The sequence below is a fragment of the Micromonospora sp. LOL_015 genome, from assembly GCF_048060275.1.
In the GTDB taxonomy this organism is placed as follows: domain Bacteria; phylum Actinomycetota; class Actinomycetes; order Mycobacteriales; family Micromonosporaceae; genus Micromonospora_E.
In genome coordinates this window covers 227,600-284,149 of the sequence record NZ_JBHMIO010000002.1, presented here as the reverse complement: position 1 = coordinate 284,149, position 56,550 = coordinate 227,600, and the positions used below count along the sequence as shown (strand labels likewise).

Here is a 56,550-nt window from a genome sequence, read left to right as displayed (position 1 = left end):
CACCGAGCACCTCCCGGGGCGGGCTGAACACCCGGTTGTGCCGGCCCAGGTAGCACGGGTCGTGGTAGGTCAACCCACCGTCGACCGGGGTGACCGGGGTGAGCTTGCCGGCGGCGACCAGGTGGGCCAGCAGCTGGGTGTGGTGTACGACGTCGAAGTGGCCGCCGAGCTGGCCGTACTCGTTGCCGAGGGTGTTGAAGCAGTGCGGGCAGGTCGCGACGATCTTGCGTCTCGCCGGCTCCCGGTCGCCGAACGCCTCGTTGAGGGTCTCGACGTTCTGCTGGGCCAGCATCTGAAAGACGAACTCGTTGCCGATCCGGCGGGCCGGGTCGCCGGTGCAGGTCTCGCCCTCGCCGAGGATGGCGAAGTCGACGCCGGCTTCGTGCAGCAGGGTCGCCACCGCGCGGGTTGTCTTCTTGGCCCGGTCCTCGAACGCGCCGGCGCAGCCGACCCAGAACAGGTACTCGAAGTCGTCCACCTCGCCGACTCGGGGGACCGCGAAGTCGAGCCCCTTGGTCCAGTCCTCCCGGGTGTTCGGCGGAGCACCCCACGGGTTGCCCTTGTTCTCCAGGTTACGCAGCATCACGCCGGCCTCGCTGGGGAAGCTCGACTCGATCAGCACCTGGTAGCGGCGCATGTCGACGATGTGGTCGACGTGTTCGATGTCCACCGGGCACTGCTCCACGCAGGCCCCGCAGGTGGTGCACGACCAGAGCACGTCCGGGTCGATGACGCCGCCGTCGTCGGCGCCGCCGATCAGCGGGCGGTCGGCCTCGGCCAGCGCCAGGGCATCGACCTTGGCGAGTTGTTCGGCCGTACCCTTCTCCTCGCCGGTGAGGTCCTTGCCGCCGCCGGCGAGCAGGTAGGGCGCCTTGGCGTAGGCGTGGTCGCGCAGCGACAGCACGAGCAGTTTCGGTGACAGCGGCTTACCGGTGTTCCAGGCCGGGCACTGCGACTGGCAGCGGCCACACTCCGTACAGGTGGTGAAGTCGAGCAGGCCCTTCCAGCTGAACTGTTCGACCTGGGCGACCCCGAACTGATCGGATTCCGGGTCGGCCTCTTCGAAGTCGAGCGGCTTGCCGTCGCTCATCATCGGCCGCAGCGCGCCGAGGCCGGAGTTGGGCCGGCCGGGGTCCCGCTTGAAGTAGATGTTGAAGAAGGCGGCGAACCGGTGCCAGGCCACCCCCATGGTCAGCGTCAACGCGATGACGATCAGCCAGGTCATCGAGATGAGGATCTTGACCAGGGCGGTGATGCTGATCGCCGCTTCGGAGGCGGGCAGGACGGCACCGAGCGCGTGGCTCACCGGGGTGGCCCAGACCGGGAAGTCGAAGTGGTCGGTGGCCACCCGGAAGCCACGGATCAAGAAACCGCAGATCAGTACGGCGAGCACGACGGCTTCGACGAAGTAGCCCTGCCACATCGTCGAGCCGGTGAACCGTGACCGGCCGCCGGTCCGGGTCGGCCGGTTCGCCAGCCGGATCCCGATGAGCACGCCGATACCCGCCATGCCGAGGATCGAGATGAGCTCGGTGACCAGCCCGTACAGCAGCCAACCGCCGATCACCGGAATGCCACCGCCGGCGTTGACCACCTCGAAGTACGCCTCCAGCACGAGGATGGAGAGCACGATGAAGGCGACCATGACGAACCAGTGGGCCGCCCCGACGACGCTCCACTTGAGCATCCGGGTGTGGCCGAGGGTCTCGCTCAGCATCACCTTCGCCCGGGTGGCCGGGTCACCGGTGCGGTGCGGGTCGGCCTTGCCGAGTCGGATGATCGAGACGAACTGCCAGACCGCCCGGCCGGCGAGCACCACCGCGACGGCGGTGACGATGGCGGCGACCACCGTGGTGACGATCTGGACCGTACCCATTCGTTGGCCTCCCGGTGTGCTGCGGACGAGCGGCAGAGTGACCGGAAGGCCGGCCACGGAGCTTCAGCCTACCGCCAAGTTACCCATGGGTAATGTGACGAGCGTCGCACCGTACCGGCGACCGGTACTCGCCACCCTATGGCAGCGTCGCCGCCACGCCGGCGCCCGGCCCCCGACAAAACAGCAGGTCGGCCGGCATCCTCGTGGACACCGACCGACCTTGGGCGGCACTGGCGGGCCGACTGCGGACCGACTGTGAACCGGGTCAGCGCCAGCGGGAGAGCAGGATCAGCGAACTCACCATGGCACCGAACCCGATCGCCAGGTTCCAGTAGCCCCAGGAGGCGACCGGGTAGGCGGTCTCCGACAGGTAGTAGACGACCAGCCAGCCGATGCCGAAGACGATCAACGAGACGGCGCTGATCGGCAGCCAGATCGGACTCGGCTTGCGGGTGGCAGCCGTCTGGGTCGGGCGGACGTCGGTCGGCGGGGTGTAGACCTTCTTCTTGCGAACCTGCGACTTGGGCACGACGCTCTCCTGGTGGCTATCATCCGGCCCGGCAACCGGACGCAGCGGCGACGGTCCATGGCCAATAATGTTCAAGAGCTAGCGTAGTCAAGTTGCCGCGATCCGGCCACGGGCCGCAGCACGGTAGCAGCGACATTTGGGCACAACCAGGTCCACCAGGTGCGACAGACCGCTCAGGTGGTCCATTATGCGGACACTTGTCGATGGCTGGCAGGCGGAGAGGGGGCCGAGGTGGAGTACACCTCCGGCAGCGCGTCCTGGCGGGACGTGGTCCGGCGCGCCGTTCGCGGGCTGCTGCGTCGCCGGCGCGGCGCGGAGCAGCCCGGCTGGTCCGCCGGCGTACCGCTGATCGCGCTGCTCGCCGGCCTGCTGTTCACCACGACCGCCACCACCGCCAGCGGCACCAGCCTGCGGGAGGACCGTCGACCACAGCTCGCGCAGCTGATCGACGACCGCCGTACCCAGCTCGCCGCCGCCGAGGAACGAGCCGCCCAACTGCGCGACCAGGTCGACCAGCAGACGGAGCTGGTCGCCGGGTCGGACGAGCCGATCGCCCGGCAGCAGGCCCGGATCGACGCGAACCGGTCGGCGGCCGGCTTCACCGCGCTGGCCGGCCCGGGCGTCATCATCGAGCTCGACGACGCGCCGCGGCTGACCGACCTGCCGGACGGTGCCAGCAACGACGACCTGGTGGTGCACCAGAGCGACGTACAGGCAGTGGTCAACGCACTGTGGGCCGGCGGCGCCGAAGCGATGTCAATCATGAACGTACGGGTGTTGGCGACCAGCGCGGTACGCTGTGTCGGGAACACGCTGTTGTTGCACGGCGGGGTCTACTCGCCCCCATTTCGGATCGCCGCGATCGGTGACCCCAGCGCCCTGCAGCAGGCGCTGGCCGACTCCGAAGGGGTGCAGTTGTTCAGAGACGCCGTGACCCACTTCCAGCTGGGCTACCAGGAGACCATCGAAGCCGAGCTGACCGTGCCGGCGTTCGACGGCTCGGCAGCGCTGCGACACACCACCGTTCCGGAGTCGGCGCGATGACCCGGCCCGGGGTGCCCGACCGTCCAGGGGCGCCCGGCCATCCCGACCAACCGCACGACTCGGGCCGGCACCGCGCATACCACGCCGACGACTCGGCCACGGTGCTTCCCCGCTTCACCGGGCCGAACCCGGCACCGGCCCCGGGCCCGACACCCCCGGCGCATCAGCACCAGCCCGGCTACTCGCCCCAGCAACTGGCCCTGTACCGGCGCCCCCGACAGCCCGAGCGCGACGATGCTGCCCGCACGGCCGTCATCCCCCCCTACCCCGCCGAGCCTGCCACGTCCACCACAGTGCTGCCGGTAGTCATCAGCAGCTACCAGCCGCCGCCCAACGGAGAATCAGCGCCCGGGGCCGAGCCGGGGCCCGACCCGGGCGGCTCTGGCGCGCGCGACGGTGCCGCCCCCCGTCGCGGTGCGCGGGTGGTGAAGTTGCGACCGGAGCGCACCGACAGCGGTTACAAGAGCGTGTACTCCGAATTGACCCGACCCACCATCTGGACCGCGCTGCGCGCCACCGCCCGGGCAACCGGGGAGCTGTTGATCACCTTCGGCATTGTGGTGCTGCTCTTCGCCGGCTACGAGATCTGGGGCAAGTCGGTCATCGTCAACGCCCACCAGAACGAGCTCAGCGACCAGCTCGCCCAGCAATGGGCCGAAGTGCCCGAGCCGGTCGTCAGCGACGGCCCCACGCCCGAGCCCGAGGCGTCCCCCACCATCCAGGTGCAGGGCACCCCGGTCGCCGGGCTCTACATCCCGAAGCTGGACAAGAACTGGATCGTCGTCGAGGGCGTCGGCCAGGACGACATCCGGTACGCACCGGGTCACTACCCGGACAGCGCCGGCCCCGGGAAGATCGGCAACTTCTCGGTGGCCGGGCACCGCAACCGGGCCACCTTCTGGCGGCTGGACGAGCTGGGCGACGGCGACACGATTGTCGTCGAGGACCGGGACACCTGGCACGTGTACGCGGTCACCCGCAACCACATCGTGCTGCCGAACCAGACCGAAGTGGTCGCCGCCGTCCCCGGCGACCGCCGGGCGCAGCCGACCGAGGCGATGCTGACCCTGACCACCTGCCACCCGAAGTTCGACAACTACCAGCGGCTGATCGTGCACGCGGCGCTGGTTCGCAGCCAGCCCAAGGCCGATGGCCGACCGGCGGAACTCGGCGGCTGAGCCATGTACGCCTGGATCTGGCGCAAGCTCCCGTTCGGCACGCCCGGCAAGCTGATCGGTTCGGCGCTGCTCGCCGGGCTGACGGTCGTCCTGCTCTGGTACGTGGTCTTCCCGTGGGCGGAGCCGCTGCTGCCGTTCGACGACGTCCAGGTGACCGAGGACGGCGGCGGCACCGGTACCGACCCCGGCGACGGCGGTCCGGCCGACGGCGGCACCGACGGCGACGGCGGCGACCCGGACAGTGGCGGCGCCGGCGACTACGAGCTGCCGTACGACACCGAGACGAACAACCCCGTACCCGATGTGAACGGCGACTAGAGTCAGGTGTCCGCGTGCGCGTACTGGTGATCGACAACTACGACTCGTTCGTGTTCAACCTGGTGCAGTACCTCGGCCAGCTGGGTGCCGAATGCGACGTTCGGCGCAACGCCGAGATCTCCGTCGACGAGGTCGGCCGGCTCGGCGCGGCCGGTGTGCTGCTCTCCCCCGGGCCGGGTGCGCCGGGCAGCGCCGGCATCTGCCTGGAGGTCATCGAGCGGTACGCCGGACAGCTGCCGATCCTCGGCGTCTGCCTCGGTCACCAGGCGATCGGTGCCGCGTTCGGCGGGGTCGTCGAACGTGCTCCCGAGCTGCTGCACGGCAAGACCTCGCTGGTCGAGCATCGGGGCGTCGGGGTGCTGGCCGGGCTGCCGGACCCGTTCACCGCCACCCGCTACCACTCCCTCGCCGTACGCGAGGACAGCCTGCCGGCCGAGATCGAGGTCACCGGCCGGACCGCGTCCGGGGTGGTGATGGCGATGCGGCACCGGAGCCTGCCGGTCGAGGGTGTGCAGTTCCACCCCGAGTCGGTGCTCACCGAGGGCGGCCACCTGATGCTGGCGAACTGGCTGGCCGGGTGCGGTCTGCCGCAGGCCCGGCAGCGGGCACCGCGGCTCGCCGCCGAGGTGGAGACCCGGCGGCGGGCCGCGTTCGTATCGGCCTGAGTCCAGGCCGGGCCCGGCCTGGCCTTTGGGAGCGCAGCCCGCGACTCAGTCGAACAGCCGGGAGACGGGCGCGGTGGGCAGCAGACCGCTCACTCCGCTGCCTGGGGTGCTGGAGCCGCCACCACCGCCCTCGCCGTCACCGTCGCCCGGTGGCGGGCTGGTCGTCGGGGGGGATCCGGTCGGCGACGGGCTGCCGGTCGGGTCCGGCGACGGCTCCTCCTCCTGCCGGGGCTGGGAGACAACGATTTCCACCCGGGAGTTGACCCGGTGCTCGCCGTTGTTCGGGCTCTGGCTGGTGACGATGCCGGCATCGGCCGGGTCGACTTCCTCCCCGTCGATCACCCGCGGGTCGAAGCCGCGGTTTTCAAGCGTCGCGACGGCCTGGGCTTCGGTGTAGCCGACGACGTTCGGCATGTCCCGCAGATTGTTGAGCGAGACGTGCACCTCGACCTCGCTGCCCACCTCGACCAACTCGCCGGCGCCGGGCACCTCGACCACCTGGTCCTTCGGTGCCGAGCTGTCCACCTCCTCAAAAACGGCGATCAGCTTCCGGTCGGTGAGCTGCTGCTCGGCCGCGCTGCGGGTAAAGCCCTTCATGTCGGGCACCTGGACCTTGCCTGGACCGGAGCAGACGACGAGGGCCACCTCGGAGCCCCGCTCGACGGCGCCCGGCTCCGGCGACTGCTCGACGACGGTGTTGACCGTACAGTTCGGGTCGTCGCGAGGGGTGACGTCCGCTGTCAGCTGCAGGTCGGTGAGGGTCAGCTGGGCCTGTTCGATCTGCGCGCCGATCAGGCGGGGCAGAACGACGGTGACCGGCTCGTCGGGTTGGTTCATCCAGATCAGCCCGGTGGCCAGGGCGATCACCGCGAAGACGCCCAGCGCGCTGAGCCCGGCGATGACCGCCGGCGAGGTCCGCCTCGGCGGCGGGCCGCCGACGCCGCCGGGGATCCGCTGGGTCGAGCCGGTACGCCCGGTGGCGCCCATCGCCGCGGTTTCGTCGTCGTCGCGCAGCACCGGGGTGGCCAGCACCGGCCGGCCGGAGGCGGCGCGCAGCAGGTCGGCGCGCATCTCGCCGGCGCTCTGGTAACGGTTGACCGGGTTCTTGGCCAGCGCCTTCAACACGATCGCGTCGATCGCCGGGGTGACGTCCCGGTTGATCTCGCTCGGCGCCCGCGGGTCCTCCCGGACGTGCTGGTAGGCGACGCTGACCGGGCTGTCCCCGACGAACGGCGGATGGCCGCAGAGCAGCTCGAATAGCACACAGCCGGCCGCGTAGACGTCGGATCGGGCGTCCACCGACTCGCCCCGGGCCTGCTCCGGGGAGAGGTACTGCGCGGTGCCGATCACCGCCGAGGTCTGGGTCATCGTGGTCGCGCCGCTGGCCAGCGCGCGGGCGATGCCGAAGTCCATCACCTTGACCTGGTCGGTCTGGGTGAGCATGACGTTGCCGGGCTTGATGTCCCGGTGGATGATGCCGTGCCGGTGGCTGAACTCCAGGGCGGCGCAGACGTCGGCGCAGTATTCCAGGGCCCGACGCGGGTGCAGCCGGCCCTCGGCGGCGAGCACTTCCTTGAGGGTGCGGCCGTTGACGAACTCCATGACGATGAACGGCAGCGGCTCGCCGGTGGCGGCGTACTCCTCGCCGGTGTCGTAGACCGCGACGATCGCCGGGTGGTTGAGCGAGGCGGAGTTCTGCGCCTCGCGCCGGAACCGTTCCTGGAAGGTCCGGTCCCGGGCCAGGTCGGTGCGCAGCATCTTGATCGCGACATCACGGCCGAGCCGCAGGTCACGGCCGCGGTGAACCTCGGCCATACCGCCATAGCCGAGCAACTCGCCGACTTGGTACCTGCCACCTAGCAGGCGGGCCTGCGCGGTCATCGTCCTTGTCGTCCTTCGCTCGTCTGGTCGTCATCGGATCGGACCAAGTCGGGTGCTTCCATCGACGGTACGGGTCCCACGCTGATTTCGACGTGTCCGGCTGCCATCTGGTTCTCAGCCGTAACCAATCGCACCACGGGTTGCCCCAGAGCGGCCGAATTGCCGGCGCTGTCGATGATCTTGTAAGCGACCAGCCCGGTGCAGAGCAACACGATCAACGCTCCGAGGATGATCGCCAGGACGGTGAACACCTGCCGGTGCAGGCCACCGGACCGCTGGGGCGGGGCTGGTGGCCGGTTGTAGCCGTACGGGTTGGGTGGACGACCCGACGCGGGAAGGGGCTGCCGCGCCGGGGTGGCAGGGTGATGGTAGCCGGCCGGATACCCGGCCGGCATCATCGGCGCGGTGGCCGGCCGGTAGCCGGGTGGTCCGGGCATCGGCTGCCCCAGCGGCGGCCGCTGACCGGGCGGCACCGAATTGGGCGGCACCGAGCCGGGGTGCATCGGCCCCGGCGACATCGGCCCCGGCGACATCGGCCCGGGAGACATGGGTGCAGGGCCGGACGCCATCGGCGAGACCGGCGCCGCCGGGGTGGGCCGGGGCGCGGCCGGGTGCTGGCCGGGATGCTGCTGGCCGGGATGCTGCTGGCCCGGGTGCTGCTGGGCGTGTGGTGGCCGGGGCGGGCCGGCGAGCGTGGTGGCAGCCTGCCGGGAGACGGCGGCCATCGTGGCGGCGCTCTGCCAGCGTGCCGAGGGATCCTTGGCGAGCGCGCGCTCGACGAAGCTGCGGACCACGGGTGGGATGTCCGACGGTAGCGCACGCGGCACTTCACGCACGTGCTTCATGGCGATTTCCAGCGGATTGTCGCCCTCGAACGGCCGCCGACCGGACAGACACTGGTAGGCGACCACGCCGAGCGCGTACACGTCGGAAGCCGGCGTCGCGACCGCGCCGGACGCCTGTTCCGGGGAGATGTAGGAGGCGGTGCCGAGCACTGAGCCGGCGGCGGTCAGCTGGCCGACGATCTCCGAGCGGGCGATGCCGAAGTCGGTCAGCACCAGCGTGCCGTTGGGTCGTACCAGCAGGTTGCCCGGCTTGACGTCGCGGTGCACGATGCCCTTCTCGTGGGCCGCGTGCAACGCGTCGGCGGCCTGGGCGACCAGCGCCATGGTGCGGGCCGGGGTGAGCCGCCCGACCCGGGACAGGGTGCGCGACAGCGCGTCGCCCTCGACGTACTCCATCACCAGGAAGGCGATGTGCTTGTCGCTGCCGTAGTCGTAGACGTCGACCACGCCGGGATGGTTGATGGTGGCCATGGTGCGGGCCTCGCCGCGGAACCGTTCGGCGAAGCCCGGCTCCTCCAGCAGCGCGGGGAGCAGGCTCTTGACCGCGACGGTACGGCCGAGCACCTCGTCGGTGCCGCGCCACACGTCGCCCATCCCGCCGCTGGCGATGCGCTCGTCGAGCCGGTAACGGCCGCCGAGCAGGACTCCGGAACTCAGCATCTCATCGCCCCTCACGCTCGGCGACAAGTGCCCGCATGATCTGGCCGGAGATCCGGGCCGCTTCCGCGCTGCCGCCGCTGCCGGCACCTTCCAGCAGTACGCAGACCGCCGAGATCGGCTCACCGTCCTCGGACGTGACGAAGCCGATGAACCACCCGTGGTCGTCGTCGCCCTCGCCGGCCTGCGCGGTGCCGGTCTTGCCGCCGACGGTGTAGCCGTCGATCCGGGCGTTGCGGCCGGTGCCGTTGCGCACCACGCTGACCATCATCTCCTGCAGGTCGGCGGCGACCGACCCGCTCACCGACTGGCGCAGCTCCCGCGGGTCCGCGGTGTAGTAGCTGCTGGTCCGGTCGGCGTGCAGCAGTTGCTGGATCACGTACGGGCGCATCTGGCTGCCGCCGTTGGCCACCGCCGCCGCGATCATCGCGCCTTCCAGCGGGGTCATCCGGACGTTGTTCTGGCCGATCGACGACTGGGCCAGCGCCGCGCCGTCCTCGCTGCCGTCCGGGTTGGTGATGTCGCCGGTCCGGCTGGCCGCGACCGGCAGGCCGTCGTCGCCGCTGGTCCGGCCGACGACCAGCTCCTCGTCCTCGAAGCCGAAGTCGCGGGCCTTGGCCTTGACCGTCTCGGCGCCGAGCTCCACACCCAGCTTGGCGAAGCCGGTGTTACACGAGTCGGTCAGGGCGGTGATCAGGGTGACCTCGTCCTGTGGGCAGATGGAGTCGACGGCGTTGCGGATGTCGGTGCCGGAGTCAGGGTGCCGGTAGACCGGGCCGGCGGAGATCGGCGTCTCGACGGTGGTGCCGTTCTCCAGGGCCGCCGCCGCGACGACGACCTTGAAGGTGGAGCCGGGCGGCAGCACCTCGCCGAGGGCCCGGTTGTTCAGCGGACGGTTCGGGTCGCTGTCCAGCTCGTTGAAGGCTTCCTGGGCCGCCCCGGTGTCGTGGCTGGCCAGCGGGTTCGGGTCGAAGCTGGGGAGCGAGACCAGGGCCTGCAGCGCGCCGGTACGCGGATCGAGCGCCACCGCCGCGCCCACGTCGACACCGACCCGGTTGTCCAGCAGCTGCCGGTACGCGGTCTCCTGCGCCCGCCGGTTGATGGTGAGCAGCACGTTCCCGCCGCCGGTCTCCTCGCCGGTGAACAGGTCCCGGACCCGGTCGGCGAAGAGCTGGTCGCTGGTGCCGGCGAGGAACTCGTTCTCAGCCTTCTCCACGCCGGTGGCGGCCAGGTTGACCGGCTTGTAGCCGATCACGTGCGCGTAGAGCTCGTTGTCCGGGTAGGTGCGCAGATACTGCAGCTCGCCGTCGGTCGGGGTGCTGGTGGCCAGGGCACGGGCGCCGGCTTCGATGTTGCCGCGTTGCCGGTCGTACTCGGCGACCTGCACCCGGCCGTTGTAGTCGCTGGTGCGGTACTCCTCGGCCTTGTAGCCCTGGACCCAGTTGAGGTTCACAAAGAGCAGGCCGAACAGCACCATGATGACCACGCCGACTCGGCGCAGCGGGGCGTTCATCGGCGGATCACCTCCGTCGGCGCGCCGTGCAACTGGGCAGGTGGTCCGGCCGGCGCGCCGGGCGGTCGGGGCTCAGCGCCCGCCACCGGCCGACGGCCAGCGTCGGAGATCCGCAGCAGCATCGCCACCAGCAGCCAGTTCGCCATCAGCGACGAGCCGCCGGCGGACAGGAACGGGGTGGTCTGACCGGTCAGCGGGATCAGCCCGCTGATCCCGCCGACGATCACGAAGACCTGCAGGGAGAGGGTGAACGCCAGGCCACCGGCGAGCAGCTTGCCGAACGAGTCGCGTACCGCCAGGCCGGCCCGCAGCCCGCGTTGCGCGACCAGCAGGTAGACGATGAGCAGCGCGGAGAGACCGAACAGGCCGATCTCCTCGCCGAGGCCGGCGAAGATGAAGTCGTTGTGCACCTCCGGCACCTTCAACGGCTGGCCGCCGCCGGGTCCGGCGCCGAACAGCCCGCCGGTGCCGAGCCCGAGCAGGCCCTGGACCAGTTGATAACCGTCGTCGTACGGGTCGGAGAACGGGTCGAGCCAGATGTTCGCCCGCTGGTAGAAGTTGGCGAACGGGCCACCGACGATGTTGCCCAGGTGGTACGCCAGGAAGGCGCCGCCGAAGAACAGCAGCAGACCGATGATCAGCCAGCTGACCCGTTCGGTGGCGACGTACAGCGTCACGACGAACATACCGAAGTAGAGCAGCGACGTCCCGAGGTCCTTCTGGAAGACCAGGACCAGGACGCTGAGCAGCCAGACCACCAGCACCGGGCCGAGGTCCCGGCCCCGAGGAAAGTCGATCCCGAGCACCCGCCGACTGGCCAGCGACAACACTTCACGCTTGCGGACCAGGTAGTACGCGAAGAAGGACAGCAGGGCCAGCTTGGCGAACTCACCGGGCTGGATCGAGAAGCCGCCGATCAGGATCCACAGCTTGGCACCGTTGACTTCGGAGTACCGCGCCGGCAGCACCGCCGGGATCATCACCAGCACGATCCCGGCCAGCCCGAGGGTGTACGCGTACCGGGCGACGACCTGGTGATCGCGGACCAGGACTAGCAGTCCGGCGGCGAGCATCACGGCGGCCAGGGTCCAGGCCAGTTGCCGCCCCCCGGTGCCGGCGAAGATCGGATAGTCGATCCGTTCGGCGGCGGCCACCTGGGCCAGGTCGTAGCGGCGCAGGAAACCGACGCCGATGCCGTTGAGCAGGGCCACCGCCGGCAGCAGGGCCGGGTCGGCGTGCGGGGCGAAGAACCGGATGACCAGGTGCAGGCCGACGAAGACCGCGCCGACCACGGCGGTCGGCACCCAGAAGCCGGGCCGGATAGTGCCGAGCACGGCCGCTTCGGCCGCGGCCGAGTAGAGCGCGACCACGGCGAGCGCGAGGGCCAGCAGGCCGAGTTCGGCGTTTCGCCGCGTCCTGATGGGGCGGATCCGCGGCATCTCACCGGTAATGGCCGGCGGGGCGGGTCCGACTGAAGCGGTCACTGGGTTTCCTTCACCTCGCTCGCCGGCCTCAGCCGACCGTCCGGCAACCGGCCGGGTTGGTCACCGGCGGGACCGGCTCGACCGGTGGGGCGTCCGGGGAGCTCTCCGGGGCACCTGACGGGCTCGGGGTGGCGCCCGGTGACGGGCTGTTCGCCGGGCCGGTCGGTGATCCGGAGGCAAGGCCCTCGGGCGTCGCACCCGGCGAACCGGTCACGTCGGCCTCCGGTGACGGGGACAGCGTGGGTGACGGGGTCGGGGTGGGCGTCGGTGGGCAGATCGGCTTCAGGTTGGGGTTGCCCGCGTCGTCCCGGGTGAGTTCCAGCAGGTGCCGCTGCGCCTCGGCTTCGCTGCCGGCGTGGATGCCGCGCTTGACCCGGTCCTGGGCGACGGAGGTCAGGTCGTCCAGGGCGAGGTCGCTGGTCTGGTGCACGGTGGAGAGGCTGACGCCGGCCACCTCGCCCGGCATGCCCTGGAAAATCGCCAGCTGGCCCTCGCCGGTGGCGCCGACGTAGTACTGCCGCTGGGTGTAGGCCCAGCCGGCCCAGACTCCACCGCCGAGGATGCCGACCAGCACGACCAGAACGATCGCCGCGCGCAGCGGCCGGCGGCGGGGGCGCTGCGGCTCGTCGTCCGGGGCGGCAGCGGCGGCGGCCGGCTCCGGCACGGCGGCCCGGGGCGCGGACAGCGCGGAAGCCCGGGCGGCCGGGGTGGAGTCGTCGGCGGCGGTGGCCATGCCCCGGTCGCGGGCGGCGGCACCGCCGACGATCGGTGCCTGCTCGTGGATGCTCTGGTCGGTGGCGTCGGCGACGACGACGGTGATGTTGTCCGGGCCGCCGCCGCGCAGCGCCAACTGGACCAGGCGTTCGACGCACTTGCCCGGGTCGGTGTACTCGCGCAGCGTCTCGGCGATGGTGTCCGGGCTGACCACGCCGGACAGCCCGTCGCTGCAGATCAGGTAGCGGTCGCCCGCGACGACCTGGCGTACCGAGTACTCCGGGTCGATGTCCCGGCCGTCCAGCGCCCGGGTCAGCAGCGACCGTTGGGGGTGGCTGCTGGCCTCCTCGGCGCTGATCCGGCCCTCGTCGACCAGCATCTGGACGTAGGTGTCGTCCTTGGTGATCTGCGCGAACTCCCCGTTGCGCAGCAGGTACGCCCGGGAGTCGCCGATGTGCACCATGCCGATCTTGCTGCCGGAGAAGAGCGTCGCGGTCAGCGTGGTGCCCATCCCCTCCAGATGGGGGTTGGCGTCGACGGTGTCCCGGAGGTGCTGGTTGGCCAGGCCGACGGCGCCGCGTAGGGCGTCGACCATGGCGTCGCCGGGGACGTCCTCGTCGAGCGGGGCGAGTGCCCCGATGACGAGGTTGCTGGCGACGTCACCGGCGGCCATCCCGCCCATGCCGTCGGCCACGGCGAGCAGCCGCGGCCCGGCGTAGACGGAGTCCTGGTTTCCGTCACGGATCAGTCCGCGGTCACTGTGGGCGGCATAGCGCAGGGTCAGAGTCATGGCCGTAACTCAAGAGATGTGCGGCCGATTCGGATCGGCACGGCGAGGGGTACGGGGGTAGGTCCGGTGACCTTAGCGCGGTCCAGGTAGGTCCCGTTAGTGGAACCCGTGTCTTCGATGAACCACTGGCCGTCCCGGGGCATCAGCCGGGCGTGTCGCGCCGACGCGTAGTCATCGGTGATGACCAGGGTGGAGTCCTCTGCCCGACCTATCGTAATCGGAGACTCACCCAAAGTAATTTTAGTCCCGGCCAGTTGGCCAGCGGTCACTACGAGCTGATGAGCGGCCCGCCCCCGTTTGACCTTGGCCGGCCGGGCCGGTGCCGTACTGCTGCTGACCCCGCGCGGAGCCGCGACCAGGCGGCTGGACCGGGCACCGGCGAACAGATCCCGACGGATCACCCCCACCACCGTGAAGACGAAGATCCACAGCAGGACGATGAAGCCGACCCGGGCGACGGCAACGACGAATTCGGGCAAGGTTAGCCATCCACTCGGAACGTGAGCGTGGTCGTCCCGAGCTGGATCATGTCACCGGGGTTCAGGGCCACTGCGGAGACCCGCTGCCCGTTGACCATGGTCCCGTTGGTCGACCCCAGATCGGTCAGCACCACTTGAGCACCGTCGAAGTCGAGCCGGGCGTGTCGGCGGGAGATCCCCACGTCCGGCAGGCGCAGATTGGCCTGGTCACCCCGGCCGATCACGGTCGAACCCATCTGCAGCGGATAGGTCCGCCCGTCACCCGAGACCAGCCGTACGTTGCGGGTGCCGGCCGGCGAGTGCGGCGGTTGACCGTACCCCCCGCCCTGCTGGTCGTACGGCGGATAGCCGCCCTGACCACCCCCGGGCATGTCGTACCCGGGCTGCTGCACCGGCGCGACGTCGCCGCCGGTGAACACCTCGGCCGTCACCCGGAACATCCCGGTGTCGAGCCCGTCGCCCCGCTCAATCTCGACGATCACGTCGCCGTAGACCGTCCAGGCCTGCTCACCGATGAACTCCGCCTGCGACTGGGCGAGCTCCTGGGCCAGGGCCGCCGCGTACGGAGCCAGCCGACTGTGGTCGTACGGCGAGAGATCGATTACGTAGCGGTTCGGCACCAGCGTGCGCCCACCAGCCAGGATCGCCTTGTGGGCCTCAGCCTCCCGCTGCATCGCGTTGAGGATCTCCACCGGGTGCACGACACCCTTGAACACCTTGGCGAAGGCCCCTTCGACTAGGCCTTCCAGACGCTTCTCGAAGCGTTGCAGCACGCTCACCGGCTCCTCCTCGGGTTCCGAGGACATGATGGTATCCGGCCGTCGCCCGTGCCACCCGCACGCCGATCGACCACCGCTCCCGGCCTGTCCCGAACGACCGACCCGCCCCGTGCTACTCTTCGCCAGGCGTCGCGGGCGATATCAAGCACGGGGCGACCAGGGACAGCGTAGTATGTCCCGGCACCTGCCAGCGGGTGGCCCCGACCGACACCCCCACCGGGATCGGGAAGGACCGGCCGGGTTAGTCTTCTACCGACTGTCCCGGACAGCATCCGGGGAAGTGGCGGAATGGCAGACGCGCACGGTTCAGGTCCGTGTGCCCGAAAGGGCGTGGGGGTTCAACTCCCCCCTTCCCCACCAGCAGGTCGGGCGGCACCAGCCACCCGGACCAGCTTGCAACGATCAAGAAGGCTCCGCCGGACGGCGGGGCCTTCTTCACATATCGCCCGGATATCCTGTTGACCGTTTACTCCACCCCCCAGCTCAGGAGTGTCGTGTGAGCGTCGCGTTGGTTACCGGTTCCGGCGGTCTGATCGGATCGGAGGCGGCCCGGCACTTCGCCGGCCTCGGCCTGGACGTGGTGGGCATCGACAACGACATGCGCCGCGAGTTCTTCGGCCCCGAGGCGTCCACCGCCTGGAACGTCGAGACCCTGCGGCGCGACCTCGGTGCGGCGTACGCCCATCAGGCGGTGGACATCCGCGACCGCGACGCCCTGGCGGGCCTGTTCCGGCGGTACGGCCGGGACATCGCCGTGGTGATCCACACCGCCGCGCAGCCGTCGCACGACTGGGCGGTGCGCGACCCGTTCACCGACTTCGACGTCAACGGCGGCGGCACCCTCAACGTGCTGCAGAACGTCCGGGAACACTGCCCCGAGGCACCGGTGATCCACTGCTCCACCAACAAGGTGTACGGCGACCGGCCGAACAGCCTGCCGCTGATCGAGCAGGAGACCCGGTGGGAGATCACCCCGGACCACCCGTACGCCGGCGGGATCACCGAGGACATGTCGATCGACGCCTGCCTGCACTCGGTCTTCGGCGCGTCGAAGGTCGCCGCCGACATCATGGTGCAGGAGTACGGCCGCTACTTCGGCATCCGTACCGCCTGCTTCCGGGGCGGCACGCTGACCGGGCCGGCGCACTCGGCGACCGAGCTGCACGGCTTCCTCGGCTACCTGATGCGCTGCAACATGGAGCGACGGACCTACAAGATCTTCGGGTACGGCGGCAAAATGGTCCGCGACGCGATCCACAGCCACGACGTGGTCTCCGCCTTCGAGGCGTTCTTCCGCGACCCGCGCCCGGCGGCGGTCTACAACCTGGGCGGCGGCCGGCACTCCAACTGCTCGCACCTGGAGGCGTTCGCCATCGCCGAGCAGATCACCGGCGAAAAGATGATCACCGAGTACCAGGAGGCGAACCGGGTCGGCGACCACCAGTGGTGGATCGGCTCGAACGCCGCTTTCCAGCGTGACTACCCTGGCTGGAAGCAGGTCTACGACGTACCGATGATCCTGCAGGAGATCTACCAGGCCAACGTCGACAAGTGGGTGCCCGGAAAATGATCGACCAGGGCAAACGCAACCTGCTCGGGGTGCTGGTCGACGCCGTCGACTACGAGGCCGCCACCGAGCGGGTGGTCGACGCCGCCCGGGAGCGCCGGCCGCTGGCGTTGACCGCACTCGCCGTACACGGGGTGATGACCGGGGTCCTCGACCCTGCGCACAACGCCCGGCTCAACTCGTTCGACCTGGTCACCCCGGACGGCCAACCGGTGCGCTGGGGACTCAACCTGCTGCATGGAGCAGGGCTGAAAGACCGCGTCTATGGGCCGACGCTCACCCTGCGGGTGCTGCAGCGCTGCGCCGACGAAGGGCTGCCGGTCTACCTGTACGGCTCCACCGAGGAGACGCTGGACCGGCTGGTGCCGAAGCTGGAGCAGATGTTCCCGGCGTTGAAGTTCGCCGGGGTCGAGCCGTCGAAGTTCCGCGCCGTCGGCCCTGGTGAGGATGTGGAGATCGCCGACCGGATCCGGGCTTCTGGTGCCCGGCTGGTGCTGGTCGGGCTGGGCTGCCCGCGCCAGGAGGTCTTCGCGTACGCCATGCGCCCGCTGCTGGACATGCCGCTGATGGCGGTCGGCGCGGCCTTCGACTACCACGCCGGCCTGCTACGCAAGCCGCCGTCCTGGATGCAGCGTGCCGGCCTGGAGTGGCTGTGGCGGCTCGGGCTGGAGCCGAAACGGCTGTGGCGCCGCTACGTGATCCTCAACCCGGCGTACCTGAGCCGGCTGGGCGCGCAGAAGCTGGGTATGTGGCAGGCCACCCCGCCGAAGGCAGCCACCGACCGACCCACCACCTTCGCCGTCTGACCCCCTGACACTGTCTGACTGCCTGCCCTGGCTGGCCCGTCTGTCCCGGCTCCGGGAACCCCTGTCCGCGTGCGCCGAGCTGCTTTGCCGCCCGGCAGAACGCTCGCGAAACGTCACACCGTGCATTGACATCCGCCGCGCCGGCTCGTTGGAGCTACCCTCGCGGCATGGCGGGTGCCGGGAAACCGACAGCGGGCATGACGATCAGCATCCGGACACGACGCGATGTAGTCGTGGTGGATCCGGACCGATTCATGGCAGCGGCACGGCAGGCGCTTCGTGATCGCAGTCCGGGCATGACCGATGCCGAGGCGGCCGAGGCGGTGGCTGACGTCTACGACGCCGTACACGCCATGCTCGATCGGGACGGAGCGCTCGCGGCCGACGCTGCGAACGACGACGTAGTCGGTGTCGGTGGGCCCCTGCCTGGCGTACGTGGCCAGGACCGGCCTGACGGTCTGTCGCCCGCAGGCAGGCTGCAACAGGTGGTCATCGACGATGAGCAACCGCTGCAGGACTACGGCTGCTTCCTTCCCGCAGATCCCTTCGCGTTGCCCGGCCCCGGGAGCGGCGGCTAGCGGCAACGCTTGTCAGGTGTTGCCGAGTGCAGGTCCAGTAGCATCCGGGCCTGCTTGGCTACATGTACTGGGCGGCGGTCTGCTCGACGTCGCGGATGAACTCCTCCAGCTCGGCCTCGGTCCACTGTTCGTCCTGCAGCAGAGTCCCGAGGATCACGATCTGCGCGGAGAAGGCTACGTCCGGAGCGATGCCGTCGAGCAGGTCCGCTTCGCCGAGGGCTCCTCGGATCATGCCCTCCATCGCCAGGGCGGGCAGTTCGTGACCGTCCGCGTACCGCTGACGGGTGGTGGCGACGAAGTTGGCGATCTGCTGCAGGTCAGGTGTCTCGCCGAAGCGTCGTTGCACCGCGACGAAGAAGGCAGCGGTGATGGTCTGAGGCCCTTCTCGTAGCCCTTTGTCGCCGATCTCGGCGAGGAGCCGATCGGCCGTGCCCCAGTCTCCCCGGGCCATGGCACGGATCATGTCACTGCGGTTCTGGTCGGCGCTCACGTTTCAAGTACCTCGCTATCTGCTCGCGTGCGACGTTCACCGCACGGTTGACCGTGATGCCGGCGATCAGCCCGAGGATGAGGATATGGCCACCTGCCTCCGGCGGGTCGATCCGGACAGGATGGGTTGGGACGACGGCGTTCGGCGTACCGGTGTGGCTGGTCTGTGCGCCGCCCGGGCCGCGTGGGCCGCCAAGGATGCGAATCGCCTCCTGGCCCAGCTCGACCATGCTCTTGCCGGTGTCCTGCACATCCTCAGACTTGCGTGCCATCTTGTTGAAGAAGCTGCCGGGCCCCCGGCGGGCGTCGGAGCGGCGGGTGGTGTCGGCGAGGAGTTCTTCGCCGGTCGGGCCAGTGAGCGTCGGTTCGGTGGGTGCCGAGCCGGGGGCGATGCGGTTGGCGTAGGCGTTGAGGTGCCCGACAGCCTCCATGAGCAGGCGAGCAACCTTCCCGGCCTTGTCGGCGGCGGTCTCCCACTCGGCCGTCGCGTTGGCGACAGCATGCGCCGATGCGCCAGCGCTGGCTGTGGAAAGGGCCTGGTACGCGCCGGTCACTTCCTGCTGAGCGCGCAGGCACGTCGCCGCGGCCGAGCTGAGGCCGGTGGACGCGCGCGTGAGCTGGGCAATGACCTCGGCGACCGTCCCAGCCATCACAAACTCGCGCGGTACGTCTCGACCAGTTCGATCCCCGCGTCCAGTCGGGCGATCGCCAACTTGATCTCGCGGAGCGCGGACCTGGCCTCGGTCAGGGCGTCGGTAGCCAGTTCATGGTTGCTGCCCTGACAGGTGTAAGTCGCCAACTCCAGGGCCTCGCCCGCTGTAGCGGCAGCCTGTTGCAAAGTGTTCATGCCGCTGCGGGCGCTCTCCAGGCCCCTGCCCAGCTGAGCCTTGACCTCGTCGACGCTCACCGAGCCGGCCTCCCCGGTCGCGGAGCCGCCGTACCGGAAGGCAACTCACGTTCGTCAGGTACGCCCGACCATAGTCGACCAGCTACGGACCGGCGACCCTGCGCGACGGATATCCGTCACCCTGGCCGCTGTCGCTGCAGCCCGCCCAACGCTCGTTGTCGACATACCAGCCGTACCGAGTTGCGCACTGGCAAGCACACCCAGCCTCTGGCTGCGTTCGTCGGCTGGCCGCGCACCTGCTGTAGGTCCAGGTCGGTGGCGTTGGGTGACAGGCGTTGTTGAGCTAGCTATCCCCATGGCGTCCGGATCTGCCGATGAGCGAGCGTTTGGCTACATTGGCATCGTTGGTGGCTTCGATAGGCGTGGGAGCCTGACAGTTCGGACCGTGACCCGGCGTAAGCATTTGCGCCCAGGTCGTCGTATCGATCCGGGCCCAGCTCTCGGTGGCGCCGGTCCGGACTCGGCACGGCAGGGCATGATCATTGCTTCTATGCTCAAGCCCGATCAGAACGGGATTAAGGCGGTCAGGGTTGAACATCTTCGAAGCGGTGCTACTCGGCGCGGTGGAGGGTTTCACCGAGTTCCTGCCTGTGTCGAGCACGGGCCACCTGACCATTCTTGAAAAGCTGCTCGGGTACGAGCTCGACGATCCTGACATCACAGCATTCACGGTAATCATCCAGTCCGGTGCGGTGCTGGCTACGATCCTGTTCCTCCGTAGGGACATCGCGCGGATCGTGCCGGTCTGGTTCCGAGGGCTGTTCTCCGCGGCAGCGCGGGCTGATCCGGGCTACCGGTTCGGCTGGGCGGTGATACTTGGGTCGTTGCCGATCGTGGTCATGGCGCTGCTGTTCAAGGACACGATTGAGACGACCTTGCGGAGCCTGTGGGTCGTGGCCGGGGCGCTGATCGTGTGGAGCGGGGTGATGGCGTACGCCGATCACGCTGCCACGCAGGGGCGGCACGAGAATGATGTGACCTGGAAGGACTCGCTAATCATCGGGACGGTGCAGTGTCTGGCGCTGATCCCGGGGGTGTCGCGGTCGGGGGCGACGATGTCGGCGGGCCTGCTGCGTGACCTGGACCGGGTGACGGTGACAAAGTTGTCGTTCTTTCTGTCCATCCCGGCGTTGCTCGGCGCGTCGCTGCTGCAGGGCGTGGAGAAGGCGGGCAATATCGCCGACGGGGTGGGCTGGACGAACACTCTTGTGGCGACGGCGGTCAGCTTCGTGGTGGCGTACTTCTCGGTGTCCTGGCTGCTGCGGTTCATCGCCCGGCACTCGTACAGCATCTTCATCGTTTACCGGCTGGGGCTGGGCCTGCTACTGATCGTGCTGCTGGCGACGGGCATGATCGAGGCACAGTGATCGGCGTGCGGTGAGCCCGCCCGGCGGGGCGGGCGCTGGCGTACGTCTGCTGGGCAGTTCCGGCGGTGGCACACCCGCCCCGCAACACGCGACGACATCCGCTCATGCCGCGTATGGGAAGGTAGGTCCTGTGATTGCCGCAGGCGTGCCGGATCCTTCCGATATTCGTCAGCGGGTCGCTCGTGGCCGCGGTCTGTTCATCTCGCTCGACGAGGCAGTGACGATGCCAACCGCCACCGTCACTGCCCGCGCCTTGCAGGTGTCGACGACGCGTGAAGAATTTCAAATGTCGTTGACAGCAGGCCGCGCTCGGGTCTGATGTGGTTGTCTTCGCCTCGCCACGGAGTCGAGGGCCGGTCCTTACCGTGCTGCGACTCGTCGATGACGAAGAAGCCACGAGGCTACGCCCGATCCTGGAAAGCCTCGTCGCCGAGTTCCGCCGAACAGCCGCAGCGCTCGTCGAACAGATGAGGGCTGGTACGCCGCCGGGGAGCGACGACGACACGGACTACCCGGAGTCCGTACGGTACGACGACGCGACCTGGTACCTGCACCTGCACGGGAAGCACTGCCGGTTCGAGAACGTGGCGAGCGGCGAGGTTGTCGAGGCCAACATCTATGTCCCCGATGCCGTCGACCCGTACTTTCTGTTGCAGTACGCCACGTCGGCCGGCCGCCATGGCGCTGTCGTCGATGCGTGTGTCGAGGGCTTTCACGACATGTGCCGCCTGCTCGATTGCGCTGGAATCACCTACGGTTGAGATCGACACCGTCTAGCCGGCGCACTCATCTGCCGCGTTGAAGAGTGCGAGTGCCGTCGCTGGATGTCACCGGCCGTGATTGCAAGTCTGGCTGACATGCTCGGCGGTTCGGCGGGTCCGCTCATCGAAGAGCACGAGGCGGATCAGGCCCACGGTAGTCGGCTGCTCGGAGTGCAGGGCGGTCAACGCCTGGAGAACGGCGTCCTCCTTCGGCCAGCGGTATACGCCGGAGGAGATCAGGGGGAAGGCGATGACCTGTGCGCCCAGGCCAGCGGCGACCCTCAGCGACTCCGTGTAGCAACTGCGCAGCAGGGGGGCGCGGTCGACGTCGGGGCTGAAGACCGGCCCGACAGTGTGAATCACCCATCGGGCTGGCAACCGCCCGGCGGTGGTCGCCACAGCGTGCCCAACCGGTAGGCCCTGCCCGTACCGGCTGGCCCGAAGGGCACGACACTCCTCCAGAATCGCCGGACCGCCCTTGCGGTGGATCGCCCCATCGACCCCACCGCCGCCTAGCAGCGAGGAGTTCGCGGCATTGACCACAGCGTCCACCCGCTCGGCCGTGATGTCGCCGGTGATCAACTCGATCCGCACCGCTCGCCCTTCCCTGGTAGACATGCCCCGTCGACCCGTCCGGCCGGCAGAGGCCACTGCCATCGTCGACACCCCGTAACAAGCTCGGTCCTTCGCCGACGGTGCCTGCACCAGCTAGCATCACCGGTCCGTCTCGTTTGGTCCCGAGCGGGGCGGGATCAAGATCAGATATCCGGATCTGTCGCGATCCGGTGCGAGCGCCTAACCCAGCTGCTGCGTAGCGTAGTCGGCAATGCGTTTCGCAGTGCTCTGGGCTGTGGGCTTCACCGGCGGCGTGGGGGCCTTGCCACGAGCTCGGGCGCGGGGATCACATCTCCGTGGCTTGCTCGGCGACGTACGTGCCCTTGCCCTGGTGGCCTTCGACCAGACCACGGTCGCGCAGCAGCCGCAGGGCGGCTTGGGCGGTGGAGACGCTGACCTTGTACGTGTCGGAGAGCTGGGCATAGGTCGGCAGCTTGTCGCCCGGCGACAGCTCACCGGACCGGATCTGCTGGGTGATGTCATCGACGACACGTAGGTAGTCGGCAGGTCGACTGGGCATTTCAAGGTACTCCTCGCTCGGCACCTCGATTTGACCATGGAACTTGGCTACCTACAAGACTGATGTTGACTTAGGTATCTAACCTACCTAACATTGCTCCTCGGAACGCCTCGCTCGGCAGCTTGGCTTTCCACCCTCCGGGTGCACCCGGCCCGGCAGCCGGGGCGGGCTGCGTCACTGAATGGAGTCAGCCCACTCCTCCTGTGAAGCAATCCGCCTCGGCTGTACTCAGCGGCCCTGTGTTCGTACCGCCGATTGAGGCTGCGTGCGCAGGGCGGGCGGCCCGACCTCCGCACCCCCGTTCGGGGTCGGGCCGCCCTTCCACCCGCTCTACCAAAGACCATGCCCGATCAGCGAGCTTGAAAGGCGGTCCTACCGTGCGCAGACCCCTCGACTTCCTCCGCGTGAAGATGCCGGCGGCTGATCGGTAGCGTGCCGGCCAGCCGTTCACCTGCCGATCCCAGACCCGGCGACGAGCTGATCATCGACGGCCGGGCGAGTGTCCAGTTCACGGCCGGGCGAGGCTTCCGGTTCCGGGTGACGACAGTGGACAAACGGTGGACGTATCAGGACTGGGTCTGGTTGTCCGGGTATGTGTTGGCACCGGACGGTGAAGCCCGCGAACGGCGGGAGATCTTCGTCCAGCGCGACGGTCTCCGATGGGCACCGCGCCCACGCCGGCACCGCTGACCAGGGCGGCGGCACAACTGCGACGTGAGCCGCGCCCTCTCGACCCGTACCCCTGAAGGTTTCCGACTCTTGGAAGGTGGTTCCTGCTGTGCGTAGGTTCTTTGACCTGTTCCGTCGACCGCCGGTGCGGAGCCGGCGCAACCGGCGGTTGCTCGCCGAGATCGCGCGCCACAACCAGCGGCCGACCGACGCTGCGGCCGGCCAGCGCAGGCTGGTGCGACGTGCCCCGAACAGCGTCGGTCATCTGTACGGGCGGCCGGTGCGGCCGTCGATCAGTCCCGGCCTGGTCCGCGAGCGTCGGTTCGGCGACCGCGTCCGGCGCGGCTGTGACCCCACCGAGGTACGCACGTTCCTGCACCTGGTCGCCGACGAGCTGACCGCACTGCGCGCCGAACTGGCCGCCACCCGTGACGAGAACGTGCGGATCAAGCAGGCGTTGCGGGACTGGCAGTCACTGCAGTTCCAACAGTTCCAGGCAGGGACGGGGGTGACCGGGTGACCGGGGTCAACGGAGTGCCGGCCGGCCCGGTCCACGTCGTCGGGTTCGGGTCCGAGCGGCGGCGGGCGCAACTCGTGGTCACCGTCGCCAACCTCGACACCGGGGCGGTCGCCTCGACCAGCCTCGTGCCGGGCTCGTTCACCCCGCTACCGACCCCAAACGGCACCTGGTGGCTGCCGTACGCCCCGATCGTCACCGACCTCGCCCAGCGTGCCGGGGTGGCCGCCGCGACACTGTGCGACCCGGACTTCCCCGACGAACCCGGCCGGCTCCCGTCGTCCGGGCTGACCCTGCCGGTCCAGTGGCAGCCCGGCATCCCGCAGCGGGACCGCCACCGGTGGGAGGCGTCTGCGCTCGCCAACCGGCTCACCGCGCCGTGGCTGGTCCTGATCGGCCGCAGCAGCGAACCGCCGCCGCCGGGCGACCCGGGTCGGCTGCTCGGCCGGCTGTGCGCGCTCGCCGACCAACTCCATGTCGACCTGGTCCTCGAAGCCCGACCAGCGTCGACCCCGAGCGGGCTGAGCTGGGACATCCGGTACGAACTCGCTGGCGGGAAAGTGCCCGACTACGCGCACCGCTGGGTAGCCGACCTGCCGGCGGCGGTCACCTCGATCAGCCCGGAACGGGCCGCGTCCGGGCTGGCCGTGGCCGACTGGAACCTCCCCGCCCACTACCTCGCCGAGTCCGCCCTCACGCCGCACCCGGTGCCGGTCGGGCTCGACGGGCACCCCGGCGGCCACGACCTCGACCAACTCGAACGACGCATGATCGCCGACGCCGAGCAGCACGGCGGCGCGCAGGCGATCTGGCGTAACCGGCACTGGTGGCACACCAGCCTGCGACCCGGCGACACCGAACCGGGAGGGGCCGGCGGCCGATTCGTACGCGGCTGGGAGCCGCCAGCGCCGAGATACTGGGGCGAGCCGATCCCCACCCATCCCTGCCCACAATGCACCAATGCGGCAGACCCGCCTTACTGCACCGACTGCTACGGCACCCGCCGGGTCCGCCACGGCGCCGTCGTCACCGTCACCGACCTACGCGGCCGCACCGTGCACCGTAACTGGCGACCCGACGACGACGGCACCCCACCCGCTCTCGCCCACACCGACCGACCATCCGGCTCCAGCGTGTGGCAGTTGCCCGAGCACTACCGGATCGGCTCCCTCGCCGCCGAGTTCGGCGTACAGCCGACCGACCTGACCGACATCGACGGCGAACACGTCATCGACCAGCACCTGCGCAACGGGGTGAGCCAGATCCACCACGGCGGCGACCCGCTCGCCGCGTACCTCGCCGAAGCCGCCGCCGCCCACGACGGCGCCCGCATCATCGCCCGCGCCACCGACTGGCCCGGCCCCACCCTCGACGAGTTGGCCCGACTCGTCACCGGACTCGGCCTCGCCCTCGACATCACCGCCGTCGACCACCGCGACAGCATCGGCCGGCCCGAGCTGATGCAGGGCCACACCTGGTCGGTCCAGGTCGCCGATCCGGCCACCCCGCCGACCGTCGACCCGGTCCCCACCAGCGCCGCCCTGCCCGAAGCCGTCGCCCTCTGCCACCGCTACCCCTACGGCGCGCTGCGCGCGACCATCCCCACCGACCCCCGACAACCCATCCCCGCCCCACAACAGCTCACGACCGCCGGTCCAGCTCCCGACACCACCAGCTACATCACCCAGGTACGCCAGCAAGCCGCCAGCCACCCCGGCCAGCCCGCCACCATCCGCATCCAACCCGACCGCACCCACCCCACCGCAACCTGATGACGTTTCATGAGTACGCCGGCCGAAGCACGCACCCCGTGGGAGACTTCATGCGGCCGCAACTGAGCCGAGCCCTACATCCCCCGACGATTGAAAATGGGAACTGCGAATTTAGCTGGCAGGTACTAACCGTCCTGGTAAAGATACGTTACCGGGTTCGCTACAAACTATCGCGAACTGCCGGTGACGAAGAGAGCGCAGCCAGACCGCAATTCACCCCATCGCCACCGGCAAGCCAGCGAGCTAAATATCAGAGCCGGTCCTCAAGAGCCACTAACAAACGCGGACGGCATCGAGAATGTTATCGCATGGACCCATTCCAGTATTGTATTCGAACGCGTAGGAGCTAAACAGGAGAGTCCATTGGTTGACGCCGTTCCAGTTGTAGAAATGGCTAGCAGTATTTGGTGTTTGATTGTTCACCCAGGATGAGATTCGATCGTTCCAGTACCCACCCCAGGGAATGGAATGGCACCAAGATCCTTGAACTGGCAGTAATAAAAAGAAATGGTCGCACTACTAGGATGCAAATTTGGTTCTGTATAAAGACAAAGATATTCATAGTAGCAGCCGTAGAAATAGTCTTCTGCGGCGGGCGAAATTGGCTCGGCGTTCTTGGCTACATGAACTGCGGACGGTGCGGGTGGAGCGATGCGCTTAGTGGCGGTCGGCATTTCAGCTGCGGTGGTATTGGCGAAACGCTTATCCCGCGGATGATCGGCAGGCAGTGTGACGAGCACGCCGGGTGCCGCTCGGACGGTGTTCTCGTCGATAGCGACAGATCCTGGATAATAGTCAAGCAGAGACTGGAGTGCCATCGAGTGTTGAGACGTTACTGGAAGACTTTTAGCCTGCACTGGTGAGGCCGCTGAGGTCAGGATAACCATCGGCACAGTCACAAATGTCAAGAGCGTGCGTCCAATACGTTGGTTCACTAAGATCTGGACTCCCCTGCTCCGTACACACTGGAACGATTAGCGCAAGCTGTTTCCTAGCAAGCTAAAACCAATCGCGACAGGCACCCGTAGGTCGATCCACGGCGGTCGACCCACAGCCGATTGCATCGGCATCTACCGATGCGCAGAGGTTTTTGAGCGGATTGCGGTGCGCCATGCTCACCTTCCCATGATCGACATGACAGAGAGTGCTTGTGGGACGACCGTCTGATGCCAGGGCTAGCAGGCGAGATCTAACCCGAGTTAGCCGAAGGAATGACAGAGTGCGATCTGTATAACAGAATGGCAACAACGTCGATTATGGTTCGTGCCTCAGTCAGGCCGGCGACCTACCTGCGTCGTTCACGATGACCTGGCGTAGCAGGGCGCTGTTGGTGGTGCCGAGGAACACGAACGACGTCGCATCGAAAATGAGCGTCGTCCCTTCGGGCATGCCCACCGCTACCCCATCCCGGTTGGCAAGGTCTTGTGCCTGCTGTCGGACGGTCACGCCTGGCAGCGAGGCCAACGCGTCCAACAAAGCGCTTCGCTGAGGTGAGGTGAGGTACCTACCACCGACCAGCAACTCACCGGCCCGCTGGAAGATGAGCGCATCAGTTGCTCTGCCATCTGGGGAGGCAGAGGACGTGACCTGCAGCTCTGACTGCGCTTCCCCCACCGAAGACACATCGGCTCGGAGCCAGTCGAGCACCGCTGCTGGGCTGTCCGGCATCTCCGCGTCGTACCCCCGCTGCAGCACACACTGCTGGTCACTCGTCGGATCGGCGGCTGGACCGGAACGATTCGGTGAGCAGGCCGGCAGCACTAGGTCGTTTGGCTCGGCCTGGTCCTGCTGGTACGCCCTGTCCCGGATCAATCCGTCCTGAGCACCGTCTGCCGAAAGCCAGATCTGCCGCAATACCCGCGGCCCGTTGCTAATGGTGAAGCCACCGTCCGGCTGCTGCGCCTGGTTGATCGGGCTCGCCACCGTCTCGGTGAACACGAACTGTCCAGCTGCCGGGACGGGGAGGTCCGCTTCGTGAGCCACCAAGGCAGCGGTACGCAGGATGGAAGAAGCCTCGGCCGCGCCCGACGGGGGCGCTGATCCACCTACCGGCCACCCGCCTCCTACGACTGCGGTGGCGAACACGAGAACGGCAGCTAATGCCGCTCCTGCCAGGCCGAGGTTCAACCGCCGGCCGGGCCATGCCGTGCCGCCGCACGGCACTCCTGTTTCCGCGCTGGGTCCATCGAGGATGCGATCGCGCCAGGCTGTCGGTGCGTCCCCGGCGTCCGGAGCCAAGTCGGCGCCGAGTTCCTTGAGTCGATCCATCTCACTCACGCCCTGCTCCATCTCTTCCACCATCGTTCCTCAAGCTCAGTACCTGTCAAAGTGCTCCGGGCCGGATCGCTCTCCAACACGTCCCGCATCCTGCGGCGTGCCCGGTTCAATCGTGATCGGACCGTGCCGATCGGGATTTGCAGGACCCGAGCGACCTCCTCGTAGCTCAGGTCTCCCCAGGCAACCAGGAGAAGCACGTCCCGCTCCTTGCGGCCGAGCCGGGCGAGCGCCGTGGCCAGCGGTCCTCGCCACGCCTGGGCAGACGCTGCGGCTGCCACCCGATCCGCCAACGCCTCTTCGCCACTGTCGGGCTTCACCCGCAGATACGCTCGGTACCGGGCGCTCTCGGCGCGTTAATGTCGGGCCAACTCACGGTGCACGATCGCGAGCAGCCACGGAAACGCGTTCGGGTAGCCAGGGTCGTAGGTGTGCCGGGCGCGGAACGCTGCCACGAACGCGTCCGCGACGACGTCCTCGGCAATCTCCCGGCCCACCCGTCGGTAGGCATAGCCGTACAACATCCCGGCGTGCTTCTCGTACACCTGCGCGAATCGATCGGGGTCGTCGAGCGACGCCACGATGATCACAGCATCATTGGTCGACTCCGCCGCAATGCCCCTCACCCGGAGCCCAGCGGTGGCGATAGGTTCACGATGATCCTTCCTGCCTGCATCCTCTCAGCTATCTCTATGCGCGAGCGCGAGATCGGGTTCGCAGTCCACCAGCCAATCCCGAAGGTGACTTGATTCTGCGATCACGATGCAGTCAGAATGAAGTCATGACTGTGGTGCTCACCATCCGCGACGTGCCGGAGGAGGTGCGGGACCTCCTGGCCCAGCAGGCCCGCGAACGCGGCCAGTCGCTGCAGGCGTACCTGCTGGCCGTCCTCAACCGTCAGGCCGACTTCTGCCGCAACCGGCAGCTCCTCGCCGAGCTCAGCGACGAACTCGACGGCGGCAGCGGCGGGGCCGGACGCACCGCACCTGACGCCGCCGACCTGCTGGCCCGTTCCCGCGCCGAACGGGATCTCCCCGACTCCATGCCCTCCGGGCGGGACGTCGCGTGATCGTCGTCGACGCCTCGGTCCTCGCCAGCGTGCTCGTCTACAGCGACGACCGTGGCCGCAAGGCCCGCGCCGTCCTGGGCCGCGATCTCGAGTGGGCGGCACCGGAGCACTGGAAGGTCGAGGTCTTCTCCGTCATGCGAGGGCTCGCGCTCGGCGGAAAGATCACCAACGAGATGGCGACACGGGCGGTCGACCGGATCAGCCGCCTCGGCGTCGGCACCGTTCCGGTCGACGACCTGCTCACCCGGATGTGGCAGGTCAAAGCGAACATCAGCGCGTACGACGCCCCCTACGTCGCCCTCGCGGAACGCCGCGCCCTGACGCTGGTGACCGCCGACGGCAAACTCGCCCGCGCGGCGAGCGCGTACTGCCGGGTCGAACTCGTCGCGTAGCGGGACGCGGGTTCGGCGGCCTGGTCTTCCGCCACGGCCGAGGCCTTCCGCCTAGGCAAGCGCTTTCCTATGCTGATCCGATGATTCGGATCGACGACTCGCTGACCCCGGCCAGCCTGCAACCCAGGATCGACCGCCTCTGGGAAGCCTCCGCCCACAAGATCGACTCGATCGAGAAGAGCTGCCCGCCCGGCTCGGCGTCGCCGGTCTTCACCATCGACGGCCGGTACGCCGCGCGCGGCTGGACCGAATGGACCCAGGGCTTCCAGTACGGTTCGGCGCTGCTGCAGTTCGACGCCACCGGCGAGCAGCGGTTTCTGGACTCCGCCCGCGAGTTGACCGTCGCCGTGATGGCCAGCCACGTCAGCCATATCGGCGTGCACGACCACGGCTTCAACAACGTCAGCACGTACGGCAACCTGTGGCGGCTGATGGCCGAAGGCCGGATCCCGCACGACCGGGCCGAGCGCGACTTCTACGAACTGGCGTTGAAGCTCACGGGGGCGGTGCAGGCGGCCCGCTGGCGGGACACCGCCGACGGCACCGGCTACATCTACTCGTTCAACGGGCCGCAGTCGCTGTTCGTCGACACCATCCGCTCCTGCCGGGCGCTGGCCGTCTCCCACCTGCTCGGCCACGCGCTCATGGGTGAACAGGACGAGCGGATCTCGCTGCTCGGCCGGCTGATCGAACATGCCACCAACACCGCCCGGTACAACGTCTTCTACGGCGACGGCCGGGACAGCTACGACATCCGGGGCCGCACCGCCCACGAGTCGATCTTCAACGTCAACGACGGCCGATTCCGCTGCCCGAGCACCCAGCAGGGTTACTCGCCGTTCACCACCTGGACCCGCGGCCTGGCCTGGGCGATGCTCGGCTTCCCGGAGCAGCTCGAATACCTGGCCGTGCTGCCGGACAGCGACCTCGAACCGTACGGCGGGCGGGCCGAGGTGACCGCGATGCTGCTGAAGGCCGCCACCGCCACCTGCGACTTCTACCTCGAAAACACCCCGACCGACGGCATCCCGTACTGGGACACCGGCGCACCCGGCCTGGCCGCGCTCGGCGACTACCTGGACCGGCCGGCGGACCCGTACAACGACCATGAGCCAATCGATTCGTCGGCGGCCTGCATCGGCGCGCAGGGGCTGCTGCGACTCGGCCGCTACCTGACCGGTGCCGGGCAGCCCGACGCCGGTCGCCGCTACTGGCAGGCCGGGCTGACGGTGGCCGGCACCCTCTTCGACGAGCCGTACCTGAGCACCGACGCCCGCCACCAGGGACTGATCCTGCACTCGATCTACCACCGACCGAACGGCTGGGACCATGTGCCGGCCGGCAGCCGGGTGCCGCACGGCGAGTCGAGCATGTGGGGCGACTACCACGCCCGTGAGCTGGCGCTCTACCTGCAGCGGGTGGCGCGCGACGAGCCGTACTACACGTTCTTCGGCCCGGCCGACGCCGACGCCACCGACGGCACGGGCAGCGCCGACAGCGCGGGCACCGGCGGGGGCGGTCGGTGACCGCCCCCGCGCGGGTCGCCATCGTCACCGGCGGTTCGCGGGGCATCGGGCGCGGGATCGTGCTGTCGCTCGCCGCCGCCGGGTACGACGTCGTGGTCAACTACGCCCGGAACGCGACTGCAGCCCAGCAGGTCGGCGAGCAGGTCGAAGCGCTCGGTCAGCGAGCGCTGCTGGTCGGCGCGGATGTCTCGGTCAGCGCGGACCGGCAACGGCTGGTCGATCAGACCGTGGCAATCTTCGGCCGGATCGATCTGCTGGTCAACAACGCCGGCGTCGCTCCGGACGTACGGGCGGATCTGCTCGACGCGACGGAGGAGTCCTTCGCCCGGCTGATCGACATCAATTTGAAGGGTCCCTATTTCCTGACCCAGCTGGTCGGCCGGACGATGATCGGCCAGCTGGCCGACGGGGTGGTCGAGGCGCCGAAGATCGTGATCGTGTCGTCGATCAGTGCCTACACCGCGAGCGTCAACCGGGGTGACTACTGCGTGGCCAAGGCCGGCCTGGCGATGACCACCCAGTTGTACGCGGCCCGCCTCGCAGAGCAGGGCATCAACGTCTACGAGATCCGGCCCGGCATCATCGCCACCGACATGACCGGCCCGGTCCAGGCGAAGTACGACGATCTGATTCTCAACCAGGGTCTGACGCCGATCCGCCGCTGGGGCCAGCCGGACGACGTCGGGCGGGCGGTGGTGGCGGTCGCCACCGACCTGCTGCCGTTCAGCACCGGCCAGGTGATCGACGTCGACGGTGGCTTCCACGTACGGACGCTGTAGCCAGCGGACGCTTCAGCCCGCCGGAACCCCTACGGGTGACCGATGGGTGGTTGACCAGGGCTGCGCCCGGAGGTGCCGACATCGACCGGCCGGCAGGATTCTGAGCATGGACATCGCTCTGGTCGGCTGGTTGGCGTTGACCGGTGGCTGGCTCGCCGCCGCCGTGATCGCCGAATCGCTGCCGTCGGCGGGCAGCCCGGCCGCGCTGCGGCGCCGGGTCGGCTGGCTGACCGCGTTCGTACTGGCCGGCCTGGGCGGGGTCGCCGGGTTGATCGGTAGCGGGGCGGCCAGCGCGCAGGTGCTGTTGCTCGCCGTGCCGGCGGTGGCGGTCGCGGTGGTCACCCTGCCGCGCCTGCGGCGGCTGTATGGCGGATCGGCGGCGTTCGTCACCGCGCCCGCCGCGCCGAATCCGCCAGGGCTGCTGGCCCGCGCGGCGCACCCGTTGGTGGCGTTGCCGGTGCAGGTGACGGCGGTGGCGCTGGTGCCGGTTTCGGCGCGGTACTTCGGTGGCGTGCCGGGAGTAGGGGTGGTCGCCGACGGGCTCGGGGTGGTGGCCGACGGACTGATGCTGACCGTGGCGGTGATCCTGCTGGTCGCGGTCGGAGTGCGGCATGCGCTGCGGCACAGCGCGCTGGCTGAGCATGCTGGGCATGGTTGAGCCCCGGGACGCACCCGGGGCTCAACCATGGGTCAGTCCAGGTCGAATTCGCCGTCTCGGGCACCGCCGAGGAAGGCGTCCCACTCGTCGGAGGTGAAGATCAGGACCGGCCCGGTCGGGTTCTTCGAGTCGCGAACCGCGATGGCCTGGTCAACGAACGCGATCTCCACGCAGTTGTCGCAGTTCGGCCCGCTGCGCGAGCTTTTTCGCCAGGCCGCACGGGTCAGGTCTACCCGAAGCCCCTTGACCTCGATGTCCACAATGGCTCCTTCGCGCGTTCAGCGATCATCGCGACGGACTCCTCGGGAGTGAGCGCCGCCGCGCGTATGTGATCGAAGATAAATAGGTACTTGCGTAGTTCATCGGTCTTCTCCAGGAAGAGCCCACCGGTGGCATTCTCCGCGTAGACGACGTCCGCGTCGCTGGGCTCCGGAAAGTCGAGGATGGTGAACGTCCCGTCCATCCCGGCGTGTGCCCCCACCTCGAACGGAAGGACCTGCAGGGTCACGTTCGGCAGATCCGCCGTCTCGACGAGGCGGTGCAGTTGGGCGCGCATCACCGCGTCGCCGCCGACCGGCCGACTCAACACCGCCTCATCGAGCACCGCCCATACATCGATCTGATCTTCCTGAGTCAGTAACGACTGACGCTTCAGTCGGATATGGACGCGGTGGGCAACTTCTTCGTCGGTGATGTCGGGCCGAGCCGAGCGGATCATCGCCTGGGCGTAGTCGGCGGTCTGCAGCAGACCGGGAACCACCTGCTGCTCGTACGCCCGGACCGACCGAGCCGCTGCCTCGAAGCCGACGTACGCGCCGGTGAGCACCGTGGAGTACGGATGCCACCAGCCCTTCTGCCGAGCCTCCCGGGCAATCTGCACCAGCTCCTCGGCCTCGACACCGGTCACGCCGTAGATTTCCAGCATGTCGCGAACGTCCCGCGGAGTCGCGGCGGTGTGTCCCGTCTCGATCCGGGAGACCTTGGAGGCGGAGCACTCCAGCTGTTCGGCCACCGCATCGATCGTGACTTTCGCGCCTTCCCGCCGCCGGCGCAGTTCGGCGCCGAGACGGCGGCGACGGACGGTTGGGCTTCGACGCTCGGTCACCGGTCACCTCCGGTTAGGGGTAGGGGCAGTCGGCCGCCTCCGCGCACGCGGTTGAGGGGCGACGGGGTTACGTCGCGAGCGGTCGTGCGTGGACGGGGAGGAAGGCCGACGCGGAAAGAAAGCTTGTTCAGTCTGCCGCCCGTACATGTAGGACTTCAAGCAGCAATCAGTCGAGTGATTTTCGCATTACGCCAAAACCACTTTGCAACTTGCATCGAGGGCGACGGTGGTGCACTCTTTGCGTAGGCCACAGGTCACTCAGCGTTCAACCAAGATCGTATCCGCCGCGGTTGCGCCGTACCGCGACGGTGCCTGCTGTCCGGACACCAGCAACGCCGTGCCCGTCTGACCACCGGCAACCCGGTGGAACATCCGACCGTGCCCGGTGCGGATCCGCATGCCCGGCAGCAATCGGACAACGGCAGCTCGGAACAGGAGTAGCGGTGCTACTACCCCGCTCAGGAGACGTCCTCCACGTGACCCGTGCGGCAAGCGTGCAGTTCCTCGAGCCGCTCCTCTTCCGGGTGATCCGGGTGCACGACTGGCCGACCTACCATGGTTGGGTCTGGCTGGACGGCTACGAACTCAACGCCAGCGGCGAAGCCGTCGACCGGCGCTCCATCTTCGTCCAGATCGACGGCCTACGCCAGCTCCGGGTGGTGGCCGACCGGCCGGGTCGGGCAGCTGCCCGGCGGCCGGCTTCGACGGTGATGTCGGCGCGGGCCAGCTGACCCCGCTCAGTCCTCGTCTCCGTCGCCCGGCTCCCCGGTCGGCTCGGCCACCCCCGTCGGTTCGGCCGGACCCGTCGGCTCGGTGTTGGTCGCGGCGATCACCAACAGGATCTCGGTGCCGGGCGGCACCTCCGTCCCGGCCGGCGGGTCGGTCTCGAGCACCGTGCCGGCCGGCTGGTCCGAGCCGCGCTGTTCCAGCCGGTACACCAGGTCGCGCTCGTCGAGTTCGGCACGGGCGTCCGCCAACGGCAGCCCGGTCAGCGTCGGTACGACCACCAGCGGCGCCTCGCTGGTCTGCTCCTCGGTCGGCTCCGGCTGCTCCTCGGTCGGCTCGGGCTGCTCCGTCTCCGGCTGCGCGGTCGGCACCGTCGCGGTCGGAGCCGCCGTCGGCGTCGGCTCAACCGGATCCGTGGAGTCGTCGAGCGTGCTGACCCACCAGATCACCAGGCCGACCAACGCGACCAGCAGCAGCACCAGAACACCGATCAGGATCGGCAGCCACCACGGCCGGCCGCCGCCTTCCGTACCGCCCGGTCCCGGCCAGTCGCCGGTGCCGCCGCCACCCGCCCCCGGGCGCACCGGCACCCCGGCCCGGCCGGACCACGCCGGCTCCCGAGCACCACCGGCGGCGGAACCCGCCGGAAGGTCGGGTGCGGTCGAGCCGAGGGGCCCGCCCCGGTCGGCGACCGTCGCTCCCGGGTCGCCACCCGGTGTGCCGGGCCAACCGGGCGGCTGGTCGGACCCACCGGTCGACTCGCCGGCCTGGTCAGCTGGCCCACCAGCCCTGGTCGCCCAGGGGTCGACCGGCCGGGGCAGCTGGCTGGTGTAGTCCCCGGCGTCACGCCCCGCCGAGCCGTCCTCCGCAGGATCCCTCGGTCTGTCGGCCATGACTCGTCCTCTCCGTACCACCGGGCGTGACTTTCGGTAGAGCTCAAGATATCGACCCGGCCACCGGACAGCGCGCCCCACGCCCACGAGTCGCCGGAGTTCGCCACTACCGCTACAGTGCCCGGCATGGCCGTACGAGGCTGGGGAAGATCGGTCGCGACGGCGACCGGCATCGCTGCGGGCGCAGGCGCCGCGCAGCTCGGTCTGGGCTACGGCCTCGGCATAGTTGCCTGGTTACCGTCAGTCGACGGCGGAGGAGAGGCTTCCTGGGTCGCCAGCCTCGCCTGGGCTACGTGGATCACGGCGACCTCGGTGGTGATCGGTGCCGTCGTCGCAGACCGGCTCGCGCCGTCACCTCCCAACTCGGAACTGTCGGCCGGCGCCGATCCGGATCGAACGCCGGACAGCCTGCTGACCGCAAGCCTGTGGCGACTCGCCCTGGCCGCAGCGGCCGCGATCGGCGGGATGCTCACGGTCGCCCTGATCGCCGTACCCGCGCGCAGCGCGACCCGGGCCGACACCTTCTCCCCACAGACCATCGCCGCCGGGTACGCCATGGTGGGCGCGGTCGTCGGACTGCTGATGGCGATCTGGGCGGTCGCCTCCCGGGCGGCGGCGACGAACGCCATCGCCACCGTCGGCTGGCTCTGGCTGCTGGCGGTGGTCGCCGTGATCGACTCGGTGATCTCCGGCACCGGGCTGACCAGCGCCCAACTCGGCGTCTGGCAGATCACCGCGGACAGCGAACAGTACTGGTTCCGCAACATCTACCTGCCCGGGGCGGCGCTGTCGCTGGGTTCGGCGTTCATCATCGGCGCGGTCTCGGCCTGGCCGGCCGCCCGCGACGCGCGTCGCCGGGTGGGTGCCGCGATCTCCGGCGGTGTCGGCCCGGTACTGATCGCCGCAGCGTACTTCCTGGCCGCCCCCCGGCTGGTGGGACCACGGGCGGAGCAGCTCTCGGCGCATCTGCTCGCTCCGTACGCGGTGATCGCCGGCCTGGCCGGGTCGGTGCTGGTCACCGCGATCGCGCAGCGGCTGGAGATGTCCCGCCGGCAGCCCGCCACCACCACCGCCCGCGACCACGACGGCGCTTCGGCCACCGACGCGTCTGCCGATGGCCGGGACGATGCCTCCGGCTCCGGCTCCGCTGAAGGCCGCGACGCGCCGGTGCCGGAGCAGCCGACCAGTGGCCAGGTGGCCGGCCCGCCGACCCGAGGCACGGCTTCGGTCACCGGCGGTGGCCGGCCGGCGCCGACCACCCCCGACCGCAGCTGAACAGCGCGAATCAGTCGACCGGCCAGGTGTGCACCGGTTCGTTGCTGCGTTGCAGTTCGGCGTAGCGGTACAGCATCTGGTGCAGCGCGTCGGGTCGGGCCAGGCCCTGCTCCCGCTCGGCCCGCCAGACCGACTCGGTCTGCCAGACCGCGCCGTTGCGCCTCAACCGACAGCGTTGTTCGATGATGCCGAGCAGCCGGTCGCGCTGCTGTGGCGAGACCCCGAACCGGTCCAGCCCGGCGTACGCCTTGGGGAGTAGGACGTCCAGCACCAGATCGGTGACCGGGATCTCGCCGAGCTGCGGCCAGTGCACATGTGCGGCGATCCCGCGCCGCGCCGCCTGGTGGAAGTTCTCCTCGGCCGCGCCGAAGCTCAGCTGGCTCCACACCGGGCGGTCCGCCTCGGCGAGCTCCCTGGCCAGGCCGAAGTAGAAGGCGGCGTTGGCGAGCATGTCGACGACGGTCGGCCCGGCGGGCAGCACCCGGTTCTCCACCCGCAGGTGCGGTCGACCGTGCATGATGTCGTACACCGGCCGGTTCCACCGGTAGACGGTGCCGTTGTGCAGCCGTAGCTCGCTGAGCTCGGGCACGCCGCCGGCCTGCAGCACCTCGACCGGATCCTCGTCGGCGCAGATCGGCAGCAACGGCGGGAAGTATCGGACGTTCTCCTCGAAAAGGTCGAAGATCGAGGTGATCCACCGTTCACCGAACCACACCCGAGGCCGTACGCCCTGCGCCTTCAGCTCGTCCGGCCGGGTGTCGGTGGCCTGCTCGAACAGCACGATGCGGGTCTCCGCCCAGAGCTGTTTGCTGTAGAAGTACGGTGCGTTGGCGCCGAGCGCCACCTGGACCGCCGCGATGGCCTGGGACGCGTTCCAATAGTTGGCAAAGTTGTCCGGGGAGACCTGCAGGTGAAACTGCACACTGGTGCAGCCGGCCTCCGGGGCGATCGAGTCGGTGTACGCCTGCAGCCGCTCCACGCCCCGGATGTCCAGCCGGATGTCCTCCCCGCGGGCGGCGACGATCTGCTCGTTGAGCACCCGGTAACGCCCGTTGGTGGAGATGTTGTTCAGCACCAGGTGTTGTGGGGTGAGGGTGGGCAGTATGCCGATCAGGATGATGGCCGCCTCGGCCTTCGCCGCCCGGCCACCGGCGCGGGCCAGGCTGGCCTGCAGGTCGGCTTCGTAGTCGGCGAATCCGTCGGCCTCGATCAGCCGCGGGCGCGCGTTGAGTTCGAGGTTGAACTGCCCCAGTTCGGTCTGGAAGGTGGGGTCCGCGAGGTTGGCCAGGATCTCGGCGTTGCGCATCGCTGGCTCCGCGTACGGATCCACCAGGTTCAGCTCGATTTCCAGCCCGGTCGTCGGCCGGTCGGCGTCGAACTTGAAGTCGTCGAGCATCAGCGCGAAAACGTCGAGGCAGCGGCGAACTTTTTGCCGGTAACGTACGCGATCCTCCCGACTGAACGACGCGCGTGAACCGACATCCCTGCCCATAATGCCCTCCCCGGCGCGCCCTGAACGACCGCCGCCACGCTCGCTGGCCGAGCGGCGTGGCAGAACCGTTCCGACTGTGTGGTGGTGCAACCCTGCTCGACCGCGGCTGTCGTCGGCTCCCCCAGCCGGGACAGGCGTTGATCGCCCCAAAGTGAGCGGACCGAAGCGCTCGGTTTCACCTTTTCACATCCGACGGGCGTCTTCTACTGGGGTTACTACAGACAGCGGCACCCCGGTCACCGAAGAGGTGGCCGGGGTGCCGCTGTGTCACGCCGGGTACGGACGCCGGGGTTCATCCCTGACGGATGGCCTCGCCCTCGATCTCGATTTTGATCTTCTTGCCGACCAGCACGCCGCCGGTCTCCAGGGCGACGTTCCAGGTCAGGCCGAACTCCTCACGGTCGATCTCGGTGCTGGCGGTGAAGCCGAAGATGTCCTGGCCGAACGGGCTGCGGCCGGCGCCCTCGAACTCGACGGCGAGCTCCACCGGCCGGGTCACGTCCTTGACCGTCAGGTCACCGGCGAGCACGAACTCGTTGCCGCTGTGCGAGACGATCCCGGTGCTGCGGAACTCGATGGTGGTGAACTTCTCGACGTCGAGGAAGTCGCCGCCTCGCAGGTGGGCGTCCCGGTCGGCCTGCCCGGTGTTGATGCTGGCCGCCTGCAGCACCGCGGTGACCGACGACTGCAGCGGGTCCTCGGCGACGGTGATGGTGGCGGTGGCGTCGGTGAACTCACCACGGACCTTGCTGACCATCATGTGGCGGGCGACGAATCCGACCCGCCGGTGGGCCTGGTCGAGCTCGTAGCTGCCGGCGGTGGGGATGGTGATGCCGCTCCACTCGCGGGTGGTCTGGTCGGTACTCATGGCTGCTGCCTCTCGCGGGACATCCGGTTGAAGGGGAAACATGTGCGACAGCAACAATAGACTAGGCAATATTCCTCATGTCAAGTACTGCTACGATGACCTGGTGACCGAGAACCTCGCCGACGATCCCCGGATCACCGCGATCGGCCTCCTCTTCGAAGTCCACACCGGGCTCGCGGCCCGCTTCGCGGCGCAGTTCGAGGAGCACGGCCTGTCGACGGTTGAGTTCGAGGTGCTGATGCGGCTGCGCCGTTCCGCAGGTCATCAACTGCGGATGACCGACCTGGCCGCTCAGGCTGCGCTGTCCACCAGTGGCGCGACCCGGGTGGTCGACCGGATGGTGCGCGACGGGCTTGTCTGCCGGCGCGCCTGCCCGTCCGACCGGCGCAGCTCGTACGCGGTGCTCACCCGGGCCGGTCAGCAACGCCTCGACGACACCCTCCCCGGTCACCTACAGCTGATCGGGCAGTGGTTCACCGGTCAGTTCGAGCCTGCGGAGTTGACGACGCTACTCGACTCCCTCCGGCGCCTTCGTGACGCGGTGCATCCGCAGGCAACCGCCGGCAGTGACGAAGCGAACGCGCCGGTCCGTTGACCGACGCCGGCACCGGCAGAAGGACCGGCAGAAAGCACCCTCGATCAACGACATAATGCTCTGAAAGCCGCAAACAGCTCGGATGGGCTGGATAGCGTACTGGCGACCGGGAGCGTAACGGGGGGTGCGGCGCGAAGGCCAGGACAGTGGTCCAGGCCGGGGGGCGATTCCGCGCCAACCCGGGGGGCGTGTCGACGTCCGGCGGGTGGCCAGTGATGGCCCCGCCGGACGTCCGCGTCTTGACCTGATTCATCCCTGACCCACCGCGTCCCGTTCCCGGGGCAGCAGCGTGATCCCGGCACTGTGGCAGGCCGCCGCCAACCGGTCGCGGGCCGCGGCCCGCGACACCGCCGTCTCGGCGTGCACCACCAGCCCCACCATCGCCTCCACCGCGTCCCGCGGCTCCGGGCCGTTGCCCAGCGAACGGGCAGCCACGGCGTACCACTCCAACGCCAGCTCCCGTTCCCCGCGCCGCGCCGCGAGGGTCGCCTCGATCAACGCGCACCGGGGATCGTCGCCCGGCCCGGCCTGGTCGGCAGGGGGACCCGGCCGGTCCACCACCTCCACCGGCATCACCTGGCCACGGAGCTCGGTAAGGGCGTCGGCCGCATCCGCGAGGCGGCCGTCCTGGGCCAGCGCCAGCCCGACGATGCCCAACACCTGCCGCCGGTGACTCGGATCACCGACGGCGGTCAACGCCGCCAACACCCGGCGTCCCAGGTCGGCTGCCCGCGCGTACCGGCCCTCAAGCCTGGCCACCTCGGCCAGGTTGGCCCGGGCCAGCAGCCGCAACCGGTCCTCGCCGGACCTGGCCGCGAGCCGGTCGACCGCCGCCAGCCGGCGCCGGGCGGCCCGCAGGTCACCCGAACGGATCTCGTGCCGGGCCAACGCGTGCTGGGCGAGCGTCATCTCCCGGATCCGGCCGATCCGGCCGGCCAGGGCAAGCACCGCCTCGGAGTGCGCCCGCGCCTCGTCGAACCGACCGGCGGCCAGACAGGCAGAACTGAGCACGGTACGCGCGGCCAGCTCACCCGACGTCTCCCCGAGCTCGATGAACATGGCCAGCGCCGACCGGACCGCCGGAAGTTCCTGCGGACCGGCGTCGTGCTCCAGGGCGAGCTGAGCCATGCCGATCTGGGCCCAGGCCCGGATCGCCGGGTCCGCGTCGGCCGACCGCGGGTCGTCGAGCAGCCGGCGCAGCCAGCGCCGCCCGGCCACGTCGCGTCCCCGGAACCGCCACCACCGGGGCAGGGCGGCGGCCAGGCGCAGTGCGGTGTGCGGGTCGTCGTTGGCGGAGTGGGCGAGCGCGGCCCACAGGTCACTGGCCACCTCGTCGAGCCGACTGACGACGGTGACCAGCTTCGGCCCGGCCAGGTCGACCGCCGCCCGCTCGGCGAGCCGCGCGAACAGCACGGCGTGCCGACGCCGGATCGCCGACAGTTCGCCGTGGGCGGCGGCCCGCTCGGTGGCCAGATCCCGCACCACGTCGATCAGCCGGAACCGGTACGGACCCGCGCCCCGGGCACCGAGCAGCCCCAACGACATGAGCCGGTCGAGGAACGGCACCGGGTCGACCCGACCGCCCTGATCCGACTGGCCGATGTCGGGTTGGCCGATGTCGAGTTGGCCAACAACCGGCTGGATCGGATTTCCGGCGAGCATCCCCTCGGCCAGCTCGACCGACCACCGGTTGCGGAACGCCGAGAGCCGACGTACGCCGCGCCGCTCGGCGGGAGTAAGCAGCGCGTAGCTGGCCGCGACCGCGTCGCGCAGGGTCACCGCCACCACTTCCCTGCTGGGTGGTGGCACCGCCAGATCGAGCAGCCGGTCGCCGTACCGGTTGAAGATCTCGTTCAGGTCGAGCGCCCGCCCCCGGGCGGCGGCCAGCTCGATGGCCAGTGGCAGCCCGCCTAGCCGCCGGACGAGCCCGACCAGCGCGCCGACTTCGCCCGGGTGCACCGGTTCCCGGCGTACCTGCCGGAGCCGGGCCAGGAAAAGCCGCGCCGCCGGGTAGCCGGCGACCGTGGCCAGGTCGGTCTCGGTGTCGGCCGGCGGAACCTCCAGCGGCGTGACCGGCCAGACCCGTTCACCGGGGAGCCCGACCGGGTGCCGGCCGGTCGCCACCACCTGCAGCGACGGCGCGGTACGGGTCAGCCAGTGCAGCGCGTCGGCTATCGCCACCGGCGCCCGTTCCACCGCGTCGACCAGCAGCAGTGTCGGGCCGTCGGCGAGCCGGGCCGCCAGATCGTTGACCCGCCCGACACCGAAGACGGTGGCGGAGGCGGTCAGTACGTCACTTACGGTGGAGCCTTCGGTGACGACGATGCCACCGGTGCCGCCCGGATACCGGTCGGTCACCTCGGCGGCGACCGCGAGCGCCAGGCTGGTCTTGCCGACTCCGGCCAGTCCGACCAGGCTGACCAGCCCTGCCCCGGCACCGGGGCCCGCAGTCAGCAGGCCGGCCAGGTCGGCCACGTCACAGTCGCGGCCGATCAGTTCGCCGGGCAGTGGGACACCACGGCTACGGCCGGGCCCGACCAACGTCTCGATGTCGCCGGCAGCCTCGCTGGGCGGCCCGGCCGAAAACGCTGCGGTGGCGAGTGCCGGAGTCAGCTGGCGCGGGATCGTCGGACGCGGCTCGGCCGGGCGGCCCCGCGCCGCCGCGTGAAACTCCGTCCGGTCCTCGCCGGTCAGGCCGAGCGCGGCGACGAGCAGATCGACCGTGGTCCGCTGCGGCCGGGCCGTGCGGGCCCGCTCCAGGTCCCGGACGGTCCGCACGCCGACCCCGGCCACCGCGGCGAGCTCCGCCTGGGTCAGGCCGACGGCCAGCCGACGGCTGCGGAGTAGTTCGTCGAACCCGACCCTGCTCTGGTCAGGAGCATGATCCGGACTCATGGCAGGAGAGGGTACGCATTGCGGGGTGCCCGGGTCAGCCTTGCGTCAGGCTGACGACCCGAAAGGAACGGATTTCCGACACAACCGGTGAGGTGCGGTGCCCTCCGGAGCGCCCTTACAAGATCATCAAGCGGCGGCCAGCCCAAGATCACGAGCGATGATCATTCGCTGGATCTCCGAGGTGCCCTCGCCGATCTCGAGAATCTTCGCGTCACGCCAGAAACGCGCGACCGGGAACTCGTTCATGAAGCCGTAACCACCGTGGAGCTGGGTCGCCTCCCGGGCGTTCTGCACGGCGCACTCGCTGGCGTGCAACTTCGCCACCGCGGCCTGACGTTTGAACTGGTCACCGGCGAGCATCCGGGCGGCCGCGTCGTAGTAGGCCAGCCGGGCGGTGTGCGCCCGTACCTCCATGTCGGCGATCTTGAATTGAATCGCCTGATACCCGCCGATGAGCTGGCCGAATGCGCGGCGCTGACCCGCGTACCGGACGGACTCGTCGACACACCCCTGCGCGAGGCCGACCGCGAGGGCGGCGATCGCGATCCGCCCCTCGTCGAGAATCCGGAGGAATTGCGCGAACCCCCGACCCCGCTCACCCAGTAGATTATCGGCCGGAACCCGACAATCGTCGAACGTCAACTCGTGGGTGTCCGAGGCACACCAGCCGACCTTCGAGTAGCCGGGCGCAACGGTGAACCCCGGCGTCCCGGCCGGCACGATGATGGTGGACAGTTCCTTCGAACCATCCGGCCCGGTCCCGGTCACCGCGGTGACCGTCACCAGCGAGGTGATGTCGGTACCCGAGTTGGTGATGAACGCCTTCGAACCGTTGATCACCCAATGGTCGCCGTCGCGCACCGCCCGGGTGGCGGTCCCCCCGGCGTCGGACCCGAATCCCGGCTCGGTCAGCCCGAAACCGGCCAATGCCGCCCCGCTGACCAACTCCGGCAGCCACCGCTCACGCTGCTCCGGGGTGCCGAACCGGTAGATCGGCATCGCGCCGAGCGAGACCGCCGCCTCCAGGGTGATGGCCACACTGGAATCGATCCGGGCCAGCTCCTCCAGCACCAGACAGAGCGCGAAGTAGTCGCCGCCCATCCCGCCGTACTCCTCCGGGAACGGCAGCCCGAACAGCCCCATCCTGCCCATCTGACGGACGATGTCGTACGGGAAGGCGTGCCGCTGGTAGTAGTCACCGATCACCGGCGCGATCACCTCGCGGGCGAACTCGCGGACGCTCTCCCGCAGCGCCTGCTGCTCGTCGGTCAGCCTGAAGTCCATGCTCAGATCCTTTCTGGAGGACTCGAAGCCCAATCGGCTGCCACTGGCACCGGCCGCCGCACCTGCGGTGCCGCTAGACCGGAGTGACGCCGTGCCGGCGGTGGGAGAAGTGCCGGTCCCGGCCGGCGGCCGCCGCGTACCGCCGGACCAGTTCGGCACGCAACTGTTCGGGCCGGACGATGTCGTCGACGACGAGTTCGCTGGCGAGCCGGGTCAGATCGATGTCGCGCTCGTACTCGGCGCGGCGGGCGGCGACGAAGCCGGCCCGCTCGTCGGGATCGTCGATCGCCGCGATCTTGTTGGCGTAGACCGCGTTGACCGCGGCCTCCGCGCCCATCACCGCGATCTTCGCGGTGGGCAGGGCCAGGGTGGCGTCCGGCTCGAATCCGGGGCCGGCCATCGCGTACAGCCCGGCACCGTACGCCTTGCGGACCACGACGCAGATCTTGGGTACGGTGGCCTCCGAGATCGCGCTGATCATCTTCGCGCCGTGCCGGATGATGCCCTGTTTCTCCACGGCGCTGCCGACCATGAAGCCGGGCACGTCGGCCAGGAACAGCAGCGGTACGTTGAACGCGTCGCAGAGCTGCACGAACCGGGTCGCCTTGTCGGCGGAGTCGACGAAGAGCACCCCGCCCTTGAACATCGAGTTGTTGGCGACCACGCCGACCACCTGGCCGGCCAGCCGGCCGAAGCCGACGGTCAGCTCGCGGGCCCACAGCGCCTGGATCTCCAGGAAGCTGCCCTCGTCGAGCAGTCCTTTGGCGAACCGGCGCATGTCGAACGCCTGCCGTTCACTCGCCGGCACCAGGGCGGCCAGGTCGATCCCGGCCGGCGGGTCGCCGGCCGTCGTCGCCGGTGGCGGCTGTCGCCAGTTGGCCGGCAGGTAGGACAGGTAGCGGCGGACCACGTCGAGCGCGTCGTCCTCGGACTTGCAGAGGAAGTGCCCGACGCCGGACTCGGCGCAGTGCACCCGGGCACCGCCCATCGCCTCCAGGGTGGTCTTCTCGCCGGTGACCATCTCGACCATCCGGTCCGAGCCGAGGTACATGCTGGCGTTGCCCTCGACCATCGCCACCACGTCGCAGAACGCCGGAATGTAGGCACCGCCGGCGGCCGACGGCCCGAACAGGGCACAGACCTGCGGGATCGCCCCGGAGGCCCGCACCTGGTTCCAGAAGATCTTGCCCGCGCCGCGCCGGCCGGGGAACAGGTCGACCTGGTCGGTGATCCGGGCCCCGGCGGAGTCGACCAGGTAGACCATCGGCAGGCCGGCGTCGTACGCCCGCTCGATGATCCGGATGATCTTCTCGACGGTACGGGCGCCCCACGAGCCGGCCTTGACCGTGGAGTCGTTGGCCATCAGGCAGACCTGTCGACCGTCGATGGTGGCGGTGCCGGTGACCACACCGTCGGCGGGCAGCCCGTCGGCGAGGGCGTTGGCGTACCGGCCGTCCTCCACGAAGGATCCCGCGTCGACCAGCCGGTCGACCCGTTCCCGGGCGAACAGCTTGCCCCGGGCGGCGTTGGCCGCATGGTACTTCTCCGCACCGCCGGCCCGGATCCGCTTGTCGAGCCGGTCCAGCGCCTCACCGTCCAGTGTCACGCCGCCCCCTCGCGCCAGCCCGTACTAAACGATCGTTAGGCTACCGTACGGCGGTCGCCCTCGCGACCCCCCGCCGGCGGGTCAGCTGGTCGGGGTGAGCCGGGTACGCGGGCCGGCACGCAGCACCCCGGAGGGAAGCTCCCTGCCGACCAGCTCCTCCGCCAGCTCGGCGGCGGCCAGCAGCGCATCCAGGTCGATCCCGGTCTCGACGCCCATGTCGTGCAACATGTGCACCACCTCCTCGGTAGCCACGTTGCCGCTGGCCCCGGGCGCGTACGGGCAGCCACCCAGGCCGCCGACGCTGGCGTCGAACTCGGTGACCCCCAGCTCCAGCGCGGCCAGCAGGTTCGCCAACGCCGTACCCCGGGTGTCGTGGAAATGCAGCAGCACCGGTACGGCCGCCTGCCGGTCACGCACCGCCGTGACCAGCTCGCGGACCCGGCGCGGGGTGGCCATCCCGGTGGTGTCGCCGAACGCCACCCGGTCCGCCCCGTCGGCCACCACCCGGTCGACGATCCCGGCCACCCGCTGCGGGTCGACATCCCCTTCGTACGGGCAGCCGAAGCTCGTCGCCACGATCACCTCGACGTGCGCCCCGGCGGCGTGCAGCAGCGCAATCAGCTCGGCGATGTCGTCCAGCGACTCGGCGGTGGGCCGGTTGACGTTGCGCCGGTTGTGCGTGTCGCTGGCCGACACCACCACTTCGATCTCGGAGAAGCCGGCGTCGAGCGCTCGATGGGCACCCCGCAGGTTCGGCACCAGCGCCGAGTAGCGCACCCCGGGCGCCCGCCGGGCCCGCTGCCACACCTCGTCGGCGTCGGCCATCTGCGGGATCGCTTTCGGGTGGACGAACGAGACCGCCTCGATCCGGCGTACGCCGGTGCCGGACAGCGCGTCCAGCAGGCGGACCTTGCCCTCGGTCGGGATCGGCTGCTCGTTCTGCAGGCCGTCACGCGGCCCGACCTCGCGGATCGACACGGACTCGGGAAGGGGCGTCGCTGCCATCCGTCCAGCATCCCGCGCCCGTGCCGTCCACTCAATGGGATCCGGTGAAGGTCACCGTGCCCGCATCCGGCCGACGATGCCGGTGTCGTAGTCGCCGGAGACGAACTCCGGGTGCTCCAGCAGCTCGGCGAAGAACGGCAGGTTGCACTTCGGCCCGGCCACCTCGAACCCGGCGACCGCGGCCCGGGCCCGGGTGATCGCCTCGGCCCGGTCGGCGCCGGAGACGATCAGCTTGGCCATCAGCGAGTCGTAGAACGGCGTGACGGTGGTGCCGGCGGCGTACCCGGAATCGACCCGGACCCCGTCGCCGGTCGGCTCCGACCAGGCGGTGATCGCGCCCGGTCCGGGCAGAAAGCGTTTCGGGTCCTCGGCGTTGATCCGCAGCTCGATCGCGTGCCCGCGCGGCGCGAGGGAGGCCGGGTCGAACGTCGGTTCCAGCCCGGCGGCCACCCGCAACTGCTCCTCGACCAGGTCGACGCCGTAGACCAGCTCGGTGACCGGGTGCTCGACCTGCAGCCGGGTGTTCATCTCCAGGAAAAAGAACTCGCCGGTGGTCGGATCGAGCAGGCATTCCACCGTGCCGGCGTTGCGGTAGCCGACCGCTTCCCCGGCCCGTACGGCGGCGGCAAGCAGCCCGGCCCGGAGTTCGGCACTCACCGCCGGCGACGGCGACTCCTCGGCGAGTTTCTGGTTGCGCCGCTGCACCGAGCACTCCCGCTCGCCGAGGGCGACGACCCGGTCGGTGCCGTCCGGCGCCCGCCAGCCGAGGATCTGCACCTCCACGTGGCGTACCCGGGTGAAGTAGCGCTCGATCAGCACGGACCCGTCGCCGAACATGCGCGCGGCGAACGCCCGGACCTTGTCGAACTCGGTCCGCAGCGCGGCGTCGTCGGCCGCGACGCCCATGCCCATCCCGCCGCCGCCGGCAGCGGCCTTGACCATCACCGGGTAGCCGATGGTCGCGGCGGCGTCGAGTGCGGCCTCGACGGTCTCGGCGGGCTCGGTGCTGCCGGCGGCCACCGGAACCCCGGCGGCGGACATCAGGTTCCGCGCGTTGATCTTGTCGCCCATCGCCTCGATCGCGTCACCACCCGGTCCGACCCAGATCAGACCGGCGGACTCGGCCGCGCGAGCGAAGCCGGCGTTTTCCGACAGGAACCCGTAGCCGGGGTGGATCGCCTGCGCGCCGCTGCTCTTGGCGGCGGCCAGGATCGCCTCGGTGTCACGGTAGCTCTGCGCCGGCTGCGCTGGCCCGACGCAGATCGCCTGGTCGGCCTCGGCGACGAAGGGCATGCCGGCGTCGGCCTCGGAGTGCACGGCGACGGTCCGGACCCCCAACCGTCGGGCGGTACGGATGATCCGCCGGGCGATCTCGCCCCGGTTGGCCACCAGCAGCGACTCGATCATGTCTCTCCTCGCGGGGTGCGGCGCCCGGTGCCGGGCGCGGGGATGGGCCCGGTGTGCTGCTCAGCCGTGCAGGGCGGCGAGGGTGGCGGCTCGCAGCAGGGTGGCCCGTCGTTCCCGGTTGACCTCGCCGCCGAGAAAGGGGGTGGAGTTCATCAGGCCGAACGCGGCGTGCGCCAGCACGCGGGCCTCGGCCGCGTCGAGGTCGTGGCGCAGCGCGGTGAGCACTGCCACCCACTCCTCGACGTAGAGCCGCTGCAGCCGCCGGATCCGCCGACGCGGCTCCTCCGGCAACCGGTCGAGCTCGTGCAGGTGCAGGGCGATGACCGCCGGGTTGGCCAGGGCGAACTCGACGTGGAACTCGATCAGCGAGGCGAGCGCGGCGGTTGCGTCGCCAGGCCACGCCGCGACTCGGGCGCGGCCGCCGTCGAGCAGCTCCTCGCTGACCGGAATGAGCGCTGCGGCGAGCATCGCCTCCTTGCCGGCGAAGTGGTGGTAGAGAGCGGGACCGGTGACCCCCGCAGCGGCCCCGATGTCGTCCATCGACACGCCGTGGTAGCCGCGGGCCGCGAAGAGCCCGACCGCGATCTGGAGAATCTCGTCGCGACGTGAGCGTCGCCGTGGCGCGCCCGGCTCCACCCTGTCCGTCGTTGCCGCCTGCTGATCTACCGTCACCTGGCCAGCCTAACCGTGTGTCTAGCCGAATTGAACGACCGTTCAGTCACCGGAATACCGCCGACTGATTCACCGGTGTCCACGCTGACCCGACGCCCGCCGATCACCGTACCGTCACCGACGCCGAGTCTCACCCCGGCGGAGCCCGGTCAGGTGCCGGCTGGGACCGCGAGCCCGGTCAGGTGCCGGCTGGGACCGCGAGCCCGTCAACGACCCGTGCGTTGGGCAGTACCCCCAGCGCCGGACCGGGAAGCACGATCTTGCTGCCCCGCACCCCGGAACCGATCACCACGTGCGGCGGCGCCACCACCCGCGCGTCGACCAGGATGGGCCACTCCGGCGGCAGCCCGATCGGGGTGATCCCGCCGTACTCCATCCCGGTCGTCTGTACCGCGTCGGCCATCGGGGCGAAGCTCGCCTTACGGGCGTCGAGCAGCCGGCGGACCGTCCCGTTGACGTCCGCCCGGGTGGTGGCCAGCACCATGCAGGCGGCGTACCGGACGGCACCGCCCCGCTTGCCGGCGATCACCACGCAGTTGGCCGACTCGTCGAGCGCGACCCCGTATGCGGCGCAGAAGGCGGCCGTGTCGGCGAGTTCGGGGTCGATCGGCGCCACCACCACGTCATCCACGTCGACCAGCACCTCGGCCGACCACTGCTCGACGGCGGCGGCCACCGGCGCGGCCACCAGGTCGAGTCGGCTCCGGACCGGTTCGGTCTGCAGTTTCCCCAGCACGTCCGCCATCATGCACCCGGCGGCCGGCGAGCCGTGCTGAGGGGCACCGGCCACCCGGGCGCGGTAGATTGACCGCCGCCGCCACCGCATACCCGGCCCGCCGCCGGAAGCGGCGCGGCACCGTCGGACAACCCGCCGAGAGGTGATCGTGGCTGCCCCGAGGGCGAGCGTCGTCGTACCCGTCTACAACACCGAGGCCTGGCTCGGCGCGGCCCTGGCGTCGATCGACCGCCAGCCGCGGCGGACCGAGATCGAGGTCGTCGTCGTTGACGACGGCTCCACCGACTCGTCGAGCGAGATCGCCCGCGACTACGCCCGGCGGGCGCCGGGGGTCCGCTACGTCCGGCAGGACAACGCCGGTCTCGGTGCCGCTCGCAACCATGGGGTACGCCTGGCCACCGGCAACTACCTGGGCTTTCTGGACTCCGACGACCTCTACCCCGACGGCGGGTTGGACCACCTGGTCGACATCGCCGATCGGGCCGGGGCGCCGGTTGCGGTCGGCGACATGCACGGCTTCCCACCCCGGCCCAGCCCGCCCTGGCGGGCGGAGATCGTCGGCCCGGCCCGCACCATCGGGTCCGTCGCCGAGGCCCCGCTGCTGATCGGCAACCCGTCGGCCTGCAACAAGGTGTTCGCCCGCGACCTGGTCGACCAGGTCGGGGCCGAGTTCACCGAGGGCAGCGCGTTCGAGGATGTCCTGTTCACCGTCCCGCTGCTGGTCCGCTCCCCGCTGACCGCGCTCAGCCCGCGACTGGTCTACCTCTACCGGCAACGCGGCAACGGCTCATCGATCATGGAAGGCCGGTTTCGGCCGGCGAAGATCATGCAGCATCTGAACATCATCGAGCGGCTGGTCGCCGGTAGCTCCGACGTCGCGCCCGAGGTGGCCGGGGCGATCGGACGGTGGGTCGCGTACATGCAGCTGCACTACGCCGGGCGGGCCGCCGACGCCCTCGACGACGGGCAGCTGGCCGATTTCACCCGCCGGATGGCGGCGCTGCTGGCCGACGTACCGGTGCCGGTCGCCGCCGAGTTCAGCCGGAACCCGCACGCCGGGCTACGCGCGGTGGCCCTTTACGAGCAGGACCCGGACGGAGTACGCCAGCCCCGGCACGCCGGCCCGGTACGGCTGTGCGGTGGGCAGCTCTACCTGGACCATCCGCGCTGGGACCGCTACCGGGACCTGCTGCGGGTGCCCGCGCCGACCGTCGGTGTGCGCAGCGTCCGTCGCGGTGGCCCGGCCGGCGACGAGATGGTCCGGTTGACCGGGTGGTGCGGCCTGCCCGGCCCCGGTGGCGCACCCGGCGACCAGCGGGACGACCTGGTACTGGAGATCGGCGACACCCGGTTACGGCTGCCGCTGACCGTGGCCGACAGCAGCGGCGGCCGGCTCCGATGGCAGGCCGACGTACCGCTGGCCACGCTGCCCCGCGGCCGGTACGCGCTGCGGATCGTCGCCCGCGACGACGGTGCCGAGCTGGTGCTCCCGCCGACCCCGGGCGCGCCCGGCACCCGGGCGACGCTGACCGCCCGGGGCCGTGCCGTGTGGGTCGCACCCGGCCGCCGTGGGCTGCGTCTGGTTGTCTCGGACCCGCTGGTCACCGCCGCCGCGACGCCGGCAAGGTGGAGCCGGATGGCCCGCTACCAGGCTGGACGCGCGGCGCGGCGCGGGGTCCGAGTGGCCCGCCGGGGCCGCCAACGGCTGCGCCGCCTGACCACCCGCTGATACCGACCGATCACTGACGTCGACTGGCCGGCGGCCGATCAGGGGTCCTCGGCCAACAGGTCGGCGCGGCTGTCGCCGAGCAGTTCCCGCAGCCGAGCCAGGGAACGCCGGCTCTGGGTCTTGACCACCGACACCGAGACGCCGAGCGTCTCGGCGACGGTCTCGACGCTCTGGTCCTCCCAGTAGCGCAGCACCACGATCGCCCGGTCGCGGGGCGGCAGACAGCCGAGCGCGTCGATCATGGTGACCCGCAGATCTGGCCGGGCGGACCGGGCCGGATCCCCGTCCTCACCAGGGCTGGCGACCGGCAGCTCCCGCGCGCTCAGCCGGCGGCGGTGGTCGAGCACCACCCGCAACAGCACCTTGCGGCTGTACGCCTCCAGGTTGTCGAACCGGGACACCCGCTGCCACGCGGCGTACATCTTGGCCAGTGCCGTCTGGGTGAAATCCTGGGCCAGATGCCAGTCGCGGCACATCAGGTAGGCGGTGCGGCGCAACCGTGGCGCTGCGGCCGAGGCGAACGCGGCGAACTCCTCCACCACCCCGGACGGAGCCCGGTCCGCCGTCCTCGACCCGTCCAGGGCCGTTGACGCGGATACCACCCGGTCGACGGCGGGTCGCGGCCTGCCCGCCACATGCCCGGGCAAGATGATCTCAGCCGCGCCGTACACGCTGCACTCCCATGCCTGGGCACCCTCCCCGGTGTGGACCTGCCGGTGTCCGATCCCTGCTGAGATAGACGTCGGGTGGGCGACGATCGGTGACATGGGCGGGAAAGTCCCGGACGTTCGCCAACTGGTCACCAGCTGTTAGCCTTTTGCCAGGGCCCCCTTCCCCTACCCGACGGACGATGTCGGACCGACGGTTGACCCCCGCCGCCGGACCGACGCACCGACGTACGTGGAAGGCGCGCTGCACCGATGGCACTGCTGAGCTTGATCATCCCGGTGTTCCGGGTCGAGAAGTACCTCGCAGCGTGCCTCGACTCGGTCCTGGCGCAGCGTCGGGCGGACGTGGAGATCGTGGCAGTCGACGACGCCTCCGATGACGGGTCCAGCGCCATTCTGGCCAGCTACGCACAGCGACACCCCGAGATCACCGTGGTCACCCTGGACCGCAACAGCGGGCTGGGCGCCGCCCGCAACGCAGGTATCGCCCACGCCAGCGGCCGCTACGTATGGTGCGTGGACAGCGACGACTGGTTGCCGGACGGCTCACTGGACGCGGTCGCCGACCGGGTCGAGCACACCGACCCGGACATCTTGATCACCGGGTACTCCCGGATCTACCCCGACGGCCGGGCTGAGGAACATCCGGTCACCGGCATCGCCCCCGGCCGCCAACTTCCGGAGGTCTTCCGCTTCGCCGACGAGCCGGGGCTGCTCGACGTGCTGTGGATCGCCTGCAACAAGATCATCAAGCGGGACCGGCTGGTCGACACCGGGATCACCTTCCAGTCCGGCTGGTACGAAGACGTCTCGTTCGTGATCCCGCTGCTGGTCGCCATCGACCGGATCGCCGTGCTGGATCGCGACTGCTACGCGTACCGGCAGCATGACGACGGCGCGATCACCCGGACGGTCAGCGACCGGCACTTCGAGGTCTTCGACCAGTGGCAGCGGGTCTTCACCTACCTCGACGCCCACCCGGGCCGGGCCGCCGGCGTACGCCCGTTGATCTTTGGCCGGATGATCTGGCACTGCCTGCAGGTGCTCGGACACCGGCACCGGGTCCCCAGGTCCCACCGGCGGCGCTACTTCCGGCGCACCTGCGAGCTCTACCACCAGCATCGGCCAGTCGGCGGATACCCGGTCCCGGGCGACGGCAACGGCAACGGCGACGGCAACGGCAACGGCAACGGCAACGGCAACGAGACCATCAAGCACCGACTCGTCGCGGCGAACGCCTACTCTCTCTATCGAACGCTGATGGCCGTCTGGTCACTGCGCAAACGGTTGCTCGGCCGGGCCGACCGGACCAGCGGAGCCACTGGAGCCGGTGGGCGGCCGACCACAGCCGGTCGGACACCGCCGGCGGCGGCGCGGCCCGGCACCGTACCCGCCCGAGGTGGTGCGGTCGACGACGAAGCCGAGGAGGGGGCGATCAGGTGAGGCGAGACGCCGGCTCCGACGCCTCCGCGCCGGCCGGCAGCCGGATCACCTGGCGCCTCACCGGACTACCGGCACCCCACCCCGCCGAACGGCTCGGCCGCGCGGTGGGGTTGCGGGTGCTGCGGATACCCGGTATCCGGCGCGCGTTGGTGATCGCCGGCACCGTGGACCGGCTACGCGACCTGCCCCACCACCCGTCGGCCGGTCAGCCGGTACGCGCTGCCACCGTGGTCGTCGTCTGGTGGCGGTATCCGGGGCTCGGCTGGTCCGGCAGCATCGGCACGTTGCCGCAGCTGCGTCGGCACCGGGTCGGGCTGCCCAGGCTGCGCCGGGGCGCGGCCACCGTCCGGCTGGCGCTCGCCGCCCCGGTGCCGCTGCGGTCGGCGGTACGGGCGGCGCTGCGCGCGTTGGACGGATCTCGGCCGATGCCGTCCCCCGGCACCGCCGATCTCACCGCCCTTGGTGCCCCGCCGGCGTACCTGCCGGCGGGGGCGACCGTGCTGACCGCCGGCCCGCTGCCCGAGCGCGACGAGATCCGCGCCCACGACCTGGTGCTGGACGGCCGGGACGTCACCGGCCCGCAGGATCCCGGCCGGGATGCCACCGGCCCGCAGGGCGAGCGCGGCGCGGCGTACGGTGTCCGGTTGGCCGGCGCCGGGCACGCGGTCACCACGCCCGCTGGCGAGCGGCTCGTGCTGATCGACGCGGAACGGATCAACCCGCGTGGCCGGCTGGCTGCCGCGTACCGGCCGGAGGCGGCAGAGATTTCCCTGGAGTTCGCCCGCGCCGACCGGTCCGGGGCCAGGTTCCGCGGACCGACCAGCGGATCGACCCGATACGGGTCGCTGACCGGCCCCGGGCTGGACGCGGCGGCGCTGGCCGCGCTGCGGCAGGTCCGCGCGGTGCGCTGTCGGCTGGTGCCCGGTGAACACCCCGAGCAGACCGCCGGGCTGCTGGTCCAGCTCGCCGCGACCGGGGTACTCGTACACGCCCCGATCCTGCCGCCGGCCGTGGCCGACCTGCTCGACCCGCAGCTACGCATGCTCGTCACCGGACAGCCGCCCGGATCAGCCGGGCCGGACGGGTCGTTGGCTGTCGAGGCGCGCAGCGTACGGCAGCGCCGGGCCGCGATGCGCGGCCACGCCGCAGGGCTGCGGCTGCCCGGCCTCGCCGACGACGGGCTGCCGGCACTCGGTCGGCCGCCATCGGTCAGCGCGGTCCTGATCACCCGGCGGCCGGAGCTGGTCACCACCGCGCTGGCCGCGATCATCGCGCAGACCTATCCGGAGATGGAAATCATCCTGGGCCTGCACGGCATCGAGTTGCCGGAGCCGGCCCGCCGGGCGTTGTCCGACGCGGGCCGCCCGTTCGAGGTGGTGCACCTGCCGGAGACGACGGACTTCGGGGCGGCGCTCGGCGCCGCCACCCGACGGGCCCGGGGCACCCTGGTCACCAAGTTCGACGACGACGACAGCTACGGTGCCGAACACGTCTGGGACCTGGTGCTGGCCCGGCACTATTCCGGAGCCACCCTGGTCGGCAAGAGCGCCGAGTTCGTCTACCTGGAAGACCGTAGGGTCACCCTGCGCCGATCGTCCGGCATTCCCGAGGCGTACGGCGATGTGGTCGCCGGCGGCACGATGCTGCTCGCCAAGGGTGATCTGGAGGCGGTCGGGGGCTGGCGGCCGGTGCCCCGCTCGGTCGACCTCGGCCTGATCGAGCGGCTCCGGGCGGAGGGCGCGACGATCTACCGCACCCACCCGCTCGGCTACCTCTACCATCGCCGGCCCGCCGGGCACACCTGGGATCCGGGCGAGGCGTACTTCGTGGACAGCGCGTACTCCCGCTGGACCGGCGTCCCGCCGGAGGCGATGGGCGACGAGGTCACACCACCATCGACGGCAGCGGCCAGCGGCGCAGCCGGTGCGGCAACCAGACCAGTCGGTCGCCCACCTTCGTGACCAGCCCTTCCTCGCCGAACTCGCGGGCGATGTCCAGGTCGACAGTGGTCATCTCGGCACCGTCGAGCAACTGCTCCAGCACCGCCAGGTAGGCCGGGTCGTCGATGGTCAGCAGGTTGAGCCGACCAGCCCGCCGATCCCGGACCTGGACGAACCCAGGGCCACGCCGGTAGGTGCACTTGTCGAAGTAGAACGCGTCCCGCCAGGCGGCAGCGGCCACCGTCCCCGGATCGGTTTCAGGGTCGGCGCCGACGATCTCGACCGTCGCTGGCGGACGCAGATGCCCGTACACCCGCCACAGGTCGCCGTCGCCGCCCGGCAGCCGTATCGACCAGTCCACCTCGATGGCGTAGCTGGTCAGCTCCCGGACCAGGACGAGCCGGCGGACCGCGTCGGCCGCCGCCACCGAGCCGGCGGCGGTGAGGTCGACGACGCCGGGCAGCGCCACCTTGCGTACCCCCCGGTCGAGCCAGTCCGCGACGGTATCGGCGGCGAGCCCGGTGAACTCGGCCGTGCCCAGGTCGATGCCGGGAATGTCGGCGACCGCCGGATCGTGGTCCCGGTGCAGTCGGACCACGACCGGCCCGGTCGGCGGTGCCTCGATGTCGGTGCTGATCAACGCGGTGCTCCTGTCAGACAGCGGTGAGCGCGGGCTCGGGCGTGGGGTGCCCGGCGGACGTGGCCGGGTCCGTCGACGCAGCTTCCGCCTGCGCGGCGGCCCGCTCCTGGTGCAGGTGGTCGATGCGGAGCAGGTCCTGGTTCATCGCCTGCGGTGCGATCTGGATGAACTGGTCGGCCTCGCTGAACAGCAGGCCGAGGTCGCTCCAGCGGGCGAGCAGCGTGGCCACCGCCTCCTCCGACGCGGATATCCGCCGGGCCAGTGAGGCGACGCTGTGCGGCTGGTCCAGCTGCCGGAAGGCGGCGATCTCGGTCGGATCCGTCAACCGCAGCACGTGCCAGTCGAACTGCCGCCGCTCGCTGACCAGCACGATCTCGGTGCCAAGGTCGTGGTGGGTCAGCCGGCTGCGGGCGTACTCGTGCTGCCAGCTGGTGACGGCCCGGTCGAGGGTCTCGGCGAGGTCCTCGTCGATGCCCTGGGTCGGGGTGTCGAAGATGTACGCCAGGTCCATCAGCTCCGACTCGGGCAGGTCGTAGATGAGCCGGTACTGGGCGGCCGGCCGCAGGTCGGTGAAGCCGAGCTCCGGCTTGACGAAGTACGGGCTGAACCGTTCGATGGCGATCCGGGTGCTGCCGTCGGGTGGGCAGAGGTGGTGCAGGGCCGGCATCTGGTCAATGATCGACTGGTAGTCGGCGTCGGTCTCGCCGGGGAAGCCGTACAGGTAGTTCCAGGCGATGGTGATGCCGCTGGTCTCCGCGTCGCGCAGCATCCGCACATTGAGGCAGCCGGTCACCCCCTTGTCCATTATCTTCAGCACCCGGCTGTTCAGGTTCTCGATGCCTGGCTGGACGCTGACCAGGCCGGCGTCGGCCAGGGCCTGCACCTGCGGGCCACGCATGTTCGACTTGATCTCGTACTGCAGCCGCAGGTCGTAGTCGGATTCGGCCAGCCGGGGCAGCAGCGAGTTGACGTAGCTCATGTCGAGGATGTTGTCGACGACGAACATGTCCAGCACCTGGTGGCGCTCGACCAGTCCGATGATCTCGTCGTAGAACCGGCCGGGATGCTTGCTGCGGAACTGCATGAACGATCCGTTGAGCCCGCAGAAGGTGCAGTGGTGCTTCTCGCCCCACCAGCAGCCGCGGGCGCCTTCCACCACCAGCCGGGGCTCGACCCAGTTGTTCGCCTTGGAGCGGGCCAGCCGCTCGAAGTAGCCGGTGTAGTCCGGGCTGACGATCTCAGCCGGCGGCAGCGGTGCGGTGCTCATCGGGTTGGCCACGTGTCGGCCGTCCGGGGTGGCCCAGCACAGGCCCTCGATGCTGGAAAAGTCGCCCTGGTTGTCCGCTGGCGCGGCCGCCAGCGCGGCGAGCAGCTGGGGAAAAGCCGCCTCCCCTTCGCCACGTACCACGAAGTCGATGAAGGAGAAGTTGCGGTGCAGCGCCGCACCCTGCTCGCCGTCGCAGTTCGCCCCACCGAGGGCGGTACGGATCCGGGGGTCGAGTTTCTTCACCGCCCGGGCAGTCGCCAGCGCTGCGGTGTTCTGCTGGAACGTC

At 70.0% G+C, this 56,550-nt stretch carries 55 protein-coding genes, 1 tRNA gene and 1 pseudogene (2 of these 57 only partly in view); 24 read left to right on the top strand and 33 right to left on the bottom strand.

Going from position 1 to position 56,550, the window contains the following annotated elements:
* Positions 1 to 1,876, bottom strand: the 5' portion of a protein-coding gene (locus ACFHWU_RS03725) for a heterodisulfide reductase-related iron-sulfur binding cluster (RefSeq protein WP_416550979.1). Its footprint begins 353 nt before the window's first position; the window shows 1,876 of its 2,229 coding nt (coding positions 1-1,876); its start codon is at positions 1,874 to 1,876; its stop codon lies off the left edge, out of view.
* 265 nt (positions 1,877 to 2,141) lie between these two features.
* A complete protein-coding gene (locus ACFHWU_RS03720; protein ID WP_416550978.1) occupies positions 2,142 to 2,405 on the bottom strand; it encodes a cell division protein CrgA in 264 nt (87 codons plus the stop codon).
* A 231-nt stretch (positions 2,406 to 2,636) separates the two neighbouring features.
* Between ACFHWU_RS03720 and ACFHWU_RS03715 the strand changes: the two genes are divergently transcribed.
* The 4 genes and pseudogenes from ACFHWU_RS03715 (at position 2,637) to ACFHWU_RS03700 (ending at position 5,610) form a co-directional block, all read left to right on the top strand.
* Positions 2,637 to 3,449, top strand: a complete 813-nt coding sequence (locus tag ACFHWU_RS03715) for a DUF881 domain-containing protein (protein WP_416550977.1) — start codon at positions 2,637 to 2,639, stop codon at positions 3,447 to 3,449.
* A 404-nt stretch (positions 3,450 to 3,853) separates the two neighbouring features.
* A pseudogene (locus ACFHWU_RS03710) lies at positions 3,854 to 4,627 on the top strand (class E sortase); the annotation flags it as partial.
* A gap of 3 nt (positions 4,628 to 4,630) precedes the next feature.
* Positions 4,631 to 4,945, top strand: coding sequence for a hypothetical protein (locus ACFHWU_RS03705; RefSeq protein ID WP_416589814.1), 315 nt, complete (start codon positions 4,631 to 4,633; stop codon positions 4,943 to 4,945).
* Between the two features lie 14 nt (positions 4,946 to 4,959).
* The gene (locus ACFHWU_RS03700; protein ID WP_416550975.1) at positions 4,960 to 5,610 is read left to right on the top strand and encodes an aminodeoxychorismate/anthranilate synthase component II; all 651 of its coding nucleotides are present in this window, start codon (positions 4,960 to 4,962) and stop codon (positions 5,608 to 5,610) included.
* Between the two features lie 45 nt (positions 5,611 to 5,655).
* Here ACFHWU_RS03700 and pknB read toward each other — a convergent pair whose 3' ends face one another.
* From pknB to ACFHWU_RS03665, 7 genes are all read right to left on the bottom strand, one after another.
* Positions 5,656 to 7,491 carry a Stk1 family PASTA domain-containing Ser/Thr kinase gene (gene pknB, locus ACFHWU_RS03695; protein WP_416550974.1) on the bottom strand — a complete coding sequence of 612 codons (1,836 nt, stop codon included), beginning with the start codon at positions 7,489 to 7,491 and terminating at the stop codon, positions 5,656 to 5,658.
* A complete protein-coding gene (locus ACFHWU_RS03690) occupies positions 7,488 to 8,996 on the bottom strand; it encodes a protein kinase domain-containing protein (RefSeq protein ID WP_416589813.1) in 1,509 nt (502 codons plus the stop codon). Before ACFHWU_RS03690 ends, pknB begins: the two co-directional genes overlap by 4 nt.
* 1 nt (position 8,997) lies before the next feature.
* Positions 8,998 to 10,506 (bottom strand): peptidoglycan D,D-transpeptidase FtsI family protein, encoded by a 1,509-nt coding sequence (locus tag ACFHWU_RS03685; protein ID WP_416550972.1) that lies wholly within the window; start codon positions 10,504 to 10,506, stop codon positions 8,998 to 9,000.
* The gene (locus ACFHWU_RS03680; protein WP_416551103.1) at positions 10,503 to 11,945 is read right to left on the bottom strand and encodes an FtsW/RodA/SpoVE family cell cycle protein; all 1,443 of its coding nucleotides are present in this window, start codon (positions 11,943 to 11,945) and stop codon (positions 10,503 to 10,505) included. Before ACFHWU_RS03680 ends, ACFHWU_RS03685 begins: the two co-directional genes overlap by 4 nt.
* A 73-nt stretch (positions 11,946 to 12,018) precedes the next feature.
* Positions 12,019 to 13,494, bottom strand: coding sequence for a PP2C family protein-serine/threonine phosphatase (locus ACFHWU_RS03675; protein ID WP_416550971.1), 1,476 nt, complete (start codon positions 13,492 to 13,494; stop codon positions 12,019 to 12,021).
* A complete protein-coding gene (locus ACFHWU_RS03670; RefSeq protein ID WP_278172744.1) occupies positions 13,491 to 13,973 on the bottom strand; it encodes an FHA domain-containing protein FhaB/FipA in 483 nt (160 codons plus the stop codon). The genes ACFHWU_RS03675 and ACFHWU_RS03670 overlap by 4 nt, the downstream gene beginning before the upstream one ends.
* A gap of 2 nt (positions 13,974 to 13,975) precedes the next feature.
* Positions 13,976 to 14,779, bottom strand: coding sequence for an FhaA domain-containing protein (locus ACFHWU_RS03665; protein ID WP_416550970.1), 804 nt, complete (start codon positions 14,777 to 14,779; stop codon positions 13,976 to 13,978).
* A gap of 247 nt (positions 14,780 to 15,026) precedes the next feature.
* On the opposite strand from ACFHWU_RS03665, the gene ACFHWU_RS03660 reads away from it, so the two are divergent.
* From ACFHWU_RS03660 to ACFHWU_RS03645, 4 genes are all read left to right on the top strand, one after another.
* Positions 15,027 to 15,112: transfer RNA gene (locus ACFHWU_RS03660), tRNA-Leu, on the top strand.
* 136 nt (positions 15,113 to 15,248) lie between these two features.
* Positions 15,249 to 16,322, top strand: a complete 1,074-nt coding sequence (locus tag ACFHWU_RS03655; protein ID WP_416550969.1) for an NAD-dependent epimerase/dehydratase family protein — start codon at positions 15,249 to 15,251, stop codon at positions 16,320 to 16,322.
* On the top strand, positions 16,319 to 17,125 hold the full coding sequence (locus ACFHWU_RS03650) for a WecB/TagA/CpsF family glycosyltransferase (RefSeq protein ID WP_416589838.1): 807 nt from the start codon (positions 16,319 to 16,321) through the stop codon (positions 17,123 to 17,125). The genes ACFHWU_RS03655 and ACFHWU_RS03650 overlap by 4 nt, the downstream gene beginning before the upstream one ends.
* A 167-nt stretch (positions 17,126 to 17,292) precedes the next feature.
* On the top strand, positions 17,293 to 17,703 hold the full coding sequence (locus ACFHWU_RS03645; protein ID WP_416589812.1) for a hypothetical protein: 411 nt from the start codon (positions 17,293 to 17,295) through the stop codon (positions 17,701 to 17,703).
* 58 nt (positions 17,704 to 17,761) lie between these two features.
* On the opposite strand, the gene ACFHWU_RS03640 is transcribed toward ACFHWU_RS03645, so the two are convergent.
* From ACFHWU_RS03640 to ACFHWU_RS03630, 3 genes are read right to left on the bottom strand one after another with little or no spacing between them, the layout of a single operon-like run.
* Positions 17,762 to 18,193 (bottom strand): hypothetical protein, encoded by a 432-nt coding sequence (locus tag ACFHWU_RS03640; RefSeq protein WP_416589811.1) that lies wholly within the window; start codon positions 18,191 to 18,193, stop codon positions 17,762 to 17,764.
* Entirely contained in the window at positions 18,168 to 18,842 is a 675-nt protein-coding gene (locus ACFHWU_RS03635) for a hypothetical protein (RefSeq protein ID WP_416589810.1), read from the bottom strand. The genes ACFHWU_RS03640 and ACFHWU_RS03635 overlap by 26 nt, the downstream gene beginning before the upstream one ends.
* On the bottom strand, positions 18,842 to 19,099 hold the full coding sequence (locus ACFHWU_RS03630) for a hypothetical protein (protein WP_416589809.1): 258 nt from the start codon (positions 19,097 to 19,099) through the stop codon (positions 18,842 to 18,844). Before ACFHWU_RS03630 ends, ACFHWU_RS03635 begins: the two co-directional genes overlap by 1 nt.
* A 530-nt stretch (positions 19,100 to 19,629) precedes the next feature.
* On the opposite strand from ACFHWU_RS03630, the gene ACFHWU_RS03625 reads away from it, so the two are divergent.
* The 3 genes from ACFHWU_RS03625 (at position 19,630) to ACFHWU_RS03615 (ending at position 21,227) form a co-directional block, all read left to right on the top strand.
* Positions 19,630 to 20,466 (top strand): undecaprenyl-diphosphate phosphatase, encoded by an 837-nt coding sequence (locus ACFHWU_RS03625; RefSeq protein WP_416589808.1) that lies wholly within the window; start codon positions 19,630 to 19,632, stop codon positions 20,464 to 20,466.
* 130 nt (positions 20,467 to 20,596) lie between these two features.
* Positions 20,597 to 20,785: a hypothetical protein gene (locus tag ACFHWU_RS03620; RefSeq protein WP_416589807.1), complete on the top strand. Its 189-nt coding sequence runs from the start codon at positions 20,597 to 20,599 to the stop codon at positions 20,783 to 20,785.
* A gap of 46 nt (positions 20,786 to 20,831) precedes the next feature.
* Entirely contained in the window at positions 20,832 to 21,227 is a 396-nt protein-coding gene (locus tag ACFHWU_RS03615) for a DUF6896 domain-containing protein (RefSeq protein WP_416589806.1), read from the top strand.
* A 66-nt stretch (positions 21,228 to 21,293) separates the two neighbouring features.
* Here ACFHWU_RS03615 and ACFHWU_RS03610 read toward each other — a convergent pair whose 3' ends face one another.
* On the bottom strand, positions 21,294 to 21,821 hold the full coding sequence (locus ACFHWU_RS03610; RefSeq protein WP_416589805.1) for an O-acetyl-ADP-ribose deacetylase: 528 nt from the start codon (positions 21,819 to 21,821) through the stop codon (positions 21,294 to 21,296).
* Positions 21,822 to 22,128: 307 nt separating this feature from the next.
* Positions 22,129 to 22,362 (bottom strand): winged helix-turn-helix domain-containing protein, encoded by a 234-nt coding sequence (locus ACFHWU_RS03605; RefSeq protein WP_416550963.1) that lies wholly within the window; start codon positions 22,360 to 22,362, stop codon positions 22,129 to 22,131.
* 778 nt (positions 22,363 to 23,140) lie between these two features.
* Between ACFHWU_RS03605 and ACFHWU_RS03600 the strand changes: the two genes are divergently transcribed.
* Both ACFHWU_RS03600 and ACFHWU_RS03595 read left to right on the top strand, forming a co-directional pair.
* Positions 23,141 to 23,551, top strand: a complete 411-nt coding sequence (locus ACFHWU_RS03600) for a DivIVA domain-containing protein (protein ID WP_416589804.1) — start codon at positions 23,141 to 23,143, stop codon at positions 23,549 to 23,551.
* A complete protein-coding gene (locus tag ACFHWU_RS03595; RefSeq protein WP_416589803.1) occupies positions 23,548 to 25,320 on the top strand; it encodes a hypothetical protein in 1,773 nt (590 codons plus the stop codon). The genes ACFHWU_RS03600 and ACFHWU_RS03595 overlap by 4 nt, the downstream gene beginning before the upstream one ends.
* Positions 25,321 to 25,739: 419 nt before the next feature.
* Here ACFHWU_RS03595 and ACFHWU_RS03590 read toward each other — a convergent pair whose 3' ends face one another.
* The 4 genes from ACFHWU_RS03590 to ACFHWU_RS03575 all read right to left on the bottom strand — a co-directional run bounded on the left by ACFHWU_RS03590 (position 25,740) and on the right by ACFHWU_RS03575 (position 28,184).
* Positions 25,740 to 26,255 (bottom strand): hypothetical protein, encoded by a 516-nt coding sequence (locus ACFHWU_RS03590; protein WP_416589802.1) that lies wholly within the window; start codon positions 26,253 to 26,255, stop codon positions 25,740 to 25,742.
* A 337-nt stretch (positions 26,256 to 26,592) separates the two neighbouring features.
* A complete protein-coding gene (locus tag ACFHWU_RS03585) occupies positions 26,593 to 27,621 on the bottom strand; it encodes a CU044_5270 family protein (protein ID WP_416589801.1) in 1,029 nt (342 codons plus the stop codon).
* Positions 27,594 to 27,875, bottom strand: coding sequence for an RNA polymerase sigma factor (locus tag ACFHWU_RS03580; protein WP_416589837.1), 282 nt, complete (start codon positions 27,873 to 27,875; stop codon positions 27,594 to 27,596). Before ACFHWU_RS03580 ends, ACFHWU_RS03585 begins: the two co-directional genes overlap by 28 nt.
* Positions 27,876 to 27,950: 75 nt before the next feature.
* Positions 27,951 to 28,184, bottom strand: coding sequence for an RNA polymerase sigma factor (locus tag ACFHWU_RS03575; protein WP_416589800.1), 234 nt, complete (start codon positions 28,182 to 28,184; stop codon positions 27,951 to 27,953).
* A 191-nt stretch (positions 28,185 to 28,375) separates the two neighbouring features.
* Between ACFHWU_RS03575 and ACFHWU_RS03570 the strand changes: the two genes are divergently transcribed.
* The 5 genes from ACFHWU_RS03570 (at position 28,376) to ACFHWU_RS03550 (ending at position 32,018) form a co-directional block, all read left to right on the top strand.
* Positions 28,376 to 28,663, top strand: a complete 288-nt coding sequence (locus ACFHWU_RS03570; protein ID WP_416589799.1) for a FitA-like ribbon-helix-helix domain-containing protein — start codon at positions 28,376 to 28,378, stop codon at positions 28,661 to 28,663.
* Complete coding sequence (locus ACFHWU_RS03565; protein WP_416589798.1) at positions 28,660 to 29,055, top strand: type II toxin-antitoxin system VapC family toxin; 396 nt, start codon at positions 28,660 to 28,662, stop codon at positions 29,053 to 29,055. Before ACFHWU_RS03570 ends, ACFHWU_RS03565 begins: the two co-directional genes overlap by 4 nt.
* An 80-nt stretch (positions 29,056 to 29,135) precedes the next feature.
* On the top strand, positions 29,136 to 30,581 hold the full coding sequence (locus tag ACFHWU_RS03560; RefSeq protein ID WP_416589797.1) for a hypothetical protein: 1,446 nt from the start codon (positions 29,136 to 29,138) through the stop codon (positions 30,579 to 30,581).
* Entirely contained in the window at positions 30,578 to 31,360 is a 783-nt protein-coding gene (locus tag ACFHWU_RS03555) for a 3-ketoacyl-ACP reductase (protein ID WP_416589796.1), read from the top strand. Before ACFHWU_RS03560 ends, ACFHWU_RS03555 begins: the two co-directional genes overlap by 4 nt.
* A gap of 106 nt (positions 31,361 to 31,466) precedes the next feature.
* On the top strand, positions 31,467 to 32,018 hold the full coding sequence (locus tag ACFHWU_RS03550) for a hypothetical protein (RefSeq protein WP_416589795.1): 552 nt from the start codon (positions 31,467 to 31,469) through the stop codon (positions 32,016 to 32,018).
* Positions 32,019 to 32,050: 32 nt separating this feature from the next.
* Here ACFHWU_RS03550 and ACFHWU_RS03545 read toward each other — a convergent pair whose 3' ends face one another.
* Together ACFHWU_RS03545 and ACFHWU_RS03540 are read right to left on the bottom strand one after the other, a co-directional pair.
* A complete protein-coding gene (locus ACFHWU_RS03545) occupies positions 32,051 to 32,272 on the bottom strand; it encodes a DUF397 domain-containing protein (protein WP_370461626.1) in 222 nt (73 codons plus the stop codon).
* On the bottom strand, positions 32,248 to 33,123 hold the full coding sequence (locus ACFHWU_RS03540; RefSeq protein WP_416569134.1) for a helix-turn-helix domain-containing protein: 876 nt from the start codon (positions 33,121 to 33,123) through the stop codon (positions 32,248 to 32,250). The genes ACFHWU_RS03545 and ACFHWU_RS03540 overlap by 25 nt, the downstream gene beginning before the upstream one ends.
* A gap of 443 nt (positions 33,124 to 33,566) precedes the next feature.
* Here ACFHWU_RS03540 and ACFHWU_RS03535 point away from each other — a divergent pair, with 443 nt between their 5' ends.
* Complete coding sequence (locus tag ACFHWU_RS03535; protein ID WP_416550956.1) at positions 33,567 to 33,854, top strand: hypothetical protein; 288 nt, start codon at positions 33,567 to 33,569, stop codon at positions 33,852 to 33,854.
* 6 nt (positions 33,855 to 33,860) lie between these two features.
* Here ACFHWU_RS03535 and ACFHWU_RS03530 read toward each other — a convergent pair whose 3' ends face one another.
* Positions 33,861 to 34,742, bottom strand: coding sequence for a PASTA domain-containing protein (locus ACFHWU_RS03530; RefSeq protein ID WP_416569135.1), 882 nt, complete (start codon positions 34,740 to 34,742; stop codon positions 33,861 to 33,863).
* Positions 34,743 to 34,868: 126 nt separating this feature from the next.
* Between ACFHWU_RS03530 and ACFHWU_RS03525 the strand changes: the two genes are divergently transcribed.
* A complete protein-coding gene (locus ACFHWU_RS03525; protein ID WP_416550954.1) occupies positions 34,869 to 36,017 on the top strand; it encodes a hypothetical protein in 1,149 nt (382 codons plus the stop codon).
* A 10-nt stretch (positions 36,018 to 36,027) separates the two neighbouring features.
* Here ACFHWU_RS03525 and ACFHWU_RS03520 read toward each other — a convergent pair whose 3' ends face one another.
* Positions 36,028 to 37,509: a glutamate--cysteine ligase gene (locus ACFHWU_RS03520; RefSeq protein ID WP_416550953.1), complete on the bottom strand. Its 1,482-nt coding sequence runs from the start codon at positions 37,507 to 37,509 to the stop codon at positions 36,028 to 36,030.
* Positions 37,510 to 37,801: 292 nt separating this feature from the next.
* Entirely contained in the window at positions 37,802 to 38,377 is a 576-nt protein-coding gene (locus ACFHWU_RS03515) for a YceI family protein (protein ID WP_416569136.1), read from the bottom strand.
* Between the two features lie 103 nt (positions 38,378 to 38,480).
* On the opposite strand from ACFHWU_RS03515, the gene ACFHWU_RS03510 reads away from it, so the two are divergent.
* Entirely contained in the window at positions 38,481 to 38,972 is a 492-nt protein-coding gene (locus ACFHWU_RS03510) for a MarR family winged helix-turn-helix transcriptional regulator (RefSeq protein ID WP_416569137.1), read from the top strand.
* 249 nt (positions 38,973 to 39,221) lie between these two features.
* Here the strand turns inward: ACFHWU_RS03510 and ACFHWU_RS03505 are convergent, their stop codons facing one another.
* From ACFHWU_RS03505 to ACFHWU_RS03475, 7 genes are all read right to left on the bottom strand, one after another.
* Positions 39,222 to 41,867 (bottom strand): ATP-binding protein, encoded by a 2,646-nt coding sequence (locus ACFHWU_RS03505; RefSeq protein ID WP_416550950.1) that lies wholly within the window; start codon positions 41,865 to 41,867, stop codon positions 39,222 to 39,224.
* A 126-nt stretch (positions 41,868 to 41,993) separates the two neighbouring features.
* The gene (locus tag ACFHWU_RS03500) at positions 41,994 to 43,151 is read right to left on the bottom strand and encodes an acyl-CoA dehydrogenase family protein (RefSeq protein ID WP_416569139.1); all 1,158 of its coding nucleotides are present in this window, start codon (positions 43,149 to 43,151) and stop codon (positions 41,994 to 41,996) included.
* Positions 43,152 to 43,224: 73 nt separating this feature from the next.
* Positions 43,225 to 44,757, bottom strand: a complete 1,533-nt coding sequence (locus tag ACFHWU_RS03495; RefSeq protein WP_416589794.1) for an acyl-CoA carboxylase subunit beta — start codon at positions 44,755 to 44,757, stop codon at positions 43,225 to 43,227.
* Between the two features lie 81 nt (positions 44,758 to 44,838).
* The gene (locus ACFHWU_RS03490; protein ID WP_416589793.1) at positions 44,839 to 45,762 is read right to left on the bottom strand and encodes a hydroxymethylglutaryl-CoA lyase; all 924 of its coding nucleotides are present in this window, start codon (positions 45,760 to 45,762) and stop codon (positions 44,839 to 44,841) included.
* A 51-nt stretch (positions 45,763 to 45,813) separates the two neighbouring features.
* Positions 45,814 to 47,169, bottom strand: coding sequence for an acetyl-CoA carboxylase biotin carboxylase subunit (locus ACFHWU_RS03485; RefSeq protein WP_416589792.1), 1,356 nt, complete (start codon positions 47,167 to 47,169; stop codon positions 45,814 to 45,816).
* A gap of 60 nt (positions 47,170 to 47,229) precedes the next feature.
* Complete coding sequence (locus tag ACFHWU_RS03480) at positions 47,230 to 47,841, bottom strand: TetR/AcrR family transcriptional regulator (protein ID WP_416550945.1); 612 nt, start codon at positions 47,839 to 47,841, stop codon at positions 47,230 to 47,232.
* A 178-nt stretch (positions 47,842 to 48,019) separates the two neighbouring features.
* Positions 48,020 to 48,574: a YbaK/EbsC family protein gene (locus ACFHWU_RS03475; protein WP_416589836.1), complete on the bottom strand. Its 555-nt coding sequence runs from the start codon at positions 48,572 to 48,574 to the stop codon at positions 48,020 to 48,022.
* Positions 48,575 to 48,725: 151 nt separating this feature from the next.
* Here ACFHWU_RS03475 and ACFHWU_RS03470 point away from each other — a divergent pair, with 151 nt between their 5' ends.
* Positions 48,726 to 50,306, top strand: coding sequence for a glycosyltransferase family 2 protein (locus ACFHWU_RS03470; protein ID WP_416569141.1), 1,581 nt, complete (start codon positions 48,726 to 48,728; stop codon positions 50,304 to 50,306).
* A 38-nt stretch (positions 50,307 to 50,344) separates the two neighbouring features.
* Here the strand turns inward: ACFHWU_RS03470 and ACFHWU_RS03465 are convergent, their stop codons facing one another.
* Positions 50,345 to 50,977 (bottom strand): SigE family RNA polymerase sigma factor, encoded by a 633-nt coding sequence (locus ACFHWU_RS03465; RefSeq protein WP_416550943.1) that lies wholly within the window; start codon positions 50,975 to 50,977, stop codon positions 50,345 to 50,347.
* Between the two features lie 249 nt (positions 50,978 to 51,226).
* On the opposite strand from ACFHWU_RS03465, the gene ACFHWU_RS03460 reads away from it, so the two are divergent.
* Together ACFHWU_RS03460 and ACFHWU_RS03455 are read left to right on the top strand one after the other, a co-directional pair.
* The gene (locus ACFHWU_RS03460) at positions 51,227 to 52,417 is read left to right on the top strand and encodes a glycosyltransferase family 2 protein (protein WP_416589791.1); all 1,191 of its coding nucleotides are present in this window, start codon (positions 51,227 to 51,229) and stop codon (positions 52,415 to 52,417) included.
* Positions 52,414 to 54,378: a glycosyltransferase gene (locus ACFHWU_RS03455; RefSeq protein ID WP_416589790.1), complete on the top strand. Its 1,965-nt coding sequence runs from the start codon at positions 52,414 to 52,416 to the stop codon at positions 54,376 to 54,378. Before ACFHWU_RS03460 ends, ACFHWU_RS03455 begins: the two co-directional genes overlap by 4 nt.
* Here ACFHWU_RS03455 and ACFHWU_RS03450 read toward each other — a convergent pair.
* Positions 54,302 to 54,997 (bottom strand): DUF5825 family protein, encoded by a 696-nt coding sequence (locus ACFHWU_RS03450; RefSeq protein WP_416550940.1) that lies wholly within the window; start codon positions 54,995 to 54,997, stop codon positions 54,302 to 54,304. The two genes, ACFHWU_RS03455 and ACFHWU_RS03450, sit on opposite strands and share 77 nt — an antisense overlap.
* 13 nt (positions 54,998 to 55,010) lie before the next feature.
* A protein-coding gene (locus tag ACFHWU_RS03445) for a RiPP maturation radical SAM C-methyltransferase (protein WP_416550939.1) crosses the window boundary here: on the bottom strand, positions 55,011 to 56,550 show its 3' portion. The gene runs 413 nt beyond the window's last position; only the last 1,540 of its 1,953 coding nucleotides appear in the window; its start codon lies beyond the right edge, outside the window; its stop codon occupies positions 55,011 to 55,013.

Coding starts and splice junctions, on each gene's coding strand:
- ACFHWU_RS03530 (WP_416569135.1), bottom strand. CDS start 34,742: ATGGCCGACAGACCGAGGGATCCTGCGGAGGACGGCTCGGCGGGGCGT.
- ACFHWU_RS03460 (WP_416589791.1), top strand. CDS start 51,227: ATGGCACTGCTGAGCTTGATCATCCCGGTGTTCCGGGTCGAGAAGTAC.
- pknB (WP_416550974.1), bottom strand. CDS start 7,491: ATGACCGCGCAGGCCCGCCTGCTAGGTGGCAGGTACCAAGTCGGCGAG.
- ACFHWU_RS03520 (WP_416550953.1), bottom strand. CDS start 37,509: ATGGGCAGGGATGTCGGTTCACGCGCGTCGTTCAGTCGGGAGGATCGC.
- ACFHWU_RS03605 (WP_416550963.1), bottom strand. CDS start 22,362: ATGCCCAGTCGACCTGCCGACTACCTACGTGTCGTCGATGACATCACC.
- ACFHWU_RS03505 (WP_416550950.1), bottom strand. CDS start 41,867: ATGAGTCCGGATCATGCTCCTGACCAGAGCAGGGTCGGGTTCGACGAA.
- ACFHWU_RS03570 (WP_416589799.1), top strand. CDS start 28,376: ATGACTGTGGTGCTCACCATCCGCGACGTGCCGGAGGAGGTGCGGGAC.
- ACFHWU_RS03650 (WP_416589838.1), top strand. CDS start 16,319: ATGATCGACCAGGGCAAACGCAACCTGCTCGGGGTGCTGGTCGACGCC.
- ACFHWU_RS03525 (WP_416550954.1), top strand. CDS start 34,869: ATGGCCGTACGAGGCTGGGGAAGATCGGTCGCGACGGCGACCGGCATC.
- ACFHWU_RS03490 (WP_416589793.1), bottom strand. CDS start 45,762: ATGGCAGCGACGCCCCTTCCCGAGTCCGTGTCGATCCGCGAGGTCGGG.
- ACFHWU_RS03705 (WP_416589814.1), top strand. CDS start 4,631: ATGTACGCCTGGATCTGGCGCAAGCTCCCGTTCGGCACGCCCGGCAAG.
- ACFHWU_RS03585 (WP_416589801.1), bottom strand. CDS start 27,621: ATGGTGGAAGAGATGGAGCAGGGCGTGAGTGAGATGGATCGACTCAAG.
- ACFHWU_RS03560 (WP_416589797.1), top strand. CDS start 29,136: ATGATTCGGATCGACGACTCGCTGACCCCGGCCAGCCTGCAACCCAGG.
- ACFHWU_RS03550 (WP_416589795.1), top strand. CDS start 31,467: ATGGACATCGCTCTGGTCGGCTGGTTGGCGTTGACCGGTGGCTGGCTC.
- ACFHWU_RS03500 (WP_416569139.1), bottom strand. CDS start 43,151: ATGGACTTCAGGCTGACCGACGAGCAGCAGGCGCTGCGGGAGAGCGTC.
- ACFHWU_RS03515 (WP_416569136.1), bottom strand. CDS start 38,377: ATGAGTACCGACCAGACCACCCGCGAGTGGAGCGGCATCACCATCCCC.
- ACFHWU_RS03680 (WP_416551103.1), bottom strand. CDS start 11,945: ATGCCGCGGATCCGCCCCATCAGGACGCGGCGAAACGCCGAACTCGGC.
- ACFHWU_RS03665 (WP_416550970.1), bottom strand. CDS start 14,779: ATGTCCTCGGAACCCGAGGAGGAGCCGGTGAGCGTGCTGCAACGCTTC.
- ACFHWU_RS03635 (WP_416589810.1), bottom strand. CDS start 18,842: ATGGCTGGGACGGTCGCCGAGGTCATTGCCCAGCTCACGCGCGCGTCC.
- ACFHWU_RS03690 (WP_416589813.1), bottom strand. CDS start 8,996: ATGCTGAGTTCCGGAGTCCTGCTCGGCGGCCGTTACCGGCTCGACGAG.
- ACFHWU_RS03685 (WP_416550972.1), bottom strand. CDS start 10,506: ATGAACGCCCCGCTGCGCCGAGTCGGCGTGGTCATCATGGTGCTGTTC.
- ACFHWU_RS03485 (WP_416589792.1), bottom strand. CDS start 47,169: ATGATCGAGTCGCTGCTGGTGGCCAACCGGGGCGAGATCGCCCGGCGG.
- ACFHWU_RS03645 (WP_416589812.1), top strand. CDS start 17,293: ATGGCGGGTGCCGGGAAACCGACAGCGGGCATGACGATCAGCATCCGG.
- ACFHWU_RS03675 (WP_416550971.1), bottom strand. CDS start 13,494: ATGACTCTGACCCTGCGCTATGCCGCCCACAGTGACCGCGGACTGATC.